43 protein-coding genes (1 of these 43 only partly in view) are annotated in these 57,671 nt (G+C 61.9%); 16 read left to right on the plus strand and 27 right to left on the minus strand.

Going from position 1 to position 57,671, the window contains the following annotated elements; translation table 11 throughout:
- Window positions 1-11: 11 nt before the first annotated feature.
- The 3 genes from porQ to FDY95_RS13420 all read left to right on the plus strand — a co-directional run bounded on the left by porQ (window position 12) and on the right by FDY95_RS13420 (window position 3,707).
- The gene (gene porQ, locus FDY95_RS13410) at window positions 12-1,073 is read left to right on the plus strand and encodes a type IX secretion system protein PorQ (RefSeq protein ID WP_138078273.1); all 1,062 of its coding nucleotides are present in this window, start codon (window positions 12-14) and stop codon (window positions 1,071-1,073) included.
- 365 nt (window positions 1,074-1,438) lie between these two features.
- A complete protein-coding gene (gene hslU, locus FDY95_RS13415) occupies window positions 1,439-2,860 on the plus strand; it encodes an ATP-dependent protease ATPase subunit HslU (protein WP_138078275.1) in 1,422 nt (473 codons plus the stop codon).
- Window positions 2,861-2,978: 118 nt separating this feature from the next.
- The gene (locus tag FDY95_RS13420) at window positions 2,979-3,707 is read left to right on the plus strand and encodes an SDR family NAD(P)-dependent oxidoreductase (RefSeq protein ID WP_138078277.1); all 729 of its coding nucleotides are present in this window, start codon (window positions 2,979-2,981) and stop codon (window positions 3,705-3,707) included.
- A 257-nt stretch (window positions 3,708-3,964) separates the two neighbouring features.
- Here the strand turns inward: FDY95_RS13420 and FDY95_RS13425 are convergent, their stop codons facing one another.
- From FDY95_RS13425 to FDY95_RS13445, 5 genes are all read right to left on the minus strand, one after another.
- Window positions 3,965-4,594: a hypothetical protein gene (locus tag FDY95_RS13425; protein ID WP_138078279.1), complete on the minus strand. Its 630-nt coding sequence runs from the start codon at window positions 4,592-4,594 to the stop codon at window positions 3,965-3,967.
- A gap of 38 nt (window positions 4,595-4,632) precedes the next feature.
- Entirely contained in the window at window positions 4,633-6,192 is a 1,560-nt protein-coding gene (locus tag FDY95_RS13430; RefSeq protein WP_138078281.1) for a SusD/RagB family nutrient-binding outer membrane lipoprotein, read from the minus strand.
- An 18-nt stretch (window positions 6,193-6,210) separates the two neighbouring features.
- Window positions 6,211-9,417: a SusC/RagA family TonB-linked outer membrane protein gene (locus tag FDY95_RS13435; RefSeq protein ID WP_138078283.1), complete on the minus strand. Its 3,207-nt coding sequence runs from the start codon at window positions 9,415-9,417 to the stop codon at window positions 6,211-6,213.
- A 244-nt stretch (window positions 9,418-9,661) separates the two neighbouring features.
- Window positions 9,662-11,197: a RagB/SusD family nutrient uptake outer membrane protein gene (locus FDY95_RS13440; RefSeq protein ID WP_138078285.1), complete on the minus strand. Its 1,536-nt coding sequence runs from the start codon at window positions 11,195-11,197 to the stop codon at window positions 9,662-9,664.
- 22 nt (window positions 11,198-11,219) lie between these two features.
- A complete protein-coding gene (locus tag FDY95_RS13445; RefSeq protein ID WP_138078287.1) occupies window positions 11,220-14,432 on the minus strand; it encodes a SusC/RagA family TonB-linked outer membrane protein in 3,213 nt (1,070 codons plus the stop codon).
- A 1,740-nt stretch (window positions 14,433-16,172) separates the two neighbouring features.
- Between FDY95_RS13445 and FDY95_RS13450 the strand changes: the two genes are divergently transcribed.
- The gene (locus FDY95_RS13450; protein WP_138078289.1) at window positions 16,173-19,349 is read left to right on the plus strand and encodes a SusC/RagA family TonB-linked outer membrane protein; all 3,177 of its coding nucleotides are present in this window, start codon (window positions 16,173-16,175) and stop codon (window positions 19,347-19,349) included.
- An 80-nt stretch (window positions 19,350-19,429) separates the two neighbouring features.
- Complete coding sequence (locus tag FDY95_RS13455; protein ID WP_171025671.1) at window positions 19,430-20,989, plus strand: SusD/RagB family nutrient-binding outer membrane lipoprotein; 1,560 nt, start codon at window positions 19,430-19,432, stop codon at window positions 20,987-20,989.
- 88 nt (window positions 20,990-21,077) lie between these two features.
- Here the strand turns inward: FDY95_RS13455 and prfB are convergent.
- The 8 genes from prfB to FDY95_RS13495 all read right to left on the minus strand — a co-directional run bounded on the left by prfB (window position 21,078) and on the right by FDY95_RS13495 (window position 29,430).
- Window positions 21,078-22,155, minus strand: a protein-coding gene (prfB, locus tag FDY95_RS13460) for a peptide chain release factor 2 (RefSeq protein WP_138078293.1) whose coding sequence is annotated in 2 segments (ribosomal slippage) — window positions 21,078-22,103 and window positions 22,105-22,155 — 1,077 coding nt in all. Because the reading frame shifts where the segments join, the coding sequence is not laid out codon by codon here.
- 167 nt (window positions 22,156-22,322) lie between these two features.
- Window positions 22,323-23,387, minus strand: a complete 1,065-nt coding sequence (locus tag FDY95_RS13465) for a branched-chain amino acid aminotransferase (RefSeq protein ID WP_138078295.1) — start codon at window positions 23,385-23,387, stop codon at window positions 22,323-22,325.
- 68 nt (window positions 23,388-23,455) lie between these two features.
- Window positions 23,456-24,010: a cob(I)yrinic acid a,c-diamide adenosyltransferase gene (locus tag FDY95_RS13470; protein ID WP_138078297.1), complete on the minus strand. Its 555-nt coding sequence runs from the start codon at window positions 24,008-24,010 to the stop codon at window positions 23,456-23,458.
- Between the two features lie 147 nt (window positions 24,011-24,157).
- The gene (locus FDY95_RS13475; RefSeq protein ID WP_138078299.1) at window positions 24,158-24,880 is read right to left on the minus strand and encodes an ABC transporter ATP-binding protein; all 723 of its coding nucleotides are present in this window, start codon (window positions 24,878-24,880) and stop codon (window positions 24,158-24,160) included.
- Window positions 24,881-24,891: 11 nt separating this feature from the next.
- Window positions 24,892-27,609 (minus strand): tetratricopeptide repeat protein, encoded by a 2,718-nt coding sequence (locus FDY95_RS13480; protein ID WP_138078301.1) that lies wholly within the window; start codon window positions 27,607-27,609, stop codon window positions 24,892-24,894.
- A gap of 3 nt (window positions 27,610-27,612) precedes the next feature.
- Window positions 27,613-27,900, minus strand: a complete 288-nt coding sequence (gene gatC / locus FDY95_RS13485) for an Asp-tRNA(Asn)/Glu-tRNA(Gln) amidotransferase subunit GatC (RefSeq protein ID WP_138078303.1) — start codon at window positions 27,898-27,900, stop codon at window positions 27,613-27,615.
- A gap of 45 nt (window positions 27,901-27,945) precedes the next feature.
- Window positions 27,946-28,758 (minus strand): lysophospholipid acyltransferase family protein, encoded by an 813-nt coding sequence (locus FDY95_RS13490; RefSeq protein ID WP_138078305.1) that lies wholly within the window; start codon window positions 28,756-28,758, stop codon window positions 27,946-27,948.
- 108 nt (window positions 28,759-28,866) lie between these two features.
- On the minus strand, window positions 28,867-29,430 hold the full coding sequence (locus tag FDY95_RS13495) for an NUDIX domain-containing protein (protein ID WP_138078307.1): 564 nt from the start codon (window positions 29,428-29,430) through the stop codon (window positions 28,867-28,869).
- Between the two features lie 259 nt (window positions 29,431-29,689).
- Here FDY95_RS13495 and FDY95_RS13500 point away from each other — a divergent pair, with 259 nt between their 5' ends.
- A complete protein-coding gene (locus tag FDY95_RS13500) occupies window positions 29,690-29,938 on the plus strand; it encodes a hypothetical protein (RefSeq protein WP_138078309.1) in 249 nt (82 codons plus the stop codon).
- A 156-nt stretch (window positions 29,939-30,094) separates the two neighbouring features.
- Complete coding sequence (locus tag FDY95_RS13505) at window positions 30,095-30,670, plus strand: ribonuclease HII (protein ID WP_138078311.1); 576 nt, start codon at window positions 30,095-30,097, stop codon at window positions 30,668-30,670.
- Between the two features lie 148 nt (window positions 30,671-30,818).
- On the opposite strand, the gene FDY95_RS13510 is transcribed toward FDY95_RS13505, so the two are convergent.
- The 3 genes from FDY95_RS13510 to FDY95_RS13520 form a co-directional block, all read right to left on the minus strand.
- Window positions 30,819-31,271: a response regulator gene (locus FDY95_RS13510; RefSeq protein WP_111479365.1), complete on the minus strand. Its 453-nt coding sequence runs from the start codon at window positions 31,269-31,271 to the stop codon at window positions 30,819-30,821.
- Window positions 31,272-31,347: 76 nt separating this feature from the next.
- Entirely contained in the window at window positions 31,348-32,883 is a 1,536-nt protein-coding gene (locus FDY95_RS13515; protein ID WP_246074027.1) for a sensor histidine kinase, read from the minus strand.
- A gap of 21 nt (window positions 32,884-32,904) precedes the next feature.
- Window positions 32,905-33,273 carry a CZB domain-containing protein gene (locus FDY95_RS13520; RefSeq protein ID WP_171025672.1) on the minus strand — a complete coding sequence of 123 codons (369 nt, stop codon included), beginning with the start codon at window positions 33,271-33,273 and terminating at the stop codon, window positions 32,905-32,907.
- A gap of 159 nt (window positions 33,274-33,432) precedes the next feature.
- Between FDY95_RS13520 and gcvT the strand changes: the two genes are divergently transcribed.
- Together gcvT and FDY95_RS13530 are read left to right on the plus strand one after the other, a co-directional pair.
- Window positions 33,433-34,539, plus strand: coding sequence for a glycine cleavage system aminomethyltransferase GcvT (gcvT, locus tag FDY95_RS13525; protein WP_138078415.1), 1,107 nt, complete (start codon window positions 33,433-33,435; stop codon window positions 34,537-34,539).
- A 234-nt stretch (window positions 34,540-34,773) separates the two neighbouring features.
- Window positions 34,774-35,505, plus strand: coding sequence for a 2-phosphosulfolactate phosphatase (locus tag FDY95_RS13530; protein ID WP_138078315.1), 732 nt, complete (start codon window positions 34,774-34,776; stop codon window positions 35,503-35,505).
- Between the two features lie 471 nt (window positions 35,506-35,976).
- Here FDY95_RS13530 and FDY95_RS13535 read toward each other — a convergent pair whose 3' ends face one another.
- Both FDY95_RS13535 and dtd read right to left on the minus strand, forming a co-directional pair.
- Entirely contained in the window at window positions 35,977-36,303 is a 327-nt protein-coding gene (locus FDY95_RS13535; protein WP_138078317.1) for a nucleotide pyrophosphohydrolase, read from the minus strand.
- Between the two features lie 93 nt (window positions 36,304-36,396).
- The gene (gene dtd, locus FDY95_RS13540) at window positions 36,397-36,837 is read right to left on the minus strand and encodes a D-aminoacyl-tRNA deacylase (RefSeq protein ID WP_138078319.1); all 441 of its coding nucleotides are present in this window, start codon (window positions 36,835-36,837) and stop codon (window positions 36,397-36,399) included.
- Between the two features lie 177 nt (window positions 36,838-37,014).
- Between dtd and FDY95_RS13545 the strand changes: the two genes are divergently transcribed.
- On the plus strand, window positions 37,015-38,526 hold the full coding sequence (locus tag FDY95_RS13545) for a hypothetical protein (protein WP_138078321.1): 1,512 nt from the start codon (window positions 37,015-37,017) through the stop codon (window positions 38,524-38,526).
- A gap of 147 nt (window positions 38,527-38,673) precedes the next feature.
- Window positions 38,674-39,753 carry an acyltransferase family protein gene (locus FDY95_RS13550; RefSeq protein WP_138078323.1) on the plus strand — a complete coding sequence of 360 codons (1,080 nt, stop codon included), beginning with the start codon at window positions 38,674-38,676 and terminating at the stop codon, window positions 39,751-39,753.
- A gap of 237 nt (window positions 39,754-39,990) precedes the next feature.
- Here FDY95_RS13550 and mltG read toward each other — a convergent pair whose 3' ends face one another.
- Window positions 39,991-41,004 carry an endolytic transglycosylase MltG gene (gene mltG, locus FDY95_RS13555; RefSeq protein WP_171025673.1) on the minus strand — a complete coding sequence of 338 codons (1,014 nt, stop codon included), beginning with the start codon at window positions 41,002-41,004 and terminating at the stop codon, window positions 39,991-39,993.
- Window positions 41,005-41,795: 791 nt separating this feature from the next.
- On the minus strand, window positions 41,796-43,271 hold the full coding sequence (locus FDY95_RS13560; protein WP_138078327.1) for a helix-turn-helix domain-containing protein: 1,476 nt from the start codon (window positions 43,269-43,271) through the stop codon (window positions 41,796-41,798).
- 208 nt (window positions 43,272-43,479) lie between these two features.
- Here FDY95_RS13560 and aceB point away from each other — a divergent pair, with 208 nt between their 5' ends.
- Both aceB and aceA read left to right on the plus strand, forming a co-directional pair.
- Complete coding sequence (aceB, locus tag FDY95_RS13565) at window positions 43,480-45,105, plus strand: malate synthase A (RefSeq protein WP_138078329.1); 1,626 nt, start codon at window positions 43,480-43,482, stop codon at window positions 45,103-45,105.
- Between the two features lie 195 nt (window positions 45,106-45,300).
- The gene (gene aceA / locus FDY95_RS13570) at window positions 45,301-46,587 is read left to right on the plus strand and encodes an isocitrate lyase (protein ID WP_138078331.1); all 1,287 of its coding nucleotides are present in this window, start codon (window positions 45,301-45,303) and stop codon (window positions 46,585-46,587) included.
- Window positions 46,588-46,856: 269 nt separating this feature from the next.
- On the opposite strand, the gene FDY95_RS13575 is transcribed toward aceA, so the two are convergent.
- Window positions 46,857-48,044, minus strand: coding sequence for a ribonuclease D (locus FDY95_RS13575; RefSeq protein ID WP_138078333.1), 1,188 nt, complete (start codon window positions 48,042-48,044; stop codon window positions 46,857-46,859).
- 190 nt (window positions 48,045-48,234) lie between these two features.
- Entirely contained in the window at window positions 48,235-48,705 is a 471-nt protein-coding gene (locus FDY95_RS13580) for a hypothetical protein (protein ID WP_138078335.1), read from the minus strand.
- Between the two features lie 146 nt (window positions 48,706-48,851).
- On the opposite strand from FDY95_RS13580, the gene FDY95_RS13585 reads away from it, so the two are divergent.
- Both FDY95_RS13585 and FDY95_RS13590 read left to right on the plus strand, forming a co-directional pair.
- Window positions 48,852-49,121, plus strand: a complete 270-nt coding sequence (locus tag FDY95_RS13585; RefSeq protein ID WP_138078337.1) for a hypothetical protein — start codon at window positions 48,852-48,854, stop codon at window positions 49,119-49,121.
- A 261-nt stretch (window positions 49,122-49,382) separates the two neighbouring features.
- Window positions 49,383-52,007 carry a M14 family metallopeptidase gene (locus FDY95_RS13590; protein WP_138078339.1) on the plus strand — a complete coding sequence of 875 codons (2,625 nt, stop codon included), beginning with the start codon at window positions 49,383-49,385 and terminating at the stop codon, window positions 52,005-52,007.
- Between the two features lie 78 nt (window positions 52,008-52,085).
- Here the strand turns inward: FDY95_RS13590 and FDY95_RS13595 are convergent, their stop codons facing one another.
- The 3 genes from FDY95_RS13595 to FDY95_RS13605 form a co-directional block, all read right to left on the minus strand.
- The gene (locus FDY95_RS13595) at window positions 52,086-52,355 is read right to left on the minus strand and encodes a hypothetical protein (RefSeq protein ID WP_138078341.1); all 270 of its coding nucleotides are present in this window, start codon (window positions 52,353-52,355) and stop codon (window positions 52,086-52,088) included.
- 113 nt (window positions 52,356-52,468) lie between these two features.
- Window positions 52,469-53,695 (minus strand): S-adenosylmethionine:tRNA ribosyltransferase-isomerase, encoded by a 1,227-nt coding sequence (locus tag FDY95_RS13600; protein WP_138078343.1) that lies wholly within the window; start codon window positions 53,693-53,695, stop codon window positions 52,469-52,471.
- A 253-nt stretch (window positions 53,696-53,948) separates the two neighbouring features.
- Window positions 53,949-54,722 (minus strand): class I SAM-dependent methyltransferase, encoded by a 774-nt coding sequence (locus tag FDY95_RS13605; protein WP_171025674.1) that lies wholly within the window; start codon window positions 54,720-54,722, stop codon window positions 53,949-53,951.
- Window positions 54,723-54,917: 195 nt separating this feature from the next.
- Here FDY95_RS13605 and FDY95_RS26600 point away from each other — a divergent pair, with 195 nt between their 5' ends.
- Window positions 54,918-55,493 carry a hypothetical protein gene (locus FDY95_RS26600; RefSeq protein WP_212744902.1) on the plus strand — a complete coding sequence of 192 codons (576 nt, stop codon included), beginning with the start codon at window positions 54,918-54,920 and terminating at the stop codon, window positions 55,491-55,493.
- 74 nt (window positions 55,494-55,567) lie between these two features.
- On the opposite strand, the gene FDY95_RS26820 is transcribed toward FDY95_RS26600, so the two are convergent.
- Window positions 55,568-56,191, minus strand: coding sequence for a TM2 domain-containing protein (locus tag FDY95_RS26820; RefSeq protein WP_246074028.1), 624 nt, complete (start codon window positions 56,189-56,191; stop codon window positions 55,568-55,570).
- Between the two features lie 271 nt (window positions 56,192-56,462).
- Window positions 56,463-57,671, minus strand: partial view of a replication restart helicase PriA gene (gene priA, locus FDY95_RS13620; protein WP_246074029.1) — the final stretch only. Its footprint extends 1,359 nt past the window's final position; only the last 1,209 of its 2,568 coding nucleotides appear in the window; the start codon falls outside the window, past its right edge — the gene reads right to left on this strand; its stop codon occupies window positions 56,463-56,465.

Raw genomic sequence — 57,671 nt, forward strand, 5'->3', positions numbered from 1 at the left:
TCTTAGCTGTAATGATTCGACCCGTACGCCGCCTGTTTCGTGCTTTGTTGGTTGTGCCCGCTTTTGCCGGCGGCCTCACGGTTGCTCACGCTCAGATTGGTGGGCAGAGCGCGTTTTCCTCGCTGAGTTTGCCGCCCGCCGCCTACCTGGCCGGCGTGGGTGGCATGAGCGTCTCGGGCCGCACCGCCGACCCGAACATGCTCTACGGCAACCCGGCCCTGCTGAACTCGGAAATGGACGGCCGCTTGGCCCTGAGCTACGGCGGCTACCTCGGCGACATCAAGCAGAGCACGGCCGCCTACGTGCGCAACTCCGAGAAGCTCGGCCGCTGGGGCTTCGGCCTCTCGTACCTCAGCTACGGCGACTTCGACATGTACGACCCGGCCGGCAACCCCATGGGCAAGTTCTCGGTCAATGACTACCACCTCAGCCTGAGCAACGCCCACACCGTCGGGCCGTTCACCATGGGCGCCACGGCCCGCTTCGCCGTAGCCGGTATTGCCGGCAATCATTCCATGGCCACCTTGCTCGACGTGGGCAGCGTGTTCAAGCATCCTGAAAAGGACTGGACGGTGGGCCTAGCCGTGAAGAACGTCGGCTACCAGGTGAAGCCCTTTGACGGCAGCAACCGGGAGCCGCTGCCCCTGGATGTGCAGCTGGGTACTTCCATCAAGCCCGAGCACATGCCGGTGCGCTTCACCATCACGGCCCACCACCTGCAGCAGTTCGACATCGTGTACCTCGACACCCTGCAGAGCCGCACCCAGAGCCTCGACGGCACCACCAAAGTGCCCAAGAAGAGCGTCGGCGACAAGATTGCGCGTCACTTCACGGTAGGAGGGGAGCTGCTGCTGGGCAAGGGCTTCAACATCCGCGTGTCGTACAACCACATGCGCCGCCGCGAGCTGCGCCTCGATAACACCTCCGGCGGGGCCGGCCTGGCCTTCGGCGGCATGCTCCGGCTGGGCGCGTATCAGTTCGAGTACACCCGCGCCATGTACCACGTTTCGGGCGGCGCCAACTACATCACCCTGACCCGCAACGTGGACGAGCTGTTCAGCAAGAAGAACTGAGCCGCGGTACCACGGGCAAACGGCAGTACCGGCCGTCATTGCGAGCAACGCGAAGCAATCTTTCCTCTAGTAGCACGACGGTCCAACCGGCACCAACTAAAAAGATTACCGCCCGAAAACGTCGTTCGAACGTCTTCGGGCGGAGCTGTTTTCGGTCAGCAGGCATTGGGTCGGCGGTGCTAATAGGGGAAGGATTGCCGCACTTCGCTCGCAATGACGGCCAATGGGGCCGTTTCGCTGGAGCAACCATACCATCTGCCAGAACGGCACGGCTTTGGTTTCCGCCATCATTTTTGCTGCCGGGCAACCCTGCCGCCGCGGCTTAGTATCTAGTCGGCAGCGGCGCTACTCCGCTTTTCCCGCTTATGCTCGATTCCGCCACCTTCCTCACGCCGGCCCAGATTGTGGCCGAGCTCGACAAATACATCATCGGCCAGCACGACGCCAAGCGCAACGTGGCCATTGCCCTGCGCAACCGCTGGCGCCGCCTGCACGCCCCGGCCGACATGCAACGCGAAATCGTGCCCAACAACATCCTGATGATTGGCTCGACGGGCGTGGGCAAAACCGAAATTGCCCGCCGCCTCGCCGCCATTGCCGACGCGCCCTTCACCAAGGTCGAAGCCTCGAAGTTCACCGAGGTAGGCTACGTGGGCCGCGACGTGGAGAGCATGGTGCGCGACCTGGCCGAGCAAGCCGTGAACCTGGTGAAGCAGCGCCGCAAGGAAGCCGTGAAAAGCCAGGCCGCCCAGGCCGTGGAAGACGCCATCCTCGATGCGCTGATTCCGCCCCTGCCCGGGGCCGGCAGCGCGCCGGCCGTGCCGGGCGGCGTGGGCTTCGGCATCAGCAGCGCCGCCGGCAACGACATGCCCACCTCCGACCGGGAGCTGAACGAGCGGACCCGGGAGCGGTTCCGCGAAAAGCTGCAGCGCGGCGAGCTGGAAGAGCGGTTCATCGACATCAAGGTGCAGCAGGGCGGCAGCCCCGGCATCGGCCTGATGGGCGGGCAAGCGGGCCTCGACGAAGCTTCGCTGCAGGGTCTGCAGGACATGCTCGGCTCGATGATGCCCAAGAAGACGCGCAAGCGCAAGGTCACCATTGCCGAAGCCCGCAAAATCCTGCTCGACGAGGAAGCCGCCAAACTCATCGACATGGACGAGGTGAAAGACGAAGCCATTCGGCTGGCCGAAAACGCCGGCATCATCTTCATCGACGAAATCGACAAAGTAGCCTCTTCCAACGCCAATAAAAGCGGCCCCGACGTGAGCCGCGAAGGCGTGCAGCGCGACCTGCTGCCCATCGTGGAAGGCTCGGCCGTGACGACCAAGTACGGCGTCGTCAACACCGACCACATTCTCTTCATTGCCGCCGGCGCCTTCCACGTCAGCAAGCCCTCCGACCTGATTCCGGAGCTGCAGGGCCGCTTTCCCATCCGCGTGGAGCTGCAGAGCCTGACCAAAGAGGACTTCTACCGCATCCTCAAAGACCCCAAAAACGCCCTCACTAAGCAGTACGAAGCCCTGCTCAAGGCCGAGGACGTGGAGCTGACCTTCGACGACGCGGCCCTGGAAGAACTGGCCAGCATTGCCTTCGAAGTCAACAGCGAGGTAGAAAACATCGGGGCCCGGCGCCTGCACACCGTCATGAGCCGTTTGCTCAACGACATTCTGTTCGACGTGCCCGACCGCATCGGCCCCAACGCCCACATTCAGGTGACGCGGGAACTGGTAGAGCAGCGCCTGCAGGGCATGGTGCGCAACCGCGACCTGAGCCAGTACATCCTGTGAGTTGGTGCAATGGTGAAATGGTGAGTGGTCGTTCAACGGACACCTCCGTGCGTACGTAGCGGAAAGAAGGTGACCAGAACGACCACTCACCATTTTCCCCATCTCGCCATTTCACTTGATGCACTACTACATCATCACCGGCGCCAGCCGGGGCCTCGGCCGGGCGCTGGCCGAAGCCGTGCTGCAGCAGCCCGATACACATGTGCTGGGCGTGTCGCGCCACGCCACCATCGAGCACCCGCGCTACCAACACCAGCCCCTTGACCTCTCCGACATCGTGGCAGTGCAGAACAACCTCTACAAGCTGTTCCCCGCCCGCCCCGACGCCAGCAGCCTCACCCTCGTCAACAACGCTGGCGTGATGGGCGAAATCAGCTACGCCGGCGCTCTGCCCAACGAGCACTACGAGTTCGTGTTCGACGTCAACATCATTGCCCCGGCCATGCTGATGAACACCTTCCTGAGTGCCTACGGCAGCCTCGCGTGCCCGCGCACCGTGCTCAACGTCAGCAGCGGCGCCGGCCGGCGACCCGTCGACGGCTGGGGCGCCTACTGCGCCTCCAAGGCCGCGCTGGACATGCTCAGCCAGGTGGCGCAGAAGGAGCAGGACCAGCGCGGCAGTAATATCCGCATCAGCAGCCTCGCGCCAGGCACCGTCGATACCGATATGCAGACGCACATCCGGGCGGCGAGGGAGGGCAGCTTTAGCGAGTTAGGGAGATTTGTGGCCTTACACGAAGCTGCAGAATTATTGCCACCTGCTGAAGCAGCGCAAAGGCTATTAGCGTGGTTGCACCAATCACCATCCCACGACAATGCGGCTGGACGTCGCTCACAGCAGGAGTAGCTAAAACCAGCTCTATTGTATTATGACAGGGGCTAGACAACGTAGAGGACGCTTCTGTCCTTAAACCAAATATAATTGGGCCTGCTCAAGCGCGTACTGACACGCGAGGGGGTATGTCGAAAGGGTATCGGTTTAGTATGTAACTCAGCGTAATCCCACGCATTCCAGACGCCGTAAACGACCGCGCTTAGATATTGATCGACCATAAAAAAAGCCAGACCGATCGGTCTGGCTTTTTTTATGGTCGCTAAGTCGGATTAGCTCACAATGCGTACGCGTACTGGCATCGGAATCACTTGAACGTCTCCATTGGGAGTGCTCAAGGTCAACACAAAGTAGTACAGAAGCTGCGTAGGCGACTGGGGAGAAACAGTCGAATACAGGGGAGCCGCACCGGCACCCGCACCCACTCGGGTCCGGTAGTTGTTATAGTCCAACAACGTGGAGGTGAACGTGATGGTGTTGGTGCCGTTGCCCGGGATGGCAACCGCCGCCGGCGCCGTTGCGTTGCCGTTGTAGTTCAGCTGACGGGCCGGAGTGCCTTGCAACTCGGTCAGACCATTGGTGCCAGTAGCAACCCGCGTAATTTCCTTGATGGTCCCTTTGTCTGCAGGGATGGAAAACGTGATGGAGAACCGGCCGGGAGCCGCCGTCGTCGGATTAGCTGGCACCGTACCGGTAGCCGGCGGGGTGGCAGGAGCGGAATTGCCCTGTACCACAATTACTGGGAAGCGTTCGAAGAAATCCGGATTAGTAACCGTTACGGGAATTTCAGCAAAGCTGGGAGCCAACGGGTCTAGGTTGTTGTTGTCGTACTCCTTTTTGCAAGAAAAAGCAGTTGTAGCAATCAACAGCAGACCGCAAAGTTTGATCAATTGGTTTTTCATGTCAGAATCAAGTTCGAAGTGAGTGGAATAGCCCCCGGTTATTGAGCCCACCACACTGGCGTGTTGGTTCTGATGCTCGGGTCCAAACCTTCGGCGCCGCTGTTGGCGTTGATTTCGGTGTTCGGGTACGGAAAGCGTTTAGGAATGCTCGTGGGGTCGTCACCAGCCGGATTGTCTACCAGCGCCAAGCGCGGATAGCCCGTGCGGCGGTAGTCGTTGTAAGCTTCGTAGCTGTTGCCTACCCACGCTATCCATTTCTGGGTGATGATTTGGTTTATGGCCTGTGCCGAGTTAGCAGGCAGGTTGGCTACGCGTGGGTTGGCCGTGAAATAAGCCGTAACGTCCGCGTCGGCAATACCTGCTTTCGTCATGGAAGCGCGGATTGCGGCCTGGTACAACGATTGGGCGGTTGCACCAGCTGGTGCCGTGTAGCCCGGTAACCCGCGCTGCGCGGCTTCTGCCAGGATGAAAAGCCGCTGGAAGTTGGTCATCAGGCGAACGGGCGCCTCGCCCTGCGTGCCGCGGATATACACGTTGTAGCGCGAGCGGTTGGTCAGCGCCGTGTTGTTGGGGACCGGAATCCGGGCCGGCAGCGCAGCATTGGCCCCGTTCTGGAAGCCCGTGAAGGTGCCAAACGGATTAACAATGGTGCCGGTGGTGTTGACCGTAGCCGTGCGCGGCTGCGTCGTATTGAAGAAAATGGGCAAGCGCGGGTCGTTGCGTACTGCCATGCTATCGAGCAGTCGCTGGCTGAGCAACTGGTCGTCCGGACGAGTCACAAAATTGTACTCGTACAACGGGTTGCGGTTGCCAACCGACGAGCCGAACGGTACTTCGAAGTCGTTGGCGTTGGTGCTGATGGCGCCAGCCTGTGCCAAGTTGATGATCGAGCCAGCCAAGGCCGGCTCCCGCTTGCTGATGGTAGTGGCAAGTTTGAGCAGCAGGGAGTTACCCATTTGCTTCCATTTGGCCAAGTCGCCGCGGTAAACCGGGTCGGAAGCGGCGGTGGGCACCAGCGCCGACGGTTTGTCAAGATCAGCCAAGCCATCACGCGTCAGGTCAATCAGGCCTTGGATGTTTTTGGCCTGGTTGCCTTTGTAGATATCTTCCTGCTTGTCGAAACGCGGCGTAAGATTCGACAACCCTTGCAACGCCTGGGAGTAGGGGATATCACCGTACAAATCCGTGGTGAAAGCGAAGTTGTAAGCCAGGAGCAGCTTGCCAATCCCGGCATAAGCCGGGCTGCTGCTTTGGGTGGCAATATCGATCATCTGCTTTGAGTTGATCAACGAGCCGCCGTACAGCTCAAAATTCCAACTGTTGTCGAAAGCGCTGCGCAAGTTATACACATCGTAAGCCGCCGGCTGGTTGGCAGCTCCTGCCATGTGTTGAACCAGAACCCCGGTTGCCCGGCCCAAATCGTTGGCGACGGTGAAACCGGTAACGATGATGTTGCTGGTCAGCAGCGCCGGTAACCCGATCGAAGTAGTTCTGTTCGGGTCATTGTTGACGTCCAAGAACTCGTCCTTGTTGCAGCTGGCGGTGGACAAAGCCACGCCGGCAGCAAGAACAAGGCCAAGTAGGTGCTTATTTTTCATGGGAAGAAAGGTCTCAGATTAGAAAGTGAAGCGCAGGTTCACACCGTAGTTGCGGGTGTTGGGCGGGCTCTGGAGCTCCAGACCGCGAATGTTACCGGCGCCTTGCGTGTTAATCTCCGGATCGAAGGGGGCATTGGGAGCGTAGAAGAACACGTTCCGGCCAGTGAGCGTGATGCTGGCTTGGCCAAAAGGCGTGCGCTCCAGCAGGCTCTTGGGGAGGGAGTAGCCTACAGAAAGCTCGCGCAGGCGGTATACCGTTGCGTCGTAGACGTTGAACTCGCTCTGAAGCCCACCAATGGCGCTGTAGTAGTTCTGGGCATCAATCTGGATATTGTTCTCGCGGTAGGTACCGTCCGCATTCCGGATTACCCCCGGAATCAGCCGCGGGGCCTCCCGGTTTTCGGCCGTTTCCTTCATCGCCCCGTTGGCCTTCAACTGGGCATTGGTGAACGAAAGAATTTCGGAGCCGACGTTGGCGTCAACCAAGAACGAAAGCGAAATGCCGCGGTACGAGAATGAGTTCGTGATGCCGCCCTGCCAGTCCGGGTTAGGATCGGCCAGAATCTCGTTGGCCACCAAGTTGGTGTCGAAGAGGCCGGTGGCGGGGTTTATGATGTAACGGCCAACTACGCTCGGGTCGTTAGCATTGCCCGTAGTCGGATCGGTTGCCGGAACGCGCGGCACCTTGCCGCCGATGATAACCCCGTAAGGCTCGCCTACGCGGAACGACGGAATGCTACCCGTGAAAGCGTTGCCGTTGATGGAAGCCGTAGTCACACCCGGGGCAATGGAAACCACCTTGTTCCGGATGCGGGTAAAGTTGGCATTCACATCCCAACGGAAATTGTTGGTTCTGACGGGCGTAATAACTACCAGGGCCTCGAAGCCTTTGTTATCAACCCGGCCAATGTTCGTGAAGCGCTGCGTGAAGCCCGAAGAAGATGCCGTGGTTACGGGCAGGATTTGGTCCTCGCTGCGGGTAGAGAAGTACGTCAGGTCAAACGTCAGGCGGTTGTTGAAGAAACCTAAGTTGGTCCCCACTTCAAACGACTTCGTAAACTCGGGCGTCAGATTCGATCCACCGATTGTATTGCTGATCGAAAAGCCTGGGTAAATAACCGCGCTAGGCCCCGACACGAGGGTGAACGGGAAAGTGATGCTGGCTACGTTGTTGCCCTGTGAGGTTACGTTGTAGTACGTGGCCAACGAATACGGATCGGCGTCTCGTCCCACGGAGGCTACGTTGGCGCGGATCTTACCGTACGAGAAGATGTTGTTGGAAATCTTGAACGCGTCGCTGAATACGAAGCCCAAGGTCGCCGCTGGGTAGAAGAACGTGTTGTTGTTAACTGGCAGGGTCGACGATTCATCGACGCGGCCCGTCAACTCCAAAAAGAGGTAATTGTTGTAGGCCAGCGACAACTGCGAGTAGTAGCCCATCAGACGACGTACGCTGGAGTTTTCACCCGTTCCGTTCGAGAATACGGTACCCGCTGCGGCGTTGGGCAACCCCGGAATAATAGCTTCCGCCTGCGACCGGATCCGCTGGAAGCGGCGCTGGTTGATGTTCTGGCCGAGCAGCAACGAGGCATTGAAGCCCTCCGTGAAAATGTTGTCCTTCTTCAGCGTTACCAGCAGGTCTCCGTTCAGCTCGCTGCGGTAGAAGTTTTCGTCCAGAATCAAGCCGCCGGGTACCCGGGCAGAGCCAATGGCAAATACCTGACGACGACGGTCGGTGTAGGTGTCGTACCCCGCACGGTAGGCAACGTTCAACCACGGTCTGAACTCATAGCTGACGTTGGCTACGTTGATAAAGCGCGTCAGATTTGAGGTAGTTGGGTTGTTGCGCAGGTTGAAGTAAGGGTTGTCCTGCCCAGCGAAGAAGATATTAGCTCCGGTGACGGGGTCCTGCGAAGGCAACCCTTGCAAGTCGTAGCTACGCGGGATAGTGCCGAGCTGACCAAAGGCCGAGCCCCCGTTACCGATCAGCGGCCCTTTCTGGTTGGTTTGGATGAAATTGACCGAGCCGCCCACGCGCAGCTTGTTGACTAGCTTGATGTTACCGCCCAACTGAGCATTGGTCCGATTCAGCTCGGAGCTTTCTACAATACCAGTCTGGTCGGTATTGGTGACGTTAAACGCGACGTTCTGGTCCGCATTACCACCCGCAACGTTTACACCGTTGGTGAAAATCCGACCTTGGCGGTAGAAGTCACGGATGTTGTCGTAAGCACGGTAGGGCAGGGTGCTACCATCGGTCAGCAGCAAGCCATTGGCCAGCGTAGGCGTGGTGCCATAACGAGGCCCCCACGATGCGCGGGAACCGGTGTTGACGTTGCCCAAGCCGCCGGTAGTGATGTTGACCCCCTGCGTGCCTTGCCCGTACTCGTCTTGCAACTTGGCAATTCCGTAGACGTTCGATACGTTGAGACTGGATGTAACCGTTACTTCCGTCTTCTTGTTGGCCGAGCGCCCGGTCTTGGTCGTGATGATGATAGCACCCGACGAAGCGCGCGAACCGTACAGCGCAGCGGCCGCCGGACCTTTCAGAATGTTGATGCTCGCAATACTTTCGGGGTCGATGTCAAGAGCCCGGTTTGAGGTTTGAGCGCCACCCAAGGTGCCAAGCGAACCACCGTTGGTACGGTCCAGGTCATTGCTGATAGGAATACCATCTACCACAAACAGCGGCTGGTTGCCATTCTGCAGCGACGTAATGCCGCGGATGTTGATGTTGGTGGACGAGCCAGCCAGGCCGCTGGCTCCGGTGATGTTCACGCCTGCTACCTTACCCTGTAAGGCGTTAAGAACATTCGGCTCAGATTTCTGCGAAATCTGCTCAGCCTTGATTTCTTGCGTGGCGTAACCCAGTGAGCGGGTGTCGCGCTCGATGCCCAGAGCCGTTACTACAACTTCACTCAACTGCTTGGTATCTGATGATAGACCAATGTTGAGTTGAGTCTCTTCGCCCACTGGGCGGTCAAGGGACAAGTACCCTACCGAACTTACCTGCAACACGGCCCCGGCAGCGGGCACAGTTAAGGTAAATGTTCCGTCTGAGTTAGTTGACACCCCATTGGTGGTGCCTTTAACCAGCACAGTGGCACCGGGCAATCCTTCGCCGGTGCTCCGGTCCGTTACCCGGCCGGAAACCTGACGGGTTTGCGCTTCCACTTGGTGCACAATGGCTGCCAAGGGAAGCAAACCCAGTAGAAGTTTATTCATGGAATAAAAAGTGAGTGAGTGAACTGAGAAGCTTTCTTCTAAATGTACTGCGGTAGTGTCCAATACCAATAATATTAATGCATTTTTAATAGAGATACGTGGTGGTTAGCGGTGATTTGCAAACGAATAGATGCTTTTTGTATCTAAAAGGAAATAACGGCTTCGCAAACGAATTTGCGCAGAAAAACAACGGCCCGGTCGAGTTTCGACCGGGCCGTTGTTTTTGGCGGAAGCAAGAACGCTGTTAGTACGCGTCGTTCTGAACCAGCTTAGGGTTCCTGGTGATTTCGCTGGATGGGATGGGCAGAATAGCTTTAGTGCTTTTCCAGGGCAGTTCAGGAATGATGTTCGGCGCTGTGCCGTGTGCCGGTACATTTAGCCCATTGCGGAACAAGTCGTACAACCGGTGCCCTTCGAAAGCCAGTTCAAACCGTCGCTCCGTCAAGATAGCGTTGATAAATGCCTCTTTCGTTGTGAAGCTGCTCAGCGTGTAGGCCGGGGCATTGGTGGGCTTGGAACGATTGCGTATATAGTTCAGGTAGCGCAGGGCCGTCGAATCCGTAGCAGGATAGGGGAAGGTTGGAGCATTCTTCACCAGTGCCTCGGCTTGATTCAGTAGGATTTCCGGGTACCGCACAATCGGAATCCAGGCACCCATATTAGCGCCGCCGGGGCTGCCATTGAGGAGTAACTTGGAATACTTGCGCGTCCACCACTGGCTGGAGGTGAATCGTAGCTGATCGAGGCGGCGACGGTCGGTATTGGCAGCCGTCGCGCCGGCAGCGCCGGCCGGTCCCGGCAAAGCGTTCTTATAAGGAGTTACCGAAACGGAAATAGTCGTGCTAGGAGTGTAGTACTGACCGATAGCCGCGTTGGTGTTCGGGTTGTCGTTTTGCGACATGGCAATGAAGAAAATCGACTCCGACGTGAGGTTGGGCGTTCCTTCGGCCGGTACCAGAAAATCCGCGAAAGCCGAGCTGTTGAGCCGGTGTAAGCCTGAGCCGATAATCGGCTCGGCCGTTCGAATGACGTTGCCGTACTCGCCTTTGTAGAGATATACGCGCGACAACAAGCCACGGGCAGCGTCTTTAGTAGCGCGAGCCGCGTTGTCATTGCCACCGCCCGCACTTTGCGTTTCGGGAAGCACAGCAATGGCCTCGGTCAGGTCCTTGATGATCTGCTCATACACCTCTTTGACGGTCGAACGTGGCAATTGCTGCGCCGGTTCGTACGCTTCGGTGCCATCTGGTGCGGTCAGCTGTATCGGAACGCCCAAGTGCGAAGCGTCCGGCGTCGCATTGTAGGGCTGGGCAAACAGATTGACCAGCGTGAAGTGACACAGAGCCCGGATAAACTTGGCTTCCCCAATGTACTGGTTGTACTTGGCTACGTCCAAGCCAGCGCCGTTGCGCTTAGTCAGTTCCCGAATCATGTAGTTCGCCATGTACATGCTACGGTACCCCCCGGCCCATGCCCCCAGTGCACTACCATCGCTAGATGGTATGTTGCTGATGGCTAAGTTATTAAATGCGGGCGATAACTCTACGTCGTCCGAGCGCACATCGGCATACACCAGTGCCCGGCTACCCAGAAACTCCCCGTCCTGAAGCGCATCATACATGCCCACAGCCGCCTTGTCGATACGGGCCGGCGTGGAAAAAACATCGTTAGGGTTGAAGTCCTGCGGAGATTGTTGCTGTAGCAGGTCGCAGCTGGCAGTGGCCGTCAGTAGCAGTCCGAAAGCTGCAGTCCGGCTAGCAGAAGAAAATATGAATTTCATGTGGAAGTTTCAGCCGAGGGGATTAGAAATCAATGTTTACACCAGCCGTGTAGGTGCGCACCTGCGGGTTGGAACGCTGGTCGACGCCATACGCAATGTTGCTGTTGGTGCCGCTGTTGCTACCCTCGTTACCAGCTACGTTGACCTCCGGGTCAGTGCCGCTGTATTTCGTAAACACGTAAGCATTCTGCACCATGACGAACAGATTGGTGCGCGAGGAGCCGATCCGCTGGGTCACGGTGCTTGGCAGCAAATAAGACAATCGTACCTGACGCACGCGTAGGTAGTCACCTTTCTCCATAAAGCGCGTCGAGCTACTCTGATGGATATTGTCACCTACGTACAGGCGTGGCACGTTGGTCACATCGCCCGGTTTCTGCCACCGGTCTTTGATTTCCTCTGAATTGTTGACGGCGCTGTTGGTCAGCAACTGCGAACGAGTGGAGTTATAGAGGTAGTTCCCACCACTGTATTGCAGGAATACCTCAAGTTGTAAGCCCTTGTAAGAGAATGTGTTGTCGAAGCCGCCATTCCATTTCGGAAAGCTTGTCTTGCCCAGCCATACTCCTTCGGTTGCCGTCGTAGCGGGCCGCACTGTCTGCCCATTCACCCGCGACTCCCCGTTTTGAGTCCAGGTTTTCGTCACCGGGCTATACTCGCGTACGTTGTCGTTGGCATCCAACCACTGCGGGTTGCCGTTGTCCGGATTGACGCCCACCCAGCGCAGCAGGTTGTACTCCGTAATGGAGTGGCCTTCGCTAGCAAAATGGTAGGGCACGCCGCTCGGCACATTACCGCCTTCCAGCTTGGTGATGCGGTTTACCAAATAGGTGTAGTTGAACGAGGACGTCCACTTAAAGCCGGAGGGTGTCTCCAGGTTAGTGGTGTTGAGCGTCAACTCCACGCCGCGGTTGTACATTTTACCGACGTTGCGGAAAACGGACCCGTTCGGAATACCAGTGCTGTAGATAGCGGGTACATACAGCAACAGGTTGTCAATGTTGTTGCTGAAATAATCGAAATTGACGCCAATCCGGTCTTTCATGACGGATGCATCAAACCCGACGTCTAGCTTTTTTCCTGTTTCCCAACGCAGGCTGGGGTTGTTCAGCCGGTTGATGGCATAGCCAGCATACGTGCCGTACAGGCCCTGCCCCATCAGGGTCGCAGACTCGTAGGACGAAATACCGGCGCTGTTGCCCACCAAGCCATAACTGGCCTTCAGCTTCAGATCATTGACGAAGCTGATGTTGCTCATAAACGCTTCGCGCGAGATGCGCCAGCCCACCGAAGTACCCGGGAAGAAGCCCCAGCGCCGCTGTTCCCCAAAACGCGAGCTGCCGTCGCGGCGAGCCGTAAACGTAGCGTAATACTTGTCCGAGAAGGCGTAGTTCAGACGACCGAAAATCGACTGCCACGCCGACACATCTTGCGACGTGCCTTGGCTGGAGGCCTGCGAGTCAAAGAGACCAAAGAAGTTGTCTTTGAACTTGGGGTCCGAGATGTTGCTGCCCTGGCTGAATACCAACTGGTACGTTTCCAGGTTCTGCTCGTAGCCCAGGGTGGCGTCAATGTTGTGGTTGTCGCCAAATAGGTGCGAGTAGGCAGCGTAGTTCTGCCAGGTCGTCAGCGTATTGTCAGCTCGGTTCTTCTGTACCAGCCCGTTGTACTGCAGGCCTAGGCCTGCAATGTCGGGGGCACTGTATTGGTACTCGGCGTTATTGAGGTAATCCAAGCCGAATTTGGTCGTCACACTCAGCCCCTTTAGCGGCATGACAGTCAAGTAGGCATTGCCGAGCAGACGCCGTTGCGTGTTGTCGTTGTGGTTCAGGCGCAACGTTGCTACCGGGTGGTAGAGCGCGAAAGGAACGTACGAAAAGAGATTTTCCCCGATTGTTGCCCCAGTCGCGTCTAGCTTTTCCCCGTCATTGTTGGCACCGCTCCCGAGGGTCCGTGTAACGCCGGTAAGGTAATACGAACCGTCAGCGTTGTAGGCCGGCACGTTCGGCAACGAGTTCATTGCCGCGAACGTGGGCGACGCGAAGTAGTTGCTGGTTAGGTTCGACCCGAGTATACCTTGATTATAAGCGTGGTTGAAACTCAGGTTCATCCCCGACTTCACCCACGTCTTGGGCGTCAGCTCCATGTTGATGCGCCCATTGGCCCGGCGCAGTCGGTTGGTAATGATGGTGCCCTTCTGGTCGGAGTAACCTACCGACGCGTAATAGCTACCCTTGTCGTTACCGCTGCTCAGGGCCAGTTGGTAATCCTGCATGAAGCCCTTGTGGTAAATCTGCTTCAGCCAGTCGGTATTGTCCTCTACCCCGTCACCATCCGAGTCGCCATTAATGGCCAACGGTACCGTTTTGCCGGGGTTAGCGTTGAAATACTTCTCGTTGGTGATGTCACGGAACTCCGTCGCGTCGAGCAGCTTGGGCAGCTTGGTCGGCTCCATATAGCCCACCGTCGCGTTTACGGTCAGTTTGGCCTGACCGTTTTTACCCTTCTTGGTCGTAATCAGGACAACGCCATTGGTGGCCCGCGAACCGTAAATGGCCGCCGCCGAAGCATCCTTCAGCACGGTCATCGATTCAATATCGTTCGGGTTGATGTCGGCCAGGGGATTGTAGCGCAGACCCGAAGTCATCACGTTCATGTTGCCGAATTCCGTCATCGGCACCCCATCAACCACAAACAACGGCTGGGAACTGCCGTTGATGGAGTTAATGCCACGGATGCGCACCGTTACAGCGTCGCCAAGTGTACCGCTGGTGTTGGTAATCTGTACCCCGGCAATGCGGCCTGCCAGCGCCTGGTCGGCGCTCTGGATCGGCTGCGACGTGAGTTTCGACTGGTCCAGCTTCGCAAACGAACCCGTAATGTCCTTTACATCCTGCGACCCGCCGTAGCCCGTCACGACCACTTCACTGGTCATCTTCGTGTCGGTGGCGAGGCCAATGTTGAGCGTTGTTTCATTGCCCACGGAACGCTCAATCGTCTGGTACCCCACCGAACTGATGCGGATGTTCTTGCTGCCAGCCGGAAGGTCAAGAACGTAGGAGCCATCGGCGTTGGTAGAAACGCCGACCGTTGTGCCGGGTACCACAATGGTTACCCCGGGAATTCCTTCGCCGGTGTTGCGGTCAGTGACACGCCCGGAAATACTCCGGGTTTGGGCATTTGCTTGGTGCACAACGGCCGCCAAGGGTATGAGGCCCAGTAAAAGTTTGTTCATGCGGTGAAAAAAAGGATGATGGGTGTGTGAGGAGGTTTAGGCTTGGGGTGGTTGAGGACGTCAGAAATAGCGGTAACAAGATGAGCAGATAACCAGCCAAAGGCTGAATTAGAGACCTGGGTAAGTAATAGGCGTGCTAATATAAAGAGTTCACGCTCAACGGGCCTGCCGTAATTCGATGAGTTGCGTGAATTCTCTTGCCCACGCGCGCGCTGTGCCGCTGGCATATAGCTGTTCGGCGCATGACTCTGAGGTAATTAAGCCCGTCAGATTTGCACGGAACTGATTTGGAAGGACTGGATTTGAATCGTAGTCGCTTCGGATAGCGTTGACGTGCGTTTGCTTCCCGCCCCGGTATTGCTATGCAAATCAGGAGTCCTCACAAACTGTATCGGTACGATACACCTGCAAGTCAGAAACTCTTCACTCGTCTCTGTGAGCCTAGCAGTTTCCTCTGGCGGCTACCTCAAACAACGGCCGGTTTGTGCGCCGGCCTATCGAGCACCGCCTCATGTTGCTTCTGAGTGTAGTGGGGCCAAGCGCAAGCTGTAGATATGCGGCACACGCGTCCTTTTGAAATGCTCTGCTCACCGTCATACCGCGCTTAGCCCGGCGTCAGAGCGGCATCAGCTTCGCAAGCGCGTGCCGGTTACGCTTACAAACTCACCGAGTGAACTCGCATGAACCGAACGCATTACACAAACTCTAATGCGAATCCATTTTAGCCTGAATCAATTGCTGCCTGCTTCAGCGTATTCTACCCTACCCATTCGAATTGGCTGGCGCACAGCACCCAATCGCTCTGGATTGGTCAACTAGATGTGGAAAGTCACTTCCTAAATCCTAAACAAAGTATTGAACCCCATTGGGACAGTGGGCCGCCCGCGCAAACGGAGTGGGATAATACCATGGGAAGCAAAGCCTACAGCGTGAATGCGCGCTAGCGCGCGGCGGAACAAGTGACGCGGTCAGTCAGGGAACCAAATCATGTAAACAATAAAGTAACAAGGGGGTGTGGCTTGCGTCGACTGCACTCACTATAATCAGCAAAGGGTCTCCTGCACACATTCATAGTCGTTTTTCTATTCATTGGTGCATGGACAAGGCCTCGAAACAACTGGCTCAATACGGTAGGCGGCATGGCAACGCCTACCTAGCCCTGCCATTCAGGAGAAACTCATCACTGAACTGTTTAACAAACACATTCTGCTCGCCAAAGGGGATGTCAAGCGGGCCTTGCTGTCGTAATTGCTGTTGCTGGTCATAACAACAGCGCTGCCCCGCTAGCCTTTGTAAGATACTCGGAAAGCAGAAGAGTACTGTCAAAAGGTTTCAGGTGATGCTACGCCTCTTCGTTGCGTAACAGGGTGTTGAACCAGCATCCATTGAAAATATACCTCAGCAACCACCGAACCGATTAGGTAGATTACTTGGATAAGTACATTTATTAACAAGATGATTTTGATATTTTATGCCTGCCACTGATTAGAGTTGATGATAGCATAGACGAGAGATTCTGTCTCCTGAATGAGGTATTTACTTGATCAGTAATATAGTACCTCAGGTCAAAGCTCGACTAGAGAAGGCAAAGGAGAAAAGGTAGCAGAATTGAGATATAGTAGCTTGTTTTTTGAGGTTATTACATCTATAAGGCGTTTTTAGCCCGAATCGATTTATAGAGCGAATACAAACTTTGATTATATTTGGCGACACTCATTCACCATCACTCACCTTCTTCAAATGAGAAAACTTCTAGCGGCGTCGCTGCTCATGGCACCCTTGGTGGTGCACGAAGCAGCCGCGCAGAACAGATCTGTTTCAGGCCGCGTCGTAGATGCGGCTAACGGCCAAGGGCTGCCGGGTGTCACTGTTATTGTAAAAGGCACTACGATAGGTACCTCTACTAATGCGGAAGGCTCCTTTACGCTGGATGTACCCGCATCAGCTACGTTATCATTCAGCTCTATTGGCTTCCGAACGGTTGAACGGGTAGTTGGTAACAGCAGCGTTATGGATGTCACCCTGGGCGCCGACACCAAGCAGCTTAGTGAAATTGTGGTTACGGCTGTCGGCATCGAGCGCCAGGAAAAGGCGCTGGCTTATTCGACGGACGTCATCAGCTCCCGCTCGTTGACCCAAGGCAGAGACACGAACCCCATTGCAGCCCTGCAGGGTAAAGTAGCTGGCGTAAACATCGGCAAGTCGAGCGGCGGCGTAAACAGCTCGACCCGCATCACGCTGCGTGGTACGCGTTCGTTCCAGGGTGAGAACCAGCCGCTGTTCGTAGTGGACGGTATTATCATCGACAACACCAGCATTCAGCCCTCGACCGGCTCTACTAACCAAGTAGACGTAGGTAACCGTGTTGGCGACATCAACCCGGACGACATCGAGTCGATTACGGTGCTGAAAGGCCCGTCGGCTGCTGCTCTGTACGGGTCGGCTGGTGGCAACGGCGCTATCATCATCACGACCAAAACCGGTCGGGATGCTGCGGCCCAGGGCCGTAAGGCTGCTGTTACATTCAACTCCTCGTTTACCGCTGAAACAGTCCTAAAACTGCCAGATTTCCAGAACGAGTTCGGTTCGGGCTACGATTTGGAGACCTACGTTCCGTTCGAAAACACCAACTACGGCCCCCGCTTCGACGGCAAACCCGTGCAGTTGGGTCCACCCGCCATCGACGGCAGTGTACAGACGATTCCATATTCGGCAGTGCGCGACAACGTGAAGAACTTCTTCAACACGGGTACGACCTTCCAGAACTCGGTAGCACTGCAGGGGGGCAACGAAAAGGCTAATTACTACCTCTCGTTCTCGGACGCTACCCAGAAGGGTATCATCCCGGACGACAAGTTCCGCCGCAACACACTCAAGCTGACGGCTGGCTCGCAGCTCACCCAGAAGCTGTCGGCTACCACGAGCATCAGCTATAACCACAACAAAACGGACGTTACCTTCCAGGGTAGCGGCAACGGTTCGGTATTGAACAACGTGCTGAATACGTCCCGTCAAGTAGATCTGGAGAACTACAAAGACTTTATTAACAACAAGTTCGCCACCCTGGATGGCTGGTTCTCGGGCTACTACGACAACCCTTACCGTAGCATTGCCGACAACCGCTACGTCAGCAACTTGGACCGCGTGCTGGGTAATGCTACCTTGAATTACGCTCCGCTGGACTGGTTGAGCTTCACCTACCGTGCGGGTGCCGATATTTCGTTTGACCGTCGGAAGGAGCGTAATGCTATCCGCACCTACACGTCGCGGCGCTGGCCCAACGACGGTAGTGACTATGCTGGTCAGGCCATCGACCGTCCGGCAAATAACCCTGGTCGTCTGGCGGAAACAGATATTTTCATTTCCAACATCACCACTGACCTGCTTGCTACCGTCAAGCGTGACGTTACGCCGGACATCAATGTGACGTTCATTGCCGGTGGTAACATCTTCGCCCGGACGATCCAGCAGACGTCGCAGACGGCTAATGCTCTTTCGATTCCCGGCTACTACAACTTGGCCAACCGAGTAGGGGAAATTACGCCTTCTGACGACGTAAACCGTCGTCGCCGCGTAGGCATTTACGGTGACTTGACGCTGGGATTCCGGAACTATCTGTTCTTGAACGCCACGGCGCGGAACGACTGGAGCTCTACGCTGTCGCCTGATGCCCGTTCTTACTTCTATCCTTCGGTAGGTCTGAGCTATGTCTTTACGGAGTCGATTGCCCCGCTCAAAGACAACAAGATCCTGACTTATGGTAAAATCCGCGCCAGCTACGCTAAAGTAGGTAATGACGCTACTGCGTACCAGCTGATAAATACCTTCCCGGCTGCTACGGGTTTCCCCTACGGCTCGCTGCCCTCGTTTACGGTCAGCAACCTGTCGCGTAACCCCAATCTGAAACCGGAGCAGGTAAAAACCTACGAAGCTGGTCTGGAATTCGGCTTGCTGAATGACCGGATCGGTGGCGAGGTTACGTACTACAAAACGACGTCTTCTGACCTAATTACGCAAATCTCTGTACCGTACTCTACGGGCTTCACTCAGGCCGTATTGAACGTGGGTAAGGTAGAGAACAAAGGCCTTGAGTCATCGCTGCGATTTACGCCGGTACGGACGAGCAGCGGCCTGCGCATTGACGTCGGAGCTAACTTCTCGTTTATCGACAGCAAAGTACTCGAACTCTTCCCGAACGTAAGCCAGCTTGATCTCGGTAGCGGCGACCCGGTTCCCTCGGCTATCGTAGGGCAGCCCTTCCCGGTGCTGAAAGGTTCGGCCTACTTGCGTGACCCCCAAGGCCGCATTGTAGTTGATGCCAGCGGCTATCCGCGCAAAGACCCGACTCTGCAGATTCTGGGCCGGGTTAACCCCAAATACATCATCGGCGGTAACCTAACGGTTGCATATAAAGGTGTACGTCTAGCCGCTGTTGTGGACGCTCGTAAAGGTGCTGTGCTCTGGTCGGGTACGCGCAGCACGCTGGCATTCACCGGCTCTTCGCTGGAAACGGCTTCCAACGGCCGCGAATCCTTCGTAATTCCGAATACGGTGGTGCAAAACTCCGACGGTTCGTACTCGCCTAACACTAAGGCCGTGGCCGATGGTGGTTTCGAATACTGGTATAACCGTACCCACGGCGTAATTCAGGAAAGCAATATCATCAAAGCAGATTACCTGAAGCTGCGTGAGGTATCGTTGACCTACGATCTGCCAAAAGCCCTGCTGGAGAAGTCGCCGTTCGGCCGCGCTTCGATCGGTTTCTCGGGTCGTAACCTGCTGTTGTTTGTACCCAGCGACAACAAGTTCATCGATCCGGAAGCTAGCCTGTTCGGTACGAACAACTCCCAAGGTCGTGAGTACAACAACATCCCGTCTACGCGCTCTTACGGGGCTAATCTGAGCGTGACGTTCTAAAAAAGTGCAGAATGTGGAAACGCACTGGAATACAACGTGTGTTTCCCCAATACTGCAGGAAAAACAGATCAGACCATACAATGAACATACCTTTCAAAAAAGCTGCGTTACTCGGCGGGGCCATCCTGGCGCTGGGTTCCTGCGATGATTTTCTGGACGTAAACCAGAATCCCAATGACCCGACGGAGGTTCCTTCCTCGTTCGCTCTGCCGAACGCTATTAACCGCCCGGCAGTAGTATCTGGCAACACCTTGAACGTGCTGGGTAACCTCTGGGTCGGCAACTGGGCTCAGGCGGGTGATTATCTGTTTTATCTGCCCGAGCAACAATACAACCTTACCCCGCTGACCTACGAATCAGTTTGGACGGAGATGTATGCGGGTAGCCTGCCGGACTTGGCTTACATTGAGCGGCAAGCTCGGGCGAGCGGTGACAAGAACACCTTGGCTATTGCCCGCATTATGCAGGCGTACGATTACCAGATTCTGGTCGATGCCTTCGGCGACGTGCCATTTGGCGAATCGCTGCAAGGCACCTCGAATCTGACGCCCAATTATGAAAAAGCGGAAGTTATCTATGATAACCTCATCACGATGCTAAACGAGGGGTTGGCTTCGATTGATGTGAATGCCACTAACCCGGGTACCAATGATATCCTATTCAAGGGGGACATGGCTAAGTGGCGCCGCTTTGCTAACACTTTGAAGCTGCGCGTATACCTGCGTCAGGCCCAGGCTCGACCGACAGTAGCTCAGCAAGGCATTCAAGCAATGGCCACGGCTGGCGCTACCTTCTTAGGTGCTAACGAAAATGCAGCAGTAAACCCGGGCTACCTAAACACTTCGGGCAAGCAGAACCCGTTGTACGCTTTGTTCTACAACACAGCTGGTGCCGAAACCAGCAACCGTAAGGCTACCCGTGCCAACACTTTGGGCTTGGATTACCTGAAGGCTACCAACGACACGTTGCGTCTGAAGCGTATTTATTCTGTGGTTTCGGGCCGTAACGCCAACTCGTACCGCAACTACCAGGGGCTGTACAGCGGTGCTCCATCGAGCAACCCGATTTACAACTCCACTCGTCTCTCGGCTCCGGGCGCGTCAGTGGTTGATGCACCGACCAATAACGGCTTTGCTAAGCCGGTTTATCTGATGCTGGCTTCGGAGTCGTTCTTCCTACAAGCGGAAGCTGCCCAGCGCGGCTGGCTGACGGGTGCTTCGGCCCAGACGCAGTACGAAAATGGCATCAAGGAATCGTTCCGCTTTTTAGGCTTCACCGACGCGCAGGCGCAGACCTACTACGCCCAAACGACGGCCGCTACTACCGTAGCTGACCTAACTGCTCCAAACGGTGCTACGTTTGATCCCAAAGCAATTGCGCCCAACTGGACTGCTGCTCAGGATAAGATAGAGGCCATCATCACGCAGAAATGGATTGCTAACAATGGCTTCAATGGTTTTGAAGCTTGGTCGGAATTCCGTCGCACGGGCTTCCCGAAAGGCAACTACATTTCGCTAAATGCTACGCAGCAGCAGTTCCCCGTGCGTATCCCGTATCCGCAGAATGAACTGTCCAACAACCCTAACACGCCTAAGGGTGTGACTATCTTCACCCCGAAAATTTTCTGGGACGTGAACTAGTACCGTTGTTGTTGAAATAAAAAAGGCCACCGATTTCGGTGGCCTTTTTTATTTCAACAACAACGGTACTAGTTCACGTCAACTCGCCTTAATTCTCCATCAACCAAGCCTTGATATACTCATCCAGGTCGCCGTCGAGCACGTTTTGCACGTCGGTGCGCTCTACGCCGGTGCGGATGTCTTTTATGAGCTTGTAGGGGTGAAGCACGTAGTTGCGGATCTGCGAACCGAAATCGATACGCTTCTTGCCCGCTTCCACCTCGGCGCGCGCCGCGTTGCGTTTGTCCATTTCGATCTGGTACAGGCGCGACTTGAGCATGCGCAGGGCGTGCTCCTTGTTCATCAGCTGGCTGCGCTCAATCTGCACGGCGATGATGATGCCGGAAGGGGCGTGGGTCAGACGTACGGCGGTTTCCACCTTGTTCACGTTCTGCCCACCAGCGCCGCCGGCCCGGAACGTGTCCCAGCTGATGTCGGCGGGGTTGATGGTGATGTTGATGCTGTCATCGACCACCGGGTAGGCAAATACCGACGCAAAGGAAGTGTGGCGCCGGCCGCTGCTATCGAAGGGCGAAATGCGCACGAGGCGGTGCACGCCGATTTCACTCTTGAGGTAGCCGTAGGCAAACTGCCCGTCGATTTCCAGCGTGGCCGACTTGATGCCGGCGCCTTCGCCCGGCTGGTAGTTGACCTCGCGCACCGTGAAGCCGTGCTTTTCGCCCCACATGATGTACATGCGCATGAGCATCTCGGCCCAGTCCTGGCTTTCGGTGCCGCCCGCGCCGGGGTTGATTTCGACGATGGCCGACAGCTGGTCCTCCTCGTTGGAGAGCATGCGCTTGAACTCCAACTGCTCGACTACCTGAAGGGCTTTGTCGTACTCGGCGCGCATTTCGGCCTCGTCCACGTCGCCTTCCTTGTAGAAGTCGAAGAGCACGTCGAGGTCGTCGAGGGTCTTTTCGGCGGCTTCATAGTCGTCGGTCCACACCTTGATGCCTTTCAGCTCCTTCAGGGTGGCCTCGGCCTTTTTGGAGTCGTCCCAGAAGCTGGCCGACTGGCTTTGCTGTTCCAGGCTGGTTACCTGGGCTTTGCGGTTATCGTAGTCAAAGGTACCTCCTCAAGGCCTCCACACGGCCTCTCAGGTCTTTCACTTGCTCTGCAGTCATAGGATTCTGCTTGGAAAGGGTAGCGGGGTGAGAGAAACGGGCCCAACTGCGGCCCGGGCTGCCGACGTGGCAGCAGAATGCGGGCAAAGGTAGCCCCATAAACAGCGCCGCCCGCTGCCAGCCAAGAAATGGCCAGCAACGGGCGGTTGCTTGGTAGTGGTAGATGCCTACACGCGCACCATCCAGCTGTGCGGGTCGGCCGCCTGGCCCAGGCGGATGGCATCCAGCGCCTTGCTCACGCGGCGCGCAAACGACGCGTCAGTCAGAGCCGGCAGTTCATAGTCTGTGCCCTCGAAGCCGATGACGCTGATGGGCGCGATGGTAGCGGCCGTGCCCACGCCGAAAGCCTCCTGCAGGGTGCCGTTCTGGGCGGCTTCCACGATTTCGTGGACCGATACTTTGCGCTCTTCCACCGTCATTCCCCAGTCGCGGGCCAGTTGCAGCACGCTCTTGCGGGTGATGCCGTCGAGGATGGACGAGCTGGTGGCAGGGGTTATAATACAGCCATCGATGACGAAAATGGCGTTCATGGTGCCCGATTCCTCCACGTAGCGGTGCTCGGAAGCGTCGGTCCAGATCAGCTGGTTGTAGCCGTCCTGCTGGGCCAGCTTGGTGGGGTACATGGCCGCGCCGTAGTTGCCGGCGTTTTTGGCGTAGCCCGCCCCACCTTCGGCCGAGCGCACGTACTTCTCCTCGAAGCGCACTCGGATGGGCTTGCTGTAGAAGGGGCTCGACGGCGAGGTGATGATGATGAAGCGGTAGGTTTCGGAAGGACGCACGCCGAGCAGGCCGTCGGTGGCGAACATGAAGGGGCGGATGTAGAGCGAGCAGCCGTCCTGCGAGGGCACCCACTCCGCGTCGAGGCGTACGAGCTGCAGCAGACCCTGCATAAATAGCTCCTCCGGAATTTCGGGCATGCACATGCGCACGGCCGAGAGGTTCAGGCGGCGGCAGTTGTCGAGCGGACGGAACAGCTGCACCTCGCCCGAGGCGGTGCGGTAGGCTTTCATGCCTTCGAAAATGGACTGGCCGTAGTGCAGCGCCGAGTTGGCGGGGCTTACCGTCATGTCGCCGAAAGGCACAATCTGGGGCTCCTGCCACTCACCGTTGGTATAATCGACGACGAACATGTGGTCGGCGAAGGTCTTGCCAAATTCGATGTTGGCCGGGTCAAGCTCACCCAGGCGCGAGGCCGGGGTGCGCTGCGTGCGAATCGTCAGCGTATCAAGCATGAAAGTGGGGAGGGAAAGAGGGGAATGCAGAAAAAAGGGTCGGGTGCGAACGGGGCGAGTAGCGGAAGCTACGCTTTTTGGCGGGGTTGCCAGGTAACTTCTTCGGCGCCGAGGGCGTGGGCCATCCAGCGTGCCAGTACAAACAGATAATCGGAAAGCCGGTTCAAATACTGGATGACTAAGTCGGCCACGAAGGAGTCTTCGCGCAGGGCAATAGCCAGGCGCTCGGCGCGGCGGCACACGCAGCGGGCCACGTGCGCGTGCGACACGGCCGGGTGCCCACCGGGCAGGATAAAGTGACGCAATTCGGGCAGCACTTCGTTAAGGCGGTCCATTTCCTGCTCCAGCTCCAGCACGTCTGAATCCAGCAGATCGGGCAGCTGCATGCGGGAGCGTTCGGGGTCGGAGGCCAGGGTGGCGCCGATGGTGAACAGGCGGTCCTGCACGTGCTTGAGCAGGGCGCGGTGGGGGAGGTTCACCTCCTGGTCGCGCACCAGGCCCACCCAGGAATTCAGCTCATCGACGGTGCCGTAGGCTTCGATACGCAGGCTGGACTTGGGCACGCGCGTGCCGCCGATCAGCGAAGTGAGGCCTTGGTCGCCGGTGCGGGTGTAAATCTTCACGGAAACGGGGCAGAAGCGGGTAAACGAAAAGACAAACGGCCGTTCGTAAGAAGCCGTTTTACCGAAAGTTACGGGAAAAGAAATGCCCCGGCTACTGACCGGGGCAGGTTCTTGATAGCCAACGGGCTACTAAATGGGATGCCGGGCCTACGAGTGCACGACCTCCTTGTGGGCGCGCACGTCGTGGTTGGGCTGGTCGGTTTCGATTTCGCCGTCGCGCAGGCGCACGATGCGGTGGGCGTAGCGGGCAATGTCTTCTTCGTGGGTCACCATGATGATGGTGTTGCCGCGGGCGTACAGGGCCTCAAACAGCTCCATGATTTCGTAGCTGGTCTTGGAGTCGAGGGCGCCGGTGGGTTCGTCGGCCAGCAGCACGCTGGGGTTGTTGACGAGGGCCCGGGCAATGGCCACGCGCTGGCGCTGCCCGCCCGACAGCTCGTTGGGCTTGTGCTTGGAGCGGTCGTGCAGGCCCACGGAGCGCAAGGATTCCATGGCCCGCTCTTCGCGCTCCGACTTGGAGTAGCCGGCGTAGATGAGCGGCAGAGCGACGTTGTCGAGGGCCGTGGCGCGCGGCAGCAGGTTGAACGTCTGGAAGACGAAGCCGATTTCGCGGTTACGCACGTCGGCGAGCTGATTGTCGGTCATGCGGCTCACGTCCTTGCCGTTCAGAATATACTGACCGGTGGTGGGCGTGTCGAGGCAACCGACGATGTTCATCAGCGTGGATTTGCCGGAGCCCGAAGGGCCCATGAAGGCCACGTACTCGCCCCGCTTGATGCTGATGGTGACGGAGCGCAGGGCGTGGATTTCCTCGGTGCCCATCCGGTACACCTTGGAAATGTTGGAGGTTTGGATTACAGGCGGCAGCATGTGGGTTGGGGTTAGTTCCAAGGTGCTGCGGCGGCCTGGTGGATGACGCGCCGTTTTTCGTATTGGCTACGAAATATAGAATATTCCGGAGATGAAAGCAACATGGAAAGCTTATACTGTGCATCGGCCGCGTATTCGTCCAAACCCGCGTCCGCAGCGGCCAGAACGAAGGTTTTCAGCAGGGGCACCGATTCTGGATTGTAGGAGAGGGCGCGCCGGGTCAGCTCGTAGGCGGTGAGTGGGTCCTGATTTTGGGTGAAAAACGCGGCGGCCTGCACCGTGCCGGCTTCGTCGAAGGGGTCGGCCTGGGCCAGGCGCTGGTACTGCGCGGCGGCGGCCTTCGAGTCCTTTTGGGCCAGTTGGGCTGCGGTAGCATATTCCCGGGTCAGCGGGCGGGCCTGCGTCGTGGGGGGCGGTACGGCGCCGCGGAGCAGGCGCTGCAGGCCCGGCGCGGCCTGCGGATGAACCCTGGCCGCGCGGGTAGCCAGCTGCTGCGCCGAATCGGGGCGGCCGGCCCAGTACCAGGCATAGGCGGCGGGCAGGGCAGCGTCGGCATTGCCCGCCTGCTCGGCCCGCGAAAGACGGGTGGCCGCGGCCGAAAACAGGCCGCGCTCCAGCAAATAGGTGCCGAGCACCTGCTGATAGTAGCCCTCGGAAGTGCCGGTGGCCAGGGCTTCGAGCTGGTCGAAACCGGCGGCGGGGCGGGTGGCGCGCAGCTGCAGCAGGCCGCGCAGGAAGGCCAGCTGGTCGTGGAAATTCTCGTTGCTACGCAGCTGCTGGAGCTGCGTCACCAGCGGCAGCAGGGTGGTGTCGCGGCGGGCGGCCTGGGCCAGGCCGGTGTGGTAGAGCTGGGCAAACTGTGCCACCGTCAGCGCGGAGTCGACGGCGGGGCGGGTGGCGGCTACGGGCTGGAAGCGGCCCTGCAGCAGCTGCAGCAGCGCGGCGTTGTTTTGCCAGGCGGGCCAGGTGGGCTGCGCGGCTTCGGCCGCCGACTCGCTGGCGGCCTTGAGCTGGCCGTTTTTCAGCAGGAAGGCCAGCCAGTTGGTGCGGGCCACGGGGTTGTCGGCATCGGCGGCGAGGCTGCGGCGCAGGTAATACTGCACCGAGTCGGTGAGGGCCGAGCGGGTGTAGAGCTGGGCCATTTCGGCGTTGAGCCGGGGGCTGGCCGGCAGCTCGCGCAGGGCCTGCCGCAGAATCTGCTGGTGGTCGAAGAAGTCAGAAGGCTGATCGAAGCGGGCCCCGAGGCGCAGAAACGCCTTCTCGTTCGGCTCGCGCAGCAGCGTGGTGCGCAGGATGTTGATTTCGTTCTGGCGCTGGTCGCGGGCTTGGTAGAGGGCGGCGCGGCCGAAGGCGGCGCGGGCGTTGCGCGGGTCGAGCTGGTCGGCTTCGGCGTAGTAGCGCTCGGCCAGGGCGGCCAGGTAGAAGTTGTCGGGCTGTTGCTCGCTCTGGTAGCGCGTCAGGTCGCCGAGCTGGATGAACTCCCCGCTACGGGCGCGGGTGAGCAGGTCGAAGTCGTTGCGCATGAGCACTGCTACCACGATGCCCGTAGCCAGCAGGTACACCACGAAGAAAGGCACACGGCGCGGGTCGAAGGCCACGCGGTGCACCTGCAGCTTCTGGCGAATCAGCGGGGCGAAGTTCAGCAGCACGTAGAGGAAGAAGGCCGTGCTCAAACCCAGCAAGACCAAGTTCACGGCTTCGCGGCCGGCCTGCAGCAGCGGCTCGTTGGCCGTGGCGGCGGCGTAGCCCACGGCGGCCGTGGCCAGCAGCGTCAGCACCAAATACAGCGGCGCGGCGGCCGACAGGGGCAGCCAGTTTTGGTAGGTGGCGCGGCGGCGCGGCAGGCTCCACCAGCCCACCACGGCCGCCAGTAGCAGCACGAAGTAGGGCTCCAGCTGGATGCCCGGCAGCACGGCCAGCTGCCCGCCGTTCCAGTAATACAGCCCCAGAATGCCCAGCAGCAGCCCGCTCGACAGCACGAAGGGCAGCAGGCCGAAACGGCCGCTGGGGCTGGCGCCCTGGGTGTTCAGCCAGAGCAGGCCATAAATCAGCTCGATGCCCACCCAGATGCTCAGCAGCATCACCGCCAGGGAGCCGGCGAGGGTGCCATTGGCGGCCAGGTGCAGCACCACGTACGCGGCGGACTGCGGGGCTTGCAGCAGCAAGACCGTGGCCAGACCGGCTACCAACGCCGCAAACAGCAGCAGGCGCCAGCCCAGGCTCACGCCCTCGAAAAAGGCGTGCAGCAGGAAAGCCGGCAGCAGCAGCGCGGCCAGCGTCAGCATCAGGAAATACTGGTGCTGCTCCCCGAATACGCCCAGCGCGTCGAGGTTCAGCGACATCAGCAGGAAAATGACGGGCACGGTGCCCGCCACGAAGGCCGGCCGCGCCTGCTGACTGACCACGGCCAGCCACACCACAAGGCTCAGGGCCAGCACCGCGCACCAGGCCGCCGCAGCGTCGGGCCACAGCAGGGGGCCGGCCACGTCGTAGGTCTGGGTGATGGCGTAGCCGTTGGCCTGCAGGGCGAGGCTGTCGGCACCGGCGGGCAGCCGGGCCACCGTCACGGGCACCGGGGCCAGCTGGGCCACCGTGCCCACAGGCAGGGTGTGGTCGTTGCCGGTGAAGTAGGCAAAGACCGTCAGGCCCAGGGCCAGCAGCAGCAGGGCACCGAGGGCCCAGAGAAGAAAGCGGCCGGCCGTGGGGCCGGCCGGGGAAGGAGCCTGCACGCGCTATTCCAGAACTTTAGGTACGCGGAAGTAGTCGGAGTCCTTGCGGGGGGCGTTTTTCAGGCCCTCGGCGTGGCTCACGGTGTTGCGCGGCTCGTCGGGGCGCATCACGTTCAGCTCGTAGCTCAGGTGCACCAGCGGCTCCACGTTACTGGTGTCGAGGTTGTTGAGCTGGTCGACCCAGTTGAGGATTTCGTTGAGGTCGGCCAGCATTTTCTGCTCGTTGCCCTCATTGAATTCGAGGCGGGAGAGGTGGGCCAGTTGGCGCAGGGTATTCAGATCGGTGCTCACGGAGGGGCAGGAGGTTAGGTTCGCAGGAGAGGAAAAACGGCCAGATCAGGCCTGGGCGGCCGGTTGCGCCTCGGGCCGGGGCTGGGCGCGCAGGGTGCTGGCGGGCGGAATGCCGGCCGCGGCCGGGTCGAATTCGCTGGCAATAATACGCGCCACGCGCTCCTTTAGTGCCGGAATGTCGGCCGCGGTGAGGCCGGTGGTCGGAATGGGCTCGTGAATCACGATGCGCAGCTTGGAAAAGCGCACGCGCAGGCCCTTCACGTCGGGCATGAAGCGGTGGTTGTAGGGCATGGTGACGGGCACCAGCGGCACGCCCGTGGCAATGGCCAGCTGAAACGGCCCGTCCTTGAAGGGCAGTAGCTCCTCGGACGGCTTGGGGGCAATGGCGCCCTCGGGGAAGATGATCAGCGAGCGGCCCGCTTCGAGCGTCTGCCGGGCCTGCACTAGCGAGCGGCCCCGGCTCACGGCGCTGGCGCGGTCGACGGTGATGTAAACGCGCCCGAAAATCGGCCCCCAGAGCGGCGTCTTGGCCAAGGAGCTTTTGCCCATGATGTTCAGGTGGCCCGGAATGGCCTTGAACAGCAGCGGAATGTCGATGTAGGAGCTATGGTTGGGCACGTACAGCACCGGCTGCCCGGCTGGCACGCGCCCGCGGATTTCCACCGACACGGGCACGCCCCACATGCGAATGAAGAGCAGGGACCACCAGCGGTTGAGCGCGTGCAGGTAGCGGTGCCAGCGCGGCTGGCGGGACAGCAGCACCTGCAGGGGGTACGTCACCACGAAGGGAAAGACGAACCAGAACGTTGCCCAAGTAGTGTATAGGCGGTGACCAATAAAACGCAGCAGCCGACGCATACCTACAAAGGTAACAGGTGAGGAATGACAGGTGATAAGTAACAGGTGACAGGTAACACGTAACAAGTTGGAATGAGCATTACCTGTCATCTGTTACTTGTCACTTGATTACCGATTACCCAGCACCAGAGCCGCTTTCAGCAGGCCGGCCACGCTGATGGCGTCGGTGATGCGGTTGTCCATCACCATCTGAATGGCTTCCCGGAAGGGCAGCTTCCAGAGGTGCAGCTCCTCGGTTTCTTCGTGCTCCATCTCGCCCTGCTCCAGGTCTTCGGCCAGGAACACGAAGCCTTCCTCGTCGGTGACGGAGTTGGAGGGGTGCAGGCGGGCAATGTTGGTCCAGCGCCGGGCCGTCAGGCCGGTTTCCTCGCGCAGTTCCCGCTGGGCCGACTCCAAGATGTCCAGCTCCACCGGCCCGCCGCCCATCGGAATTTCCCAGCAGTACTCGTTGAGCGGGTAGCGGTACTGGCCCACCAGCCAGGTGTTGCCCTCCGCGTCGATGGGCACGATGCCCAGGGCCTTGTTTTTCATCGTGACCACCCCGTAGATGCCCCGGCCGCCGCGCGGGTTGATGACCTGGTCTTCGCGCACGCTGATCCAGGGGTTCTGGTACTTCAGTTCCGTGCTGAGCACCTGCCAGGGGTTGTGGGTTTCGTCGGGAGCCGGGTACATACGAGGGGCAGTTAGGTAGGTCTGGAAGGCAAAGCTAGGAGCGTTTGGGCACTGCGACGCGGAATGCGGCGGTGGTTTTTCGGACTGCTGACCGTCGGGGGGCGGGCGCGAAGCCCGCTGCGGGACCTGGCGCGGCCCAGCCGCCGCGGCGCGAAAAAAAACCGGCGGCCGACTTAACATAGAGTTAACTTGATATCAGTGAAAGCCGTAACTTCCAAGTAAGCTGGCCGCTGACATTCCGGCCAGTCATCCGCACCTTATGGCCAATTCGCAAAAAAACTCCGCCAACCAAACCACCAACGGCAGCAGCGGCGACCCGCTCTTCAATCTGAAGCACGCCCAGGCCGAATCGGAACTACAGCAGCAAACCGGTGGCCTCGGGCCGCTGACCAACGAATACATCAGCACCGACGAAGACGCCGAGCTGGACGAAGGCCCGCGGGACAGCCAGGGCCTGCGCCGCGGCGAATCACCCGACGTTATCGGCAGCACCGCCGGCCGACACTAAGCAACCACGGAACATACTACTAGGCGCCTCCTTTCATGCCTATTTGCGGAACCGCCCGCCGGGACGTCAGACACCCCGGCGGGCGGTTCTTTTTTGCCCGCGAGGGGAGGGGCGGCGCCCACCGAAGCCCGCCGGCGGGTTACTTTTGCGGCCGTTATGCTCCCCGTTTCCTTTACCGCCCAGCCCCACGAAGCCGGCCTCGACGAAGCCGGCCGCGGCTGCCTGGCCGGGCCCGTCTTTGCCGCCGCCGTGGTGCTGCCGCCCGATTTTCAGGCCCCCGGCCTCACCGATTCCAAGCTGCTCAGCGCCAAGCGCCGCGAGCAGCTGCGCGACGTCATCTGCCGCGAAGCCCTGGCCTGGGCCGTGGCCGAAGCTTCGCCCGACGAAATTGCCAGCATCAACATCGCCCAGGCCAGCTACCTGGCCATGCACCGCGCCGTGGCCCAGCTCGGCCTGCCGCCCACCCACCTGGCCGTCGACGGCAACCGGTTCCGGGCCTACCCGGGCATCGCGCACAGCTGCATCATCAAGGGCGACGGAAAGTACCTGAACATTGCCGCCGCCTCGGTGCTGGCCAAAACCTTCCGCGACGAGCGGATGCGCGAGCTGGCGGCCGAATTTCCGCAGTACGGCTGGCAGCAGAACGCCGGCTACCCCACGGGCCAGCACCGCGCCGCCATCCGCCAGCACGGCCCCACGCCCCACCACCGCATGGGCTTCCGGCTCCTGTAGGGTGGTGAAATAGTGAAATGGTGAGTTTAATGTTCAGACCGCCTCAACGCGCAGACGGCCCCGGCAACACGTGTTGCCGGGGCCGTCTGCGCATAGATACTGGGGATGGGAAGGTGCCGCGTGAACGTTAACTCACCATCTCACTAGTTCACCGCTGCGCTTCCTTCAGGCGCAGCAGGTCCAGGAAGAGGCTGAAGCCGTCGACGGTGGAGCCGCCTTCGCCGAACTTGTCGAAGTTCAGGGGCTTGATGATGTAACCGCTCACGGCCAGGTCGCGGGCCTTGAGGCGGTCCGATTCCAGGTCGGAGGTGGTCATGATGAACACATTCAGGCCCACGAACTCGGGGTCGGAGCGCAGGACTTCGAGCAACTCCAGGCCGTTCATGCGCGGCATGTTGATGTCGAGCATGACCACGCTGGGCTTGGGAATCTGGTCCCGGTCGCCCTCCCCGCGCAGCAGGGCCAGGGCCTCGCGGCCGTTGCGGGCCACGTAAAGCGGTACGGTGATGCTGTGCTTGCGTAGCTCACGCTGCACATTCATGATGTCCATCTGGTCGTCTTCGACGAGCAGAATACTGGCAGGAGCGGTGTCGGTAGACATGGGAAAGCGGCTGGAAATGCCCGGCGCGGGGTGAGGGTGGCACGCCGCCGGTCTTGGCCTATACGGCAAGGTAGCGTCAATGGCTGATACCGGCCGGCCGGGCGGCCACCGCGGGGGCCGTTCGGGCAGTAGCCTTGGGCCAGGTAAAGATGAACGTAGAGCCCGCTCCCTCACTGGATTCCAGCCGGATAGTGCCGCCGTGGCGCTCCACGATTTTTTTGACAATGGCCAGGCCCACGCCGGTACTTTCCAGCGTGTCGCGCTCGGTCAGCGTCTGAAACAAGACGAACACCCGCTCGTGGTACTCGGGCGCGATGCCGGGGCCGTTGTCGGCAATGGTGAAAGTGTACTCCTCGGTGGTTTCGCGCAAGCCGACGCGTACGAGGCCGTTAGTGGGGTCGTGGTGGTACTTCAGGGCGTTGCTGATCAGGTTGCTGAACACCTGCTGCAGCTCCACCCGCGAGGCCGTGAGCACCGGCAGGTAGGGTGGTAGCACCACCCGGAAGCCCTCGGGCGGGGCCAGCGAATCGATGATTTCGGTGAGCAGTTCGCGCACGTTCACGCGCTCCTGCTGCTGCTGCACCCGCCCGATGCGCGCCAGCTCCAGGATGCCGCTGATCAGGTTCTCCATGCGGTGGGTGCGGGTGCGCATCAGCAGCAGAAACTCGCGGATGTGCTCCGGCAGGGTCTCGTCCATGTCCTCCTCGATCCAGCGCGAGGCGCTTTCGATGCCGCGCAGCGGGGCTTTCAAATCGTGCGACACCACGTAGGCAAACTGGTCCAGCTCCTGGTTGCGGCGCTCCAGTTGCCCGATGGTCGACTCGATGGTGCCGGCCATGGAGTTCAGGGAGGTAGCCAGTTCGCTCAGCTCGTCCTGGGCGTCGTCGGTGAGGCGCACGTGAAACTCGCCGCGGGCAATGCGGGTGGCCAGCTGCACCATGCCGGTGAGGCGCCGCGAGAGCAGCCGCGCCAGCAGCCCGGCCCCGATCAGGCCGAGCACCAAAGCCAGCAGCGTGAGCACCACCGACAGCACCCGCGTTTGCCGGATGCTCTGGGCCAGCTTGTCGCGCTGCTTGTCGCGGGTGGCCAGCTCGTCGCGGTCGAAGCCGCGGAAGATGACCCGGATCTGGTCCATGAGCTGCTTGCCGGTGCCGTCCTCCACCAGGTCACGGTGCTCCATGCCGTCGAGGCCTTCCTGGCGGGCACTGCGCTTGCGGGCGGCCCGTTTTTCGGCGATGAGCAGGTGGGAGTAGGCGGCCCACCGCTCGTACAGGGCCTGGGCGCGCACCATGCGGGCGCGCTGCGGGTCGTCGAGGCTGAACTCGTCGCGCAGGGCGGCGAAGGCGCCCAGCAGCTGCCGCTCGCCCTCGTAGTAGGATTCGAGCAGGCCCTCGTTGCCGACGAGCAGGTAGCCGCGGAAGCCCGATTCCATGTCGACGATGCTGCCGAGCATGCGCGTGGCCTGGGCGGTGCGGTTCTGGGAGTGGGCAATGCGCTCGGAGTTGCGCAGCACCTGCCGCGACAACTGGTAGTTGACGATGCCCACCATCACGAACAGCATCGCAATGGCCAGAAACCCAATAAAGAGGCGAGTGGAAAGCTTCAGCTTCATGCACGGGGGCCGCGCCGGGCGCTAGCGGGCTTCTTTACGCAACTTGCGCTCCAGGGTGTTGAGCAGGCCCAGCACTTCTTCGGTGAGCGGGTTGATGGCGCGCAGGCCGCGCATGGCCTCGTCGGCGTGGCCGGCCTGGTGCAGGTCCATGAGGCGGTTGGCTTCGTCGTGCACGCGGCGGTGGGTCTGGTCGAGCTGCTTGGTTTCGGGGTAACGGCCAAAGCGGGGAAGGGCTACCTCGCGAATCCACTCGCCCAGCGGGCATTCGTCGGCGCTGCGCACGGGCGTTTCGTTGCCGTCGTTGCCGTAAAGGAAGCTGCGCAGGCGGGCTTTGAACAGTATGTGCTTGAGCCGGGCAGCTTCAAACTCCCGTTTCAGGTCTTCGTCCATTGGGGTGTGGTGGCCTGCCCGGCGTGCGGCCGTCGGGACAGGGTTAGGCCTATACCGCATTGGGCGCCGCCGGGTTTTGGGCTACTTTTGCCGGGCCGGCCGCCCGGCCCCGTTTCTTCCCCCTTTCCCCGAACTGCAAGCCCTCCCCTCATGAGCGAACTGAAGAGCGACCTGAAGACCGTCGTGCTCAACGACGTGCACCAGCAACTCGGCGCCAAGATGGTGCCCTTCGCCGGCTACAACATGCCCGTGCGCTACTCCTCCGACCTCGACGAGCACCACACCGTGCGCCGGGCCGTGGGCATCTTCGACGTGTCGCACATGGGCGAGTTCCGGGTGCGCGGGCCGCGGGCGCTGGACCTCATCCAGCACGTGACCAGCAACGACGCGAGCAAGCTGGCCGACGGCAAAGCCCAGTACAGCTGCCTGCCCAACGAGGACGGCGGCATCGTGGACGACCTGCTGGTCTACAAGATGGCCGACGAGGACTACATGCTCGTCGTCAACGCTTCCAACATCGAGAAGGACTGGAACTGGATTCAGAAGTACAACGCCGAGTACGGGGCGGAGATGGAAAACATTTCCGATCAGATGAGCCTCTTCGCCGTGCAGGGTCCCAAAGCCGCCGAGGCGCTGCAGGGCCTGACCGAGGTGGACCTGAAAAGCATTCCGTACTACAGCTTCGTGCAGGGCACTTTCGCCGGGCACGAGGGCGTCATCATCTCGGCCACCGGCTACACCGGCGCGGGCGGCTTCGAACTCTACATTCCGAACGAGGCGGCCGTGGACATCTGGAATAAGGTGCTGGAAGCGGGCAAGCCCTTCGGCCTGAAGCCCATCGGCCTCGGCGCCCGCGACACGCTGCGCCTGGAAATGGGCTTCTGCCTCTACGGCAACGACATCGACGACGCCACCTCGCCGCTGGAAGGCGGGCTGGGCTGGATTACCAAGTTCACCAAGGACTTCGTCAACAGCCAGGAGCTGGCCAAGCAGAAGGAGCAGGGCGTCACGCGCAAGCTGGTGGGCTTCCTGATGGACGGCCCCGGCATTCCGCGCGCCCACTACGAGCTGGTGGACGAAAACGGCAACCCGGTGGGCGAGGTCACCTCGGGCACCCAGTCGCCGAGCCTGAGCAAGGGCATCGGCCTGGGCTACGTGAAAACCGAGCTGAGCAAGCCCGGCAGCAAAATCTTCGTGCAGGTGCGCGGCAAGAACCTGCCCGCCACCGTCACCAAGCTGCCCTTCGTGCCCGGCACGGAAGAGTAGAACGACCAACCTCAGAACGTCATTCCGAGCGAAGTCGAGGAATCTCGCGTGCTGACTCCGGATAGTATTGTCATGCTGAGCTTGTCGAAGCATCTCTACCGAACAATGGAGCGGTAGAGATGCTTCGACAAGCTCAGCATGACGTTCTTTTTACCCATTCAACGTCAGCAGGCGAGATTCCTCGACTTCGCTCGGAATGACGTTCTACTTTATTACTTCCACCTCGAATCAACCATGCCCTCCGTCGACATCTGTTTCTCCCCGGAGCTGCTGCCGCTCTACCAGCTCGAAGGCCGCGTGGCCGTCATCGTGGATATTCTGCGGGCCACGTCGAGCATCGTTACGGCCCTGGCCAACGGCGTGACCCACGTGTTTGCCACGGCCGAGCTGGACGAATGCACCGCCCTGGGCCGGCAGCACGGCTGCCTGACGGCCGCGGAGCGCAACGGCGTGCAGGCCGAAGGCTTCGACCTCGGCAACTCGCCCTTCGGCTACCTGCCGGGCAGCGCCCTCGAAACGCGGGGCCGGGCCGTGGCCATCAGCACCACCAACGGCACCCAGGCCCTGCGCCGCTCCCTCGGGGCCGACGCCGTCGTCATCGGCGCCTTCCTGAACCTGCAGGCCGTGGCCGACTTCGCCCGCCGGCAGCAGAAGGACGTGCTGGTGGTGTGCGCCGGCTGGAAGGGGCAGTTCTGCCTCGAAGACACCGTCTTCGGCGGGGCCCTGGCCGAGCGCCTAGCCGACACGTTCGACGTGCGCAGCTCCGACGCGACGCTGGCCGCCCTGCACCTCTGGCAACAAGCCAAGCCCGATTTGGAAGGCTACCTGCTGCAGTCGGCGCACGTGCGCCGGCTCAATCACCTCGAAGCCCACCAGGACTTCGCGTTTTGCCTGCGCCTGGATGAATACCCGGCCACACTGCCCATCTGGCGCGAGGATCGGCTGGTCAATTTGGGTGACAGGTAACACGTAACACGTGACAGGTCAGGCATAAGCGGGCCCGCTGTCCGCTTCCATCTGCAAGCACCAGAGGCCCCTCCTTTGTACCGGACCCCGGTCGGCTGCACGGGAGGCCCCTCCTTTGTACCGGACCCCGGTCGGCTGCAGGGTACCCCCATCCGGCTGCAGCTGAACGTCATTCCCCTGCAGCCGGATGCCATTCCGGTGCAGGGAAATGCCAAACCGCTGCAGCCGGATGACGAATCCCTGTAGCCGAATGCCACCCGGCTGCACCGGAATGGCAAATCCGTGCAGCCGGGTGGCAAACTGGTGCAGCCGGATGGCACTCGGCTGCACCGGAATGGCAAATCCGTGCAGCCGAGTGCCATCCGGCTGTAGCCGGGCGGGGCCCGGTGCGGCCGGGAGGGGACCCGGGCTTAGCCGTTAGCCCCCTCGGTGATTCCCCGCACCTGTTACCTGTCACATGTTACGTGTCACCTACTGCAGCTTCTCGTTCTGCCGGTGGCGGTCGGCGTCGCGCTGGGTTTTCTTTTCCAGGTTGCGCTGCAGGGCCTCGGTCAGGTCGACGCCGGTCTGGTTGGCCAGGCAGATGACCACGAACAGCACGTCGGCCAACTCATCGGCCAGCACTTTGTCGCGGTCGGAGGGCTTGAAGGACTGCTCGCCGTACTGCCGGGCAATGATGCGGGCCACCTCGCCGACTTCCTCGGTGAGCATGGCCATGTTGGTCAGCTCGTTGAAATACCGCACCCCCGTGGTCTTGATCCACTGGTCAACGGTCTGCTGGGCTTCTTCGAGGGTCATGAGTGGTGAAATGGTGAGGTGGTGAAATAGTGAGTTTGATGTTCTGGTGTAGGCGAGTTGAACGTTAACTCACCATTTCACCATCTCACCAGTTCACCGTTCCAGAATGATGGTTACCGGGCCGTCGTTGAGCAGGCGCACTTTCATGTCGGCGCCGAAGCGGCCGGTGGCGACGGGACGGCCGAGCAGGGCCTGGAGCTGGCGCACGAACTCCTCGTAGAGCGGAATGGCGACGGGGGGCGGGGCGGCCTGCACGTAGCTGGGCCGGGTGCCCTTGCGGGCGTCGGCCAGCAGGGTAAACTGGCTTACCACGAGCACGTCGCCGCCGGTGTCCTGCACCGAGAGGTTCATCTTGTCGTCGGCGTCAGAGAAGATGCGCAGCTGCACCAGCTTGCGGGCCATCCAGTCCAGCTCGGCGGCGGTATCGGTGTGGGTAAAGCCGGCCAGCACCAGCAGGCCGGGCCCGATCTGGCCGGTAATGTCGCCGTCGACGGTAACCGAAGCTTCCGTGACGCGCTGTACGACTACGCGCATGAGCGGTGAAATGGTGAGGTGGTGAAATGGTGAGTTGGTGAATCGACCTGAGGACTGCGGCGGCGGCGGCAGGGCGGCTCGGCGCAAAGAAACGGCACAAATGCCCATCTTCGCCGCGCATCGGGGCAGACGCCCGGTCGCTCATTTCCTCACGCACTCATTCACTGCCCATTGTCGTTGCTGCCTTTGCCGTCGGAGCTGCCTGCGCCCGTGGTGTCCGCCGCCGAGCGGCGCGGCTGGCTGTGGCCCGCGCTGCTGCTGGTGGCCGGGCTGCGGCTGTGGCGCCTGCCCCAGGCGGCATTGCCCGACTACGATTCGGTGCGCAACTGGCAGATCATCCAGGAAGTAGCCGCCGGCGACTTCGCCCACCTGTTTCACCACGGCAGCCCGGCGTTTTACCTGCTCTACGCGCCCGTCACCTGGCTCAGTACCGATTACCGCGTGCTGCTGGTGCTCAACGCCCTGCTGGCCGTGGCCGCCGTGGGTTTGTTTGCCGACTGGGTGGCCCGCGCCGCCCGCCTGCGCGGCCCCGAAACGGCCCTGCTCACGCTGCTGGCCGGCTCCTCGGTGTTCCTGACCTTCTCCGGCCGCGACTTCACGATGAGCTCCATGAGCCTGCTGCTGCTGGTGCTGCTGCTGCGCACGCACTGGCAGCGGCTGCAGCAGCCCACGCGCCGCCACTTGCTGCGCACGGCCGCGGTGCTGGCCCTGGGGCTGAGCGTCAACTACAAATTCCTGCTCACCGTGCCCATTCTGGCGGTGCTGGAGCTGCTGCAGGCCGACCGGCTGGCCGGGCGCGGGGGCAACTGGTGGCGGGTGCTGCTGGTGCTGGCCGCGCCGTTCGTGGGGCTCGGCGTGCTGGCCTGGCTGGTATCGGGCGTGCCGGTGTACCGCTGGCCGGCGGTGTTCTTCGTCATCATGTTCCCCGCGGCCGCCAATGCCGCCGGCCGGCACGGCACCGTGCAGGTCGATTTTGCCTATTACCTGCGCTACCTGCTCGACTTCGAAGCCCCGCTGCTGCCGGCCCTGGCGGCGGCGCTGGTGTGGTTCAGCGGCGGATTGCGGCGCCGGCCGCTGCCCATGGCCACCTACCTGCTGGTGTGGGCCGCCCTGATGCTGGCGGGCATGTCGCTGCTGATCAAGGCGCCGCGGGGGCTGCTGTTTGGCTACCTGCCGCTGTACGCGCTGCTGGTGCTGCTGCTCACGCGCTGGGCCCGGCCGGTGGCCCTGCTGGGGCTGCTGGCGGCGGTGGGCTACAACATGTGGCAGGTGCAGCGGCACATCTACGCCTACCTGCCCACGCGCTACCCGCTGGTGGCCGGCTGGCTGCAGCAGCACGACCGGCCGCCGGTAGCCACCACCGTGGGCCCGGCCCTGCTGCCGGTAGTGGCCCCGCTGGGGCTGCGGGCCGAAGTAGCCAAAACGCCCGCCGAGCTGGCCGCGCTGCACCGGCAAGGCTACCGCTACGTGCTGCTCGACGACTACTACCGCGTGGCCGGCGTGCCGGGCTTCGACTCGCTGCGCCAACTGCCCGCCGTGGCCGCCTGGCCCGAGCCGGCGCTGACTTCGCCGCTGCTGTACCTGGAGCACTCCGAGTACACCGGCCTCGGCTACCAGGCCACGCTGCGGCGCCAGCGGCAGGCCGCCCAGGATACGCTGCAGCTGCGCCTGATCTGGCTGCCGCAGTAGCGCGGGGCGGGGTAAGAAGCGCCGAAAAATCGGCGGCAGAATGATTGTTGCGCTGTTTTCGCTCGTTGGGGACCAGTAGCTTGCCGCTTTCCGGCGGTCGGCAGTTGCGGCAGGCCGGGAGTATCTGTCTGCCCGTTGCCTTTGCGAATGAAGCCTCATTACCCGATTCTGGACGGCCTGCGCGGCGTCGCGGCCCTGCTGGTGGTGGTATTCCACCTCTTCGAGGCGCACCAGACCAACTACGCCCTGCACCCCATTCACCACGGCTACCTCGCCGTCGACTTCTTTTTCCTGCTCTCCGGCTTCGTGGTGGGCTACGCCTACGACGACCGGTGGGGCCGGATGAGCGTCTGGGACTTCGCCAAAATCCGCCTGACGCGCCTGCACCCGCTCATCGTCCTGAGCGTCGTCATCGGCGCGGTGGGCTTCTGGCTCGACCCGTTCGGCGCTGGCTTCCAGCAGGCCGGCCCCTGGAAGCTGCTGGGCGTGGCCCTGCTCACCCTGACGCTGCTGCCCGCGCCCGACCTGCGCAGCTGGGGCGAAACCCATTCCCTGAACGGCCCGCTCTGGTCCCTGCTGCAGGAGTACCTGGCCAACGCCCTTTACGCCCTCGTTGGCCGGCGGCTGGGCCGGGGCGGCCTCTGGGCGCTGGTGCTGCTCAGCGCCGGGGCCCTCACCTGGGCCGCCGTGCAGAACGGGAACGTGGCCAGCGGCTGGGGCCACAGCAACTTCTGGTTTGCCATCGTGAGGATGCTCTACCCGTTCTTCGCCGGCCTGCTGCTGTTCCGCTCCCGCCGGCTGCTGCGCATCCCGCACGCCTTCCCCGTGTGCGCCGCCTTGCTGACGCTGCTGTTCTGCCTGCCGTATTTCCCCATCAACGGCCTCTACGAAGCCGCCACCATCATCCTGGCCTTCCCGCTGATTGTGGCCCTGGGCGCGGGCGGGCAGGTCGGTGGCGCCGGGGCGAAGTTCTGCAAATGGCTGGCCGACCTCTCGTACCCGCTCTACATCACGCACTACCCACTGATTTACCTCTACATCGGCTGGGTGGCCAAAAACAAGCCCACGCCCCAGCAGGCCCTGCCCGTGGCCGCCGCGCTATTCGCCGTAGCCCTGCTGCTGGCCTGGGCTGCCCTGAAGCTCTACGACGAGCCCGTGCGCGCCTGGCTGAAACGCCGCTTCCTGACGAAACCGGCTGCCGCCCGGCCCCAGCCCGTCAACGCTTAATCAGTGACGTTCAATGATTCGAAAAGTCCTGCGTTCGTCAGCTGCGTAGCGGCGCCAAGTCAATAGAAACCGAAGACGCCAAGACGTTCGAGCTACGGAGGAGCGGCACCCTAACTGCGCAGTCAAGGTGCCGCTCCTCCGTAGCTCGGATTCATTTTGTCCAGCTATGAGCTATTGGCGCGGCGCCGTACGTGGCTGGCTGAAACGCTCTTCCAAACCTGGTCTGAGGCCCGACCACTACCGCTTGATGTTCAGGCTGTCGAGCCAGTGCTGGTAGCGGCGGGCGTTTTTCTTGTGCTCGGCGAAGGTGGCGGCGAAGTCGGAATAGCCGGTGCCGCCGGCCTGGGCGCAGAAAAACAGGTAATCGTGAGCCGCGGGCTTGAGCACCGCGTCCAGGCTCTGCCGGTTGGCCGAGGTGATGGGTCCGGGCGGCAGGCCCTTGTGCTTGTAGGTGTTGTAGGGCGAGTCGACCAGCTTGTCCTTGTTGAGCACCCGCCGCACCCCGAAGTTGCCGATGGCCCAGAGCAGCGTCGGGTCGGCCTGCAGCTTCATGCCCCGGCGCAGGCGGTTCAGGTACACCCCGGCAATCAGCGGCTTGTCCTCTTTCTTGGCCGTTTCGCGCTGCACGATGCTGGCCAGCACGTGTACCTCAGTGGGCGTGAGCTGCAAGGAATCGGCCCGCTTGCGTCGTACTTCCGTCCAAAACCGCCGGTGCTGAGCCGCCATGCTGTCGAGGAAACCTTGGGCCGAGGTGTTCCAGAGCAGGCGGTAGTGGCCGGGGATAAACAGCGTCAGCACGGCCGTGGTATCCACGCCGTAGCGCTGCTGCAGCCACTCCGGCCGGTTCAACAGCACGCGCAGGCTGGTCGAATCAGCTTCCAGTTGCCGCTGCACCTGCCGGGCCAGCTGGGGCTTGTACTTGAACGCGTCGAGGGCGAAATCCACCGTGTCCTGCTCCCCGCGCATCAGCCGCCCGAGCAGGGCTTCGTTGCCCAGGTCGAAATCCAGTCGGTAGCGGCCGGGGCGCACCCGCTGCGGGTAGCCGCGCCGCCGGGCCAGCCAGTCGAAGGTTGCCGGCTCCCGCAGCAGCTCGAACTTCTGCAGCGTCAGCAGCACGTCCTGGTACGGCTCCCCGGTGCGGATAAACAGGTACGCCGGCCCCTCGGCCGACTCGGCCACGTTGGGCCGCCACAGCACCCGCCAGGCCCCGTACAGCCCGATGCCGCCCAGCACGAGCAAGGTCAGGAGCACGGCAGCGAGGATGCGCGGCCAGGGGCGGCGCGGAGCAGGGGAAGGGGCGACAGACAAGTACGCTACGCGGGTGGTGGAACTGCGAAGATACAGGGCGGTAGCGCCACTAGCTGGCAGGAGGGCGTTTTCTCCGCCACAGCAAGAGCAGTAAAAAAGCTGTCGAAACGGTCAGCGCTAAACTGACTGCAAATGGAATACGACAGGTTACCGGGCTGACGGCCGCGTTATGGCGGCGACGATACGCGCATAGTAAGGCGTATTCATTCAGCCAGTTTTGGGCGAAGATGGCCTGTTGCTAGCTTTGTTGCCGCTCAACAAAAAGCCGGATTTTTGTTGAGTCCATCGTGCGGCTTGATGCGGGTAATGTAACGGCTAAATGAGGCTGCATGAGGCCGCTGGACATATTACACGCATCGATTACGGGTATGTGCCCCTTCTCATTCAACTGGGGAACGTAGAATATCCACAAGCCCGGGCTTATCAGCTTTTCGCACCCGAAGACGCCACTTTGTTCTGCAACCAGCGTGTCGGGCAGACTCCCGCCTTTAAACACATCGAGCACCGCTACTTGGAATGTGCGGTTGTCGTGAGGACGGACTTGCCCAACGAACACATGTGCACTCTGGTCAAGGCTCTTCTGTAAAAGTTCAGGGGACCAGTTCCTGAGGCGCGAGAATTGGCATTCACAGGCGTAGCAGGTGAATGTTTGAAGCAGCCACACTACCAGAAATACGCAGCCGAGGCTCTTGTGCAAATGCCGTCTGGGTTTCATAAGCAAGTGTAGCATAGCACTACTGCCCCTGAATCAGCCGCTGCACCGCTTCGGCCAGCTGCTGCTGCCCGGCCCGCCGCTCAATGACGACCGGCGGGGCGGCGCGCACCTCGCAGTCGGGAATGGAGCACCGCTCGCAGGTTTCGTTGACCCAGCGCACCGGGATGCTCTCGTCGTCGAGGAACTTCACTTTCTGCCGCAGGTTGTCGTCGACGGGCAAGCCCACCGTTACGCTGCTGGCGTGGCCGTTGGCGTCGAAGCGGGCCACGGTCAGGCAGAGGTACTCGTCGGTGGTCTGCCAGTAGCGGCTGCGCTGGGCGGCCACCCGCAGGCCCGGGCTGCCCGATTGCCGCGACTGTTCCATCAGCCACAAGCTCACCCAGCGGCGGCAGTAGTGCTCCTGCAGCTCGTTGGCGTGCGGGTTGTGCAGGCGCGAGAGGTGCAGCTCCTTGGTCAGCTGAAAGCCGCCCGCGGCGTCCTGGTCGAAGCGCAGGAAAAACAAACTGCCGATGCCGAAGTGCCGGGCCAGCAGGTTGGTCACGCGCTGCAAGAGCATTTCGGGCGTCACCTCGTAGCGGGTGAGCAGGCCCAGCAGCAGGGCCGCGTTCCAGCGCGGGTAGGAGAAAAACGCCTGCAGATCGGCCACCAGCTGGCTTTCCTCCATCAGCAGCGCCACCGCGAAGTAGGAGGCCCGAAAGTGACTGAGCACCTGCTCGAAGGAGCCGGGCGTCACGGCCGGCACGTTGGTATAGGGCCGGTCTTTCAGGCCGAGGTAGTTGAAGGCCACCTCGCGGCCCAGGATAAACGCCTCCTGCGCCCGCGTGAGGCCCGGCCGCAGCAGCAGGCGCCGGGCCGCGGGCTGCAGCACCGAGCGCAGCCGCGCCAGCTCCGGGTGCTGGCCCAGCTCGTGCCGGTCGATGAGGTAGTGGTACTCCTGGCCGAGCAGGTCTTCGAGCTGGTGCAGGTCGAAGGGCGCGTCGGTGCGCAGGCGGAAGCGGGCCACGCAGCTGCGCACGGCGTCTTCCAGGTCGTCGAAGTAGTTGTCGTGCATCTCCTGGTAGGAGCGCAGCGCGGCCAGGTAGAAGTGCTCCTGCCGCACCTCGTAGTTGCGGGCCAGCTCCCAGAGCGTGCTGATAAAGGCCATAACCCGCGTGGGCGCGTCCGAAATCAGCTCGATCAGCCGGCTGGGGTCGAGGCCGAACATATCCAGCGGAAACTCCCGCAGCACCTCCGATTGCAGCAGCTCCGACACCGGGGCCAGCTTCTTGCCCAGGCTCAGGGAAATCAGCTCGTCGTAGCTCACGCCCAGCACCCGTGCAAAGGCCAGAATCTTGTCGGCCTTGGGGTACTTTTTGCCCTTCTCAATCTCATTCAGGTACGACACCGACACGTCGACGGCCTGGGCCAGGGCCGCCGGCGTGAGGCCGTGCTCCTGCCGCAGCTGCCGCAGCTTCAAGCCAAAAATTAGACGAACAACCTGGGTGTGGGTGAGCATAGAAGAGAAATTTTTTGTGCCGCAGGCTGCCTGGCAAAAAGGCCGCTGGCGCGCTGTCAGCAAAGAAAAGCATTATCCAACGAGCTAAGTGAAAAACCCGCTTTCTGCTAATTTTTATCATTTAGCGAAAATTCGCTTGATTAAAATTATTCGCTAGCGTATGTTTGATTCACCGCTTCTCCAATCCACAACCACAACCCTGACTCCGATGGAAACCATTGACCAGCCGCTCATTGCGGCCAAAACCGAGTACCGTTGCCCCGAGCGCGTGAAGGTACTCGGGCCTTACACCGATGCGTTTGCCGAAATCCTGACGCCCTCGGCCCTGGCCTTTCTGGCCGAGCTGCACCGGCATTTTGAAGGGCGGCGGCAGGAGCTGCTGCGGCGCCGGCAGCAGCGCCGGGCGGAGTTTGCCGCCGGCCGCCTGCCCGATTTTCTGCCCAAAACCGCCCAGCTGCGCGAGTCGGACTGGCAGGTGGCGCCGCTGCCCGCCGATTTGCAGGACCGCCGCGTGGAAATAACCGGCCCGACCGAGCGGAAAATGGTTATCAACGCCCTGAACTCCGGCGCCCGCACCTTCATGGCCGACTGCGAGGATTCTCTGGCCCCGACCTGGTCGAACGTGGTGCAGGGCCAGCTGAATCTGCGCGACGCCGTGCGCCGCAGCATCACGCTGGAAACACCGCAGCGCACCTACCGCCTCACCGAGCGGCCCGCCGTGCTGCTGGTGCGCCCCCGCGGCTGGCACCTCAATGAGAAGCACCTGCTCATCGACGGCGAGGAAATCAGTGGGGCCTTGTTCGATTTCGGGCTGTACTTCTTCCACAATGCCCACGAGCTGCTGGCGCGGGGCACCGGGCCGTATTTCTATTTGCCCAAGCTGGAAAGCCACCTCGAAGCCCGGCTGTGGAACGAGGTGTTTGAGCTGGCGCAGTGGGCGCTGAAGATTCCCAAGGGCACCATCAAGGCCACCGTGCTCATCGAGACGCTGCCGGCCGTGTTTGAAACCCACGAAATCCTCTGGGAGCTGCGGCAGCACTCGGCCGGGCTGAACTGCGGCCGCTGGGACTACATCTTCTCCTATATCAAAACCCTCGGTGCCCGGCCCGAGTTTCGGCTGCCCGACCGCGCCCAGGTGACCATGACCGTGCCCAACATGGCCGCCTACGTGCGCCTGGTCATCGATACCTGCCACCGCCGCGGGGTGCACGCCATGGGCGGTATGGCTGCGCAGATTCCCATCAAGGACAACCCCGCCGAAAACGCCATTGCCCTCGACAAGGTGCACCTGGATAAGCTGCGCGAGGCCCGCCTCGGCCACGACGGCACCTGGGTGGCCCACCCCGCGCTGGTGCCCATTGCCCGGGCGGTGTTCGACGAGCTGATGACCGCGCCGAACCAAATCGACAAGCCGCGCAGCGCCGAGCCGCTGCCCACCGCCGCCGAACTGCTGCGGGCCCCGCAGGGCACCATCACCGAAGCCGGCCTGCGCCAGAACATCGACGTGGCGCTGCGCTACCTCGGCACCTGGCTGGGCGGCAACGGCTGCGTGCCGCTCTACCACCTGATGGAGGACGCTGCCACCGCCGAAATATCCCGGGTGCAGCTCTGGCAGTGGCTGCACACGCCCGACACATTCTTGGCCGACGGCCGGCCCGTCACGCCCGAGCTGTACCGCGCCTTGTTGGAAGAGGTGGTAACCAAGCTGCGCCGCGAGGTAGGGGAGGAGCCGTACACCGCGCTGTACCGCCCCGCCCTGCACCTGCTCGACCGCCTCGTGGTGGCCGACGACTGTGCCGATTTCCTCACGCTGCCGGCCTACGAGCGGCTGTAGCGCGAACTTTTAGTTCGCGTATTCCCGAACCTCAATCGTTTCCCTGCTCGAACGGCCGTCGTTCTGAGCTACGCGAACGGAAAGTTCGCGCTACTACCCCTTGCCGACTTCCTGCTCCGATGCTCCTAAAAAGCTTCGGCCGCTACGCCTTTGCCCTTTTCGTCCCCTTTTCCACAACCCAAAACCCCAAGTACCATGACTCGCACCGACCGCGCCGCCGCCCTGGCCCACGACTGGCAAACCAACCCGCGCTGGCACGGCATCCAGCGCCCGTACTCGCCCGATGACGTGGTGAAGCTGCAGGGCTCCGTGCAGATTGAATACTCGCTGGCCCGGCAGGGCGCCGAGCGGCTCTGGCGGCTGCTGCACACCGAAGAATACGTGGCCAGCCTCGGCGCCCTCACCGGCAACCAGGCCGTGCAGGAAGTGCAGGCCGGGCTGCAGGCCATCTACCTCTCGGGCTGGCAGGTAGCAGCCGATGCCAACGGCGCCGGCCAGATGTACCCCGATCAAAGTCTGTACCCCGCCGACTCGGTGCCCGCCGTGGTGCGCCGCATCAACAACGCCCTGTTGCGCGCCGACCAGATTCAGCACCTGACGGGGGACGGTAGCACGCACTGGCTGGCGCCCATCGTGGCCGACGCGGAAGCCGGCTTCGGCGGCAACCTGAACGCCTTCGAGCTGATGAAGATGATGATTGAGGCCGGAGCCGCCGGGGTGCATTTCGAGGATCAGCTGTCGTCGGCCAAGAAGTGCGGGCACCTGGGCGGCAAGGTGCTGGTGCCCACCCAGGAAGCCGTGCAGAAGCTCGTCGCCGCCCGCCTCGCCGCCGACGTGCTGGGCGTGCCCACCCTCGTGGTGGCCCGTACCGACGCCGATGCCGCCGACCTGCTCACCGCCGACGTGGACGAGCGGGACCAGCCCTTCGTGCTGACCGAAGCCGGCCGCACCGCCGAGGGCTTCTACCGCGTCCGCTGCGGCGTGGAGGCCTGCATTGCCCGGGGCCTGGCCTACGCGCCCTTCGCCGACCTGCTGTGGATGGAAACCTCGCACCCCGATCTGGCCCAGGCCCGGCAGTTTGCCGAAGCCATTCACGCGCAGTACCCCGGCAAGCTGCTGGCTTACAACTGCTCCCCGTCGTTCAACTGGGCCGCCAAGCTGAGCACGGAGCAGATGGAAACCTTCCGCGAGGAGCTGGCCGCGCTGGGCTACAAGTTCCAGTTCATCACCCTGGCCGGTTTCCACGCCCTGAACACCAGCATGTTCGAGCTGGCCCAGGCCTACCGGCAGCGCGGCATGGCCGGCTACTCCGAGCTGCAGCAGCGCGAGTTTGCCCTGCAGGCCCAAGGCTTCCGCGCCGTGAAGCACCAGAGCTTCGTCGGCACCGGCTACTTCGACGCGGTGCAAAACGTAGTGTCGGCCGGGCAGGCCAGCACGGCGGCATTGGTGGGCTCCACCGAGGAGGAGCAGTTCGGGCACTAGCGGGCGGTAGCACCGGCTGTCATTGCGAGCAAAGCGAAGCAATCCTCCCCCTCGCGGCACGACGGCCCAACCGGTACCAACCGAAAAACGGTACTAAACCATGGACCATCGACGCAACTCCCACGAACCAAAAACTCTTAACTGAAAACAGCACCGCCCGAAACCTCGCGTCTGAGGTTCCGGGCGGTGCTGTTTTCGGTTGGTGCCGGTTGGGCCGTCGTGCCGCGAGGGGAGGAATTGCTTCGCTTTGCTCGCAATGACAGCCGGTGCTACCGCTGCGTGGCCCAGGGGAAGGGCTGGGCGATGAAGCCGTAATCGAGGCTGCGGGCCTGGGTCACGTCGCGCAGAATCTGCTGCTGCCAGGGGCGCAGGGCCGCGTCGGCGCCCAGCTCGATGATGTCGGCGATGAGGCGGTTGGAGAGGACCAGGTTGGCCACGTAGCTGTTCAGATCCTGCGACACGGCGCTTTTCAGGCCCATCAGAAACTGTTCACGGGCGTCGGCCTGGGCGGCTTTGTCCCCGTTGAGGCGGCGGCGGAAGGGGAAGCGCCGGGACTCGGCGGGCAGGGGCGGCTCGGGCACCGCGACGAAGTGGTCGGGCGAGAAAGTGAGCAGCTGGTCGAAGAAGGGCGGGCGCTTCAGCTCGGGGTGCAGGCCGCGGGCCGCTTTCCAGTCGGTGGCGCTGCGCGGCGTGTCGCGCACCAGCTCCGAGAGCCGGTCGTTGCTGAACACCATGTAGGGCGGGCGGTCCAGCTCCTGGGCCACTTTGTCGCGCAGCAGGTACAGGTCGCGGAACAGCGGCATTTCCTGGGGCAGGATGCGGTACTTGCTGGCCATGCGCAGGTAGGGCCGCTCGTCGCGGGTGTAGCGCACGTCTTCCAGGGCCAGATTTTCCTCGCTGGCCCAGTGCAGGCGGCCCAGGGCTTCCAGCTTGACGATGAGGCGGTCGGCCAGCTCCAGCAGGTAGAGCACGTCGTTGGCGGCGTAGATTTTCTGCGCCTCCGTCAGCGGCCGCTTCAGCCAGTTCGACTTCTGCTCACCCTTGTCGACCTCGATGCCCAGTTCGCTTTGGATGAGGCGGCCCAGCGAGATGTTGTTGTCCGATTCGGCCAGCAGGGTGTGCAGCACGCTGGTATCGGTGATGCGGCGCACATGCACGTTGTACAGCTCGTCGAGCAGCAGGATGTCGGACTTGCAGCTGTGGAATACCTTTTCCACGGCCGGGTCGCTGAGCACAGCCCAGAGCGGGGCCAGCTCTTCGCCGGGGTTGGTCAGGGGCACCGGGTCGAGCAGGTACACGGTCTGCCCGTCGTAAATCTGAATCAGCGCCAGGTTGCGGCCGTAGTGGTGGCGCATGTCGTCGAACTCCAGATCGACGGCGAGGCGAGGTTGGGTATGCAGCCAGGCCGCGGCGTCCTGAATGGCCGCGGGCGTGGTGAGGTATTGAATTTCAGCCATTAAAGCGAATGTTGGCCACGCGGACGCGGAGCGGCTAAATACCGAAGTGCGGCGCCCGGATTGGGTAAAGGTAGGCAGGAGCGGCGGCCAATTCCAACGCCCTCGTTATCGGGCCCGTCAAACACCTCCGCAACCCGGCAGTAGCCCCGCCATGGTGCAGCGGAAGTACGAACCGGCGTGCCCGCAAAGACTACTCTTCATCGTCCTCGTGCGGGGCGTCGAAGTCCAGCGCGTCGACCAGGTCGCTGGCTTCCTGGATGACGGCGTCCATGGCGGGCATGGTATCGGCGTCGAGGGTGCGCTCGAAGAGGTGCAGCAGCTGCTCGCCCTCGTCGTTGACGTACAGGTCGGTGTAGAGCCGCTCGAAGTGCTGCGCGTCCTTGGTGATGATGGCGTCGATCTGCTCGATGCTGCGGGCCGTGAGGGCGCGGTGCAGCACCTGCTGCACCTGCCGGCTTTCGTCATGGTCGCCGAGGTCGGCCAGGGCTTTCATCAGGCTCATGGCCACCAGCAGGCGCACCCGCTCGAAGTGGAAGCCCTGCTCGCGGGCCGGGGCGCGCTGCAGCTCCTGGTAGGCCTGCAGATCAGTCGAGGGGAGCAGGGCGGGGGCATCTTGGCGGAAAGCGGCGTGCAGCAACTGCTGAAACAGGGTAGCGGACATCGGCAGGAGGGGCAGATAGAAGTGCAAAAGAACGCAAATGCCGGCAGCTTGGCGGCCGGGGCATCGGCGGGCCGGGTTTTGCCGTACGTCTGAGCCCCGCGCCGCCCGGTGCGGGGCCTGATTGTCCACGCTACAGTTGTTGCCCGATGACGCACAAATCCAAATGGTTGTTGTTTGCCCCGAGCGGGCTGGTAGTAATTGGCTTCGGCACCTGCCTGGTGCAGTGGGCCTCCGATATGAAGCGCAACGGCGAGCCGACGGCGCAGTGGGTAGCCGCTGGCACCCTGGCGCTGGGCGTGTTCAACGCTGGCCTGAGTCTGTTCGGCCGGGGCGTAGCCGAAAGCGTGCTGTACCAGATCAAGGAGAAGCCCGCGGAATCAGGGCAAACCGGCGCGTTGCCACAGCAGCAAGACTAATCGGGGGGCGACCTAGGAAATCGAGGGGCAGAGGACCAATTTCGAGGGTCGAACCCCCGATTTCCGGGGCCAGACCCTCGAAATCGGGCTAGCAGGGTTCGATTTCGGGGGGCGGACCCTCGATTGCGACCTTCAACCCCTTGCTATAGGCAGCGGGCGGCTGCCAATGGTTGAAGCCGGGATAAGTGTAGTATGAATGGGGGCCGACGTTGTACTTTCGCTGACCCGCCCCGCGGGCATGATTCACCCTTCAGACTGTTCATGTTCCGACCTCTCCTGCGTCTGCTGCCGGCCGCCGGCCTGGCGCTGGCCTTGCTGGCGGCGCCGGCCCAGGCCCAGACGGCCACCGCACCCCAGACGCCCGCGCAGTTTCTGGGCTACGCCCTCGGCAGCCGCTTCACCTACCACGCCGACGTGCTGCGCTACGCCGACTACCTCGCGCGGCTCTACCCCGAGCGCCTGCGCGTGCAGCCCTACGGCAAAACCTACGAAGGCCGCCCGCTGGAAGTGGTGCAGCTGGCTTCGACCCGCAACCTGGCCCGCCTCGACGCTATTCGGCGCAGTAACCTGCGCCGCACCGGCGTGGAAACCGGCACGCCCGACGCGGACCAGCCCGCCGTGGTGTGGCTGAGCTACAACGTGCACGGCAACGAGGCCGTGTCGTCGGAGGCGGTGCTGCAGGTGCTCTACGACTTCGCCAACCCGCAGAACGCCGACGCCCAGGCCCTGCTGGAGAAAGTGGTGCTGCTCATCGACCCCTGCGTGAATCCCGACGGGCGCGAGCGGTACGTGCAGTGGTACGGCCGGGTGGCCGCCGCGCCCACCAACGCCGCCCCGCTGAGCTGGGAGCACCGCGAGCCGTGGCCCGGCGGGCGCTACAACCACTACCTCTTCGACCTGAACCGCGACTGGGCCTGGCAGACGCAGCGGGAAAGCCAGCAGCGCATTGCGCTGTACAACCAATGGCTGCCCCAGGTCCACGCCGACTTCCACGAGATGAGCCCGGACGCGCCGTACTACTTCTCGCCCGCGGCCAAGCCCTTCCACGAGGACATCACGGCCTACCAGCGCCAGTTCCAGAACCGCATCGGCGACTACAACCGCCAGACCTTCGACAAGAACGGCTGGCTGTATTTCACCCGCGAAACCTACGACCTGTTCGCTCCCAGCTACGGCGACACCTGGCCGTCCTTCAACGGGGCCATCGGCATGACCTACGAGCAGGGCGGCTCGGGCCGGGCCGGGGTGCGCTACATCAAGGCGGATGGCGACACGCTCACGCTCGGCCAGCGCATTGCCCACCACCACGCCGCCAGCTGGGCTACTATCCGCGCCGCCGCCGACCACCAGGCCGAGCTGCTGAAGGAATTCGGCCAGTACTACGCCGACGCCCGCCAGAAGCCGCGCGGGCAGTACAAAAGCTTCGTGGTGAGCGGCGCGGCCGAGCGCATGGCGCCGCTGGAAGAGTATTTGCGCCAGCAGCAGATTGAGTTCGGTTACCTGGGCCAGAAGCAGAAAACCAACGCCTACAACTACGCCACCGGCAAGCGCGAAGCCGTGACCCTGCAGCCCCAGGACCTGGTGGTGAGCATGTACCAGCCCAAATCGACGCTGGTAAAGGTGCTGTTCGAGCCCCAATCAGCCCTGGAGGATTCGCTGACCTACGACATTACGTCCTGGTCCCTACCCTACGCCTACGGCCTGCAAGGCTACGCGCTTGTTTCTAAGTTGTCAGGAAAAGAGTTGTCAGTTGTCAGTAAAACGAAGCCCAGCCCGGCTACCCCGCCAACTGGCAACGCGCAGCTGACCCCTAAACTGAGCATTGACAACCGGCAACTGGCAACTGACAACTCGCAACCCGCAACTCCCTACGCTTACATTGCCCGCTGGAACTCGCTACGCGACGCGCGGCTGCTGGCGGCGCTGCTGCAGCGGCAGATTCGGGTGCGGGTGGCCTACCAACCCTTCGAGGCCGGCGGGCGCAAGTTTCAGCCCGGGGCGCTTATCGTCACCCGCGGCAACAACGAGGGCCTCTCCCGCCGCTTCGACGCGGTGGTGCGCCAGCTGGCCGACTCGGTGGGTGCCGAGCTGACGGCCGTGCAGACCGGCTTCGCCACCACCGGCTCCGACCTGGGCTCCAGCAACGTGCACAGCGTGGGCCGCCCCAGCGTGGCCGTGCTGGCCGGCGCCGGCGTCGACGCTTCGGCCTTTGGCGAAGTCTGGCACTTCTTCGAGCAGCAGCTGGGCTACCCCGTCACCGTGCTCGGCACCGATTACTTCGGCTCGGTCCCGCTGACGAAGTTCGACGTGCTCATTCTGCCCGACGGCAACTACGCCGATGCCCTGCCCGAGCGGCAGCTGGAGAACCTCAAGACCTGGGTGCGCGCCGGCGGCCGCCTCATTGCCCTGGAAGGCGCCATGAGCTACCTGGCCGGCAAAAAGGACTTCGCCCTGAAAGCCAAAGGGACCGACACCACCCGCACCCGCAAGCCCGACCCGGCCCGGCAGCTGCGCCGCTACGCCGCCGCCGAGCGGGAGTCTTTGCAGGAGCTGGTGCAGGGCAGCGTGTACCCCGTGCAGCTCGACAACTCGCACCCGCTGGCCTTCGGCTACGGCGACACCTACTACGCGCTGGTGCGCAACCCGCTGAACTACCAGTACCTCGGCGAAGGCAGCTGGAACGTGGGCATGCTGCGCAAGGGCCAGGCCGCGGCGGGCTTCACCGGCAGTCAGGCCCGCCGCAAGCTCTCCGATACGGTGGTCATGGGCGTGCAGGAAATGGGCCGCGGCCAGGTCATCTACCTCGGCGACAACCCGCTGTTCCGCGGCTTCTGGCACGCGGGCAAGTTGCTGTTCAGCAATGCCGTATTCTTCGTGGGGCAGTAAGCACCCGCCCCAGCAAGCAACAAGCCCCGCCGGAATGCTCCGGCGGGGCTTGTTGCGTTTATCAGGTGAGGCAGCGGCCTAGTCCACTACGTCCTCGGCTTTGTTACCGACTTTCTTGGCGCCTTTCTTCACGGCGTGGCCGGTTTTCTGGGCACCGCGCTTCACCACGTGACCGGTTTTGTGGGCGCCTTGCTTCACGGCATGGCCGGTTTTTTCAGCGCCTTTCTCCACACCTTGCGCGGTGGCATCCACGGCGCGGCCGGCTTTGGTTTGCGAGGGAACGTCCTGGGCCGAAACCGTCAGGCTGGTCAGCGCCACGGCGGCCAGCATCATCATGAGCTTTTTCATAGAAAGTAGAGGTCAGGAGTTAAGTGACCTGCCTTCTACGGGCGGCCTGACTGAAGGATGCTGAAAAGGGCCTCGCGGAGCGTGCATTCAGCAAAACTTCATCCAAGAACCGCCTACGGCAGCAGCAGCGAACTGTCGCCGTAGCTGAGGAAGCGGTAGTCGTGCCGCAGGGCGTGGTCGTACACGCGGCGCCAGTCGGGACCGAGCAGGGCGGCCACCAGCAACAGCAGGGTGCTTTCGGGCTGGTGGAAGTTGGTGATAAGGCCCTGCACCACCCGGAAGCGGTAGCCGGGCGCAATGAGCAGCTGGGTGCTGGCCTGCACCGCGTCGTCGCCGCGGCGCTCCAGCTCCTCGAGCAGCGCCTGCAGGGCGGTAGCGGTGGGCACGTCGGCGCCGGGCTGATACGGCTCCCACTGCTGCACCTGCCCGCTGAGGCTGCCCCCGCGCACCACCTGGCAGCCCAGCCAGTACAGGCTCTCGAGGGTGCGTAGGCTGGTGGTGCCCACGGCAATGACCGGGCGCGGTGCGTGGCTCAGCAGCTGCCGCAGCACCGCCCGCGTGGCGCTGATGGGCTCGGCGTGCATGGGGTGCTCGGCCATGCGCTCGGCCTTCACCGGCTGAAACGTACCCGCGCCCACGTGCAGGGTCAGCTGCGCCGACGCTATGCCGCGCCGGGCCAGCTCGGCCAGTACGGCATCGGTGAAGTGCAGGCCGGCGGTGGGCGCGGCCACGGCGCCGTCGTGGGCGGCGTACACGGTCTGGTACCGCTCGTCGTCGTCGCCGGTGGCCTGGCGGCCGAGGTAGGGTGGCAGCGGCAGCTGCCCCGCGCCGGCCAGCACCTGCGCAAACGGCAGCGCGGCCGGCTGCCAGCGGAAGCGAATCAGCGAGCTGCCTTCTTCGGCGGCCACGCGCTCGGCTGCCAGCGTAGCCGGTTGCCCATCAGGGGCGGTAAAGCTGACCTGCACGGGGCCGGTCTTCCACCGCTTGCCGTTGCCCACGAGGCAGCGCCAGGTGCATTCCGTCGTCTGCTGCATGGCCGGCTCGATGGCCCGGTGCGGGGCCACCGGCTCCAGGCAAAATAGCTCGATCTGCCCGCCCGAGTGCTTGTGCAAATACAGCCGGGCCCGCACCACCTTGGTGTTGTTGAACACCAGCAGCGCGTCGGGCGGCAGCAGCGTGGGTAGCTCGCGGAAACGGTGGTCGGCCAGCTCGCCCTGCCGGTACACGAGCAGGCGCGAGGCGTCGCGGTCGGGCAGGGGCGCCGGGGCAATGCGCTCGGCGGGCAGCGCGTAGGTGTAGTCCAGAATGGAGAGCAGGCGCGGATCGGCAGGGGTACTCATGGCCCGCAAAGGTAACCACGCGGCGCACGGTTTACCCCGCTGTCATTGCGAGCGAAGGGCGGCAATCCTTCTTCTAGGAGCACCGCCGACACAATACCTATCGTCCGCAACTGCAGTAGCAGGCGAACCTGTTTTGTGCTGCCGGGTTTTCGGGTACTGCCAGTGTTACCGTTGGGCCTCAGACCAGGACCGATTGCTTCGCTTCGCTCGCAATGACTGCCGGTGTAGCCGTTTCGGCTGCCTGCCGCTGCGGTTAGCGCTGAAAAATCAGCAGGTGCTGCTGGGGCAGGGCCTTGTTGTTCTCCACGAATTTCAGTCCGACGGCTTCCAGCTCGCGGCGGGCCTGCTCCTCGCTCATGCGGTGAATGCGCTTGATGTGCAGCTCCGGGTCTTCGGCGCGGTATTCTACCAGGGCCACGCGGCCGCCGGGCTTGAGGGAGTTGCGCACGGCCCGCATCATCTCGCGGGGGTGGTCAAACTCGTGGTAGGCATCCACGATGAGCACCAGGTCGAGGCTGGCGGCGGGCAGGTTGGGGTTGCGCACGGTGCCGAGCACGGGCTCCACGTTGGTAATGCTGCGCTCGGCGCTGGCGGCGCGCACTTTGTCCAGCATTTCGGGCTGAATATCGACGGCCAGCACCTTGCCCTGCGGCACCAGCGGGCTGATGCGGAAGGAGAAATAGCCGGTGCCGGCGCCGAGGTCGGCCACCACGTCGGTGGGTTTCAGGCGCAGGTTGCGCAGCAGCACGTCGGTACCTTCCTGCTGCTGCCGGTCGGAGCGCTCCAGCCAGGGCGCGGCCTCGTGGCCCATCACGTGCGCAATCTGCCGGCCCATGTAGTATTTGCCGATGCCGTTGGGGTCCTGCGGGGCTTTGCGCTGGTAGCCGGCGGTATCGGGTGCGGCGCCGAGCCGGCGCTGGGCGGCCAGGCCCGCGTTGCTTTCCGCGATGGGCGTTTGGGTACACGCAGCCAGTAGGGCCGGCGCCAGCAAAGCCACTGGCAGGCGAAATCGGAACGGGATGAGCATAGGTAAATGCAAAGAAAGCGGCATTGGGCTAACAGCGCACATGCCGAGTACGTTCGCGGCGTTGGTTTAACCCTGGGGCCGTCCGCGTCGTATGGCTGCCAACGCCGCCAACGAGCGGTTTCGTTCGTCCGTTTATAATTTGCGGCCGTAGCACTGCTGACAGCGCCTTTCATTCACCTCCTTTCCTTTTTCCAGATGAAACACTTTGCCCACCTGTTCGGTCAGCTGGCCAGCGCCGCGCTGGTTGCCCTGACCCTCACCGGCTGCGGCCGCGGCGACTACGCCATGCTGCCCAAAACCAGCCCCTACCACGAAACCCACACGGCCGTGCGCGTGGCCCCGGCGGCCCAGCCCGTAGCCGCTGCTGAGCACACCACAACGCAGCAATCCGCTGACGTGGCCGTCGTGGCTGCTGAGCCGGTAGCCGCCCCGGCCGCCGTTGCCGAAGCGCCCGCCGCTAAGCCCGCAGCCGTAGCCGCCGCGAAGCCGAGCGTCAAGCCGAGCTTCGCCCAGCAGGTACTGGTGAAGAAAATGCTGCATAAGGCCGAGAAGCTGGCCGCCAAGACCCAGTTGAAAAAGCATCAGAACACCGCCTCCGTCGAGCAGGCGCAGGCCCAGAGCAGCCACCTGCGCCTGGGTATCATCCTGCTGGCCATCGGCCTGATTCTGGCGCTGTTTTCGGGTATCAACGCCATCTTCGGCGTGCTCGGCACCATTGCCATCATCATCGGCATCGTGCTGCTGGTGCTCTGGCTGCTGGAGCAGGTGTAAGCCCCCCGGCCTCTAATGAAAAAGCCCCGGCTGCCAGTGCAGCCGGGGCTTTTTGTTGGGTCAGGCGCGGGACCTTAGAGGGTCTTGGCGTAGCTGCCGTTCTTCGGCTGCAGGCCACCCGTCAGGATGCGCACGAAGTCGATGATAACCAGCACGAACAGGGCAATGGCCGGGATGATCAGGAAGCTGGTAACGGCCAGGGCGATGTAGAGGATGCCGCGGCCGGTGTAGCCCAGGTAGAAGCGGTGCACGCCCAGACCTCCCAGGAAGAAGCAGAGCAGGGCAGCGGTCAGCTGGCTTTTGCCCGAAGCCATCGGCGAAGCGGCGTTGGCTTTCTTGGCGGCTTTGTGCATGGCCTTCAGCGTGGCCTTGGCTTCTTTGATTTCAGCGCGCGTCGGGACGGCTTTGGCTTCGGCTACCGACGAGGCTTTGGCGGCCTGCGTGTGGGCGGCGTAGGTGCGGGCCGTGTGGCGCTTGGCGGCTACCGGGGCGGCAACAGTCGAGGCCGTCAGGTCGGCGGCAGGGGCAGCGGCTTCGGTGGCCGGAGCAGCGGTTTCGGTTACGGGTTCAGCCTTTACTGCGGCGGTGTAGGTGGCACCGTAGGGCGCCGCGTTACGGAACGTGTAGCTTTCCTTGCTGCACGAAGCGAGGGTTACAACGGCCAGAGCGGTGGCGAAAAGGGAGGAGAACTTACGCATTGGATGTGGTTGGAAGAGGAAAGAAAGAGGAATGAAAAGGTCGTTAAGTCAATTTTAGCTGGTAGAGTTACCAAAACCTGGCAGCAAGATAGAATGAATTATTGCACGCCAAACTATGCTGCGAATAAAGTTTGAATCACATAAAAAGGTGATTCTACCATTCTGACGGCAATAAATACTCTAAATGCTGTCATTTTCCGCAAAACAAAACGCCCTGGTAATTAGGCTCAGGGCTAACTACCAGGGCGTTGCTGCGTAAAAACGCGGTTTGCTACATCGGATCCACGTCGGCCACGAAGCGGGCCTGCCGGAAATTCTTGTCGTCACGCATCAGGTTCAAGGACTCCAGAATCTGGGCCTTGGCGTGCTTGAGCACGGTATGCTCGCGGCTGAGCTTGATGGTAATTTCCTGCAGGTAGAAGTTGCGGATGCGGAAGATGTAGGGCGCTTCGGGGCCCAGCACGGCGTCGCGGCCGAGGCGCTCCACCAGCTCCTGCGTCAGGCGCACGGCCGCGTCGAGGGCCACGCGCTCCTCCACGTGCTTCACCGTGAGCTTGATGACGCGGGCGAAGGGCGGGTACATATGCTCGCGGCGCTGGGCAATTTCGTACTCGTAGAAGGCCACGTAGTCGTTGCGCATCACCTTCTCGAAAATCTGCTGTTGCGGGTCGCCGGTCTGGATGATGACCTTGCCCTTCTTGCCCTTGCGCCCCGCCCGGCCGCTCACCTGCACAAACATCTGGTAGGCCCGCTCGTGCGCCCGGAAATCGGGGTAGTGAATAATGGAGTCGGCGTTGATGATGCCCACCAGGCTCACGTTGCCGAAATCCAGGCCCTTGGTGACCATCTGCGTGCCCACCAGTACGTTGGTCCGCTGCTGCTCAAAGTCGCTGATAATCTGCTGGTAGGCGTTTTTGGCGCGGGTGGTGTCCAGGTCCATGCGCTGCACCAGCGCGTCGGGCAGCATCAGCTTCAGGTCGTCCTCGATGCGCTCGGTGCCGAAGCCGATGGCCTTGATGGCCCGGGAGCCGCAGGCCGGGCACTCCCGCGGCATCTGGTCGTGGTGGCCGCAGTAGTGGCAGCGCAGCTCGTGGGCAAACTTATGGTACGAGAGGCTCACCGCGCAGCTTTTGCACTTTGGAATCCAGCCGCAGTCCAGGCAGCTGATAAAGGGAGAGTAGCCGCGGCGGTTCTGGAACAGAATCACCTGCTCACCCTGGCTGAGCTTACCCTCGATGGCCGCCGTCAGCTCGGGCGTGAAGTGGTGGGTGGGCTTTTTTTGCCCGGCCTGGGCATTGCGGCGCGTGTCAATCAGCTCGATGTCGGGCAGGCCGGCTTCGCCGAAACGCTTGGTCAGCGAAACCAGCCCCCAGCGGCCGGCGCGGCACTGGTAATAGGTCTCCACCGAGGGCGTGGCCGAACCCAGCAGCACCTTGGCGCCCTGGAAGGTGCCCATCATCAGGGCCACCTCGCGGGCGTT

This window comes from Hymenobacter jeollabukensis (genome assembly GCF_005771675.1).
GTDB classification, from domain to species: domain Bacteria; phylum Bacteroidota; class Bacteroidia; order Cytophagales; family Hymenobacteraceae; genus Solirubrum; species Solirubrum jeollabukense.

What these genes read in the sequence shown, in the direction of transcription:
- porQ (WP_138078273.1), top strand. Translation starts at nt 12, where the DNA reads ATGATTCGACCCGTACGCCGCCTGTTTCGTGCTTTGTTGGTTGTGCCC.
- hslU (WP_138078275.1), top strand. Translation starts at nt 1,439, where the DNA reads ATGCTCGATTCCGCCACCTTCCTCACGCCGGCCCAGATTGTGGCCGAG.
- FDY95_RS13420 (WP_138078277.1), top strand. Translation starts at nt 2,979, where the DNA reads ATGCACTACTACATCATCACCGGCGCCAGCCGGGGCCTCGGCCGGGCG.
- FDY95_RS13425 (WP_138078279.1), bottom strand. Translation starts at nt 4,594, where the DNA reads ATGAAAAACCAATTGATCAAACTTTGCGGTCTGCTGTTGATTGCTACA.
- FDY95_RS13430 (WP_138078281.1), bottom strand. Translation starts at nt 6,192, where the DNA reads ATGAAAAATAAGCACCTACTTGGCCTTGTTCTTGCTGCCGGCGTGGCT.
- FDY95_RS13435 (WP_138078283.1), bottom strand. Translation starts at nt 9,417, where the DNA reads ATGAATAAACTTCTACTGGGTTTGCTTCCCTTGGCAGCCATTGTGCAC.
- FDY95_RS13440 (WP_138078285.1), bottom strand. Translation starts at nt 11,197, where the DNA reads ATGAAATTCATATTTTCTTCTGCTAGCCGGACTGCAGCTTTCGGACTG.
- FDY95_RS13445 (WP_138078287.1), bottom strand. Translation starts at nt 14,432, where the DNA reads ATGAACAAACTTTTACTGGGCCTCATACCCTTGGCGGCCGTTGTGCAC.
- FDY95_RS13450 (WP_138078289.1), top strand. Translation starts at nt 16,173, where the DNA reads ATGAGAAAACTTCTAGCGGCGTCGCTGCTCATGGCACCCTTGGTGGTG.
- FDY95_RS13455 (WP_171025671.1), top strand. Translation starts at nt 19,430, where the DNA reads ATGAACATACCTTTCAAAAAAGCTGCGTTACTCGGCGGGGCCATCCTG.
- FDY95_RS13465 (WP_138078295.1), bottom strand. Translation starts at nt 23,387, where the DNA reads ATGCTTGATACGCTGACGATTCGCACGCAGCGCACCCCGGCCTCGCGC.
- FDY95_RS13475 (WP_138078299.1), bottom strand. Translation starts at nt 24,880, where the DNA reads ATGCTGCCGCCTGTAATCCAAACCTCCAACATTTCCAAGGTGTACCGG.
- FDY95_RS13490 (WP_138078305.1), bottom strand. Translation starts at nt 28,758, where the DNA reads ATGCGTCGGCTGCTGCGTTTTATTGGTCACCGCCTATACACTACTTGG.
- FDY95_RS13495 (WP_138078307.1), bottom strand. Translation starts at nt 29,430, where the DNA reads ATGTACCCGGCTCCCGACGAAACCCACAACCCCTGGCAGGTGCTCAGC.
- FDY95_RS13500 (WP_138078309.1), top strand. Translation starts at nt 29,690, where the DNA reads ATGGCCAATTCGCAAAAAAACTCCGCCAACCAAACCACCAACGGCAGC.
- FDY95_RS13505 (WP_138078311.1), top strand. Translation starts at nt 30,095, where the DNA reads ATGCTCCCCGTTTCCTTTACCGCCCAGCCCCACGAAGCCGGCCTCGAC.
- FDY95_RS13510 (WP_111479365.1), bottom strand. Translation starts at nt 31,271, where the DNA reads ATGTCTACCGACACCGCTCCTGCCAGTATTCTGCTCGTCGAAGACGAC.
- FDY95_RS13515 (WP_246074027.1), bottom strand. Translation starts at nt 32,883, where the DNA reads ATGAAGCTGAAGCTTTCCACTCGCCTCTTTATTGGGTTTCTGGCCATT.
- FDY95_RS13520 (WP_171025672.1), bottom strand. Translation starts at nt 33,273, where the DNA reads ATGGACGAAGACCTGAAACGGGAGTTTGAAGCTGCCCGGCTCAAGCAC.
- FDY95_RS13530 (WP_138078315.1), top strand. Translation starts at nt 34,774, where the DNA reads ATGCCCTCCGTCGACATCTGTTTCTCCCCGGAGCTGCTGCCGCTCTAC.
- FDY95_RS13535 (WP_138078317.1), bottom strand. Translation starts at nt 36,303, where the DNA reads ATGACCCTCGAAGAAGCCCAGCAGACCGTTGACCAGTGGATCAAGACC.
- dtd (WP_138078319.1), bottom strand. Translation starts at nt 36,837, where the DNA reads ATGCGCGTAGTCGTACAGCGCGTCACGGAAGCTTCGGTTACCGTCGAC.
- FDY95_RS13550 (WP_138078323.1), top strand. Translation starts at nt 38,674, where the DNA reads ATGAAGCCTCATTACCCGATTCTGGACGGCCTGCGCGGCGTCGCGGCC.
- FDY95_RS13560 (WP_138078327.1), bottom strand. Translation starts at nt 43,271, where the DNA reads ATGCTCACCCACACCCAGGTTGTTCGTCTAATTTTTGGCTTGAAGCTG.
- aceB (WP_138078329.1), top strand. Translation starts at nt 43,480, where the DNA reads ATGGAAACCATTGACCAGCCGCTCATTGCGGCCAAAACCGAGTACCGT.
- aceA (WP_138078331.1), top strand. Translation starts at nt 45,301, where the DNA reads ATGACTCGCACCGACCGCGCCGCCGCCCTGGCCCACGACTGGCAAACC.
- FDY95_RS13575 (WP_138078333.1), bottom strand. Translation starts at nt 48,044, where the DNA reads ATGGCTGAAATTCAATACCTCACCACGCCCGCGGCCATTCAGGACGCC.
- FDY95_RS13580 (WP_138078335.1), bottom strand. Translation starts at nt 48,705, where the DNA reads ATGTCCGCTACCCTGTTTCAGCAGTTGCTGCACGCCGCTTTCCGCCAA.
- FDY95_RS13585 (WP_138078337.1), top strand. Translation starts at nt 48,852, where the DNA reads ATGACGCACAAATCCAAATGGTTGTTGTTTGCCCCGAGCGGGCTGGTA.
- FDY95_RS13590 (WP_138078339.1), top strand. Translation starts at nt 49,383, where the DNA reads ATGTTCCGACCTCTCCTGCGTCTGCTGCCGGCCGCCGGCCTGGCGCTG.
- FDY95_RS13595 (WP_138078341.1), bottom strand. Translation starts at nt 52,355, where the DNA reads ATGAAAAAGCTCATGATGATGCTGGCCGCCGTGGCGCTGACCAGCCTG.
- FDY95_RS13600 (WP_138078343.1), bottom strand. Translation starts at nt 53,695, where the DNA reads ATGAGTACCCCTGCCGATCCGCGCCTGCTCTCCATTCTGGACTACACC.
- FDY95_RS13605 (WP_171025674.1), bottom strand. Translation starts at nt 54,722, where the DNA reads ATGCTCATCCCGTTCCGATTTCGCCTGCCAGTGGCTTTGCTGGCGCCG.
- FDY95_RS26600 (WP_212744902.1), top strand. Translation starts at nt 54,918, where the DNA reads ATGAAACACTTTGCCCACCTGTTCGGTCAGCTGGCCAGCGCCGCGCTG.
- FDY95_RS26820 (WP_246074028.1), bottom strand. Translation starts at nt 56,191, where the DNA reads ATGCGTAAGTTCTCCTCCCTTTTCGCCACCGCTCTGGCCGTTGTAACC.